The organism is Amycolatopsis sp. FBCC-B4732 (assembly GCF_023008405.1).
In the GTDB taxonomy this organism is placed as follows: domain Bacteria; phylum Actinomycetota; class Actinomycetes; order Mycobacteriales; family Pseudonocardiaceae; genus Amycolatopsis; species Amycolatopsis pretoriensis_A.
Window position 1 is genome coordinate 2,285,868 of record NZ_CP095376.1, and the last position, 56,747, is coordinate 2,342,614.

At 73.5% G+C, this 56,747-nt stretch carries 53 protein-coding genes (2 of these 53 cut by a window edge); 23 read left to right on the top strand and 30 right to left on the bottom strand.

From position 1 onward, the window contains the following. The 4 genes from MUY14_RS09795 to MUY14_RS09810 all read right to left on the bottom strand — a co-directional run. A protein-coding gene (locus MUY14_RS09795; RefSeq protein ID WP_247022613.1) for a dihydrofolate reductase family protein crosses the window boundary here: on the bottom strand, positions 1-319 show its 5' portion. Its footprint begins 401 nt before the window's first position; 319 of the gene's 720 nt are visible here — the first part of the coding sequence; its start codon is at positions 317-319; its stop codon lies off the left edge, out of view. A 110-nt stretch (positions 320-429) separates the two neighbouring features. Beyond that, positions 430-783 carry a putative quinol monooxygenase gene (locus tag MUY14_RS09800; protein WP_247022614.1) on the bottom strand — a complete coding sequence of 118 codons (354 nt, stop codon included), beginning with the start codon at positions 781-783 and terminating at the stop codon, positions 430-432. Next, on the bottom strand, positions 780-1,535 hold the full coding sequence (locus MUY14_RS09805; RefSeq protein ID WP_247022615.1) for an MBL fold metallo-hydrolase: 756 nt from the start codon (positions 1,533-1,535) through the stop codon (positions 780-782). Before MUY14_RS09805 ends, MUY14_RS09800 begins: the two co-directional genes overlap by 4 nt. Before the next feature lie 26 nt (positions 1,536-1,561). Further along, positions 1,562-2,350: an alpha/beta fold hydrolase gene (locus tag MUY14_RS09810; protein ID WP_247022616.1), complete on the bottom strand. Its 789-nt coding sequence runs from the start codon at positions 2,348-2,350 to the stop codon at positions 1,562-1,564. Between the two features lie 87 nt (positions 2,351-2,437). On the opposite strand from MUY14_RS09810, the gene MUY14_RS09815 reads away from it, so the two are divergent. Then, positions 2,438-2,860: a MarR family winged helix-turn-helix transcriptional regulator gene (locus MUY14_RS09815; RefSeq protein ID WP_247022617.1), complete on the top strand. Its 423-nt coding sequence runs from the start codon at positions 2,438-2,440 to the stop codon at positions 2,858-2,860. A gap of 431 nt (positions 2,861-3,291) precedes the next feature. Here MUY14_RS09815 and MUY14_RS09820 read toward each other — a convergent pair whose 3' ends face one another. From MUY14_RS09820 to MUY14_RS09840, 5 genes are all read right to left on the bottom strand, one after another. Further along, positions 3,292-4,464 carry an MFS transporter gene (locus MUY14_RS09820; RefSeq protein WP_247022618.1) on the bottom strand — a complete coding sequence of 391 codons (1,173 nt, stop codon included), beginning with the start codon at positions 4,462-4,464 and terminating at the stop codon, positions 3,292-3,294. A 9-nt stretch (positions 4,465-4,473) separates the two neighbouring features. Further along, a complete protein-coding gene (locus MUY14_RS09825) occupies positions 4,474-5,019 on the bottom strand; it encodes a Chromate resistance protein ChrB (RefSeq protein WP_247022620.1) in 546 nt (181 codons plus the stop codon). A gap of 88 nt (positions 5,020-5,107) precedes the next feature. Continuing rightward, positions 5,108-5,608, bottom strand: coding sequence for a roadblock/LC7 domain-containing protein (locus tag MUY14_RS09830; protein WP_247022622.1), 501 nt, complete (start codon positions 5,606-5,608; stop codon positions 5,108-5,110). Then, positions 5,605-5,973, bottom strand: a complete 369-nt coding sequence (locus MUY14_RS09835; RefSeq protein ID WP_247022624.1) for a hypothetical protein — start codon at positions 5,971-5,973, stop codon at positions 5,605-5,607. Before MUY14_RS09835 ends, MUY14_RS09830 begins: the two co-directional genes overlap by 4 nt. 198 nt (positions 5,974-6,171) lie before the next feature. Beyond that, positions 6,172-6,705, bottom strand: a complete 534-nt coding sequence (locus MUY14_RS09840; RefSeq protein WP_247022625.1) for a YbhB/YbcL family Raf kinase inhibitor-like protein — start codon at positions 6,703-6,705, stop codon at positions 6,172-6,174. An 89-nt stretch (positions 6,706-6,794) separates the two neighbouring features. On the opposite strand from MUY14_RS09840, the gene MUY14_RS09845 reads away from it, so the two are divergent. The 3 genes from MUY14_RS09845 (at position 6,795) to MUY14_RS09855 (ending at position 9,552) form a co-directional block, all read left to right on the top strand. Continuing rightward, on the top strand, positions 6,795-7,427 hold the full coding sequence (locus tag MUY14_RS09845) for a GntR family transcriptional regulator (protein ID WP_247025096.1): 633 nt from the start codon (positions 6,795-6,797) through the stop codon (positions 7,425-7,427). Positions 7,428-7,773: 346 nt separating this feature from the next. Then, positions 7,774-8,502, top strand: coding sequence for a D-Ala-D-Ala carboxypeptidase family metallohydrolase (locus MUY14_RS09850; RefSeq protein ID WP_247022628.1), 729 nt, complete (start codon positions 7,774-7,776; stop codon positions 8,500-8,502). Positions 8,503-8,673: 171 nt separating this feature from the next. Continuing rightward, positions 8,674-9,552, top strand: a complete 879-nt coding sequence (locus MUY14_RS09855) for an RHS repeat domain-containing protein (protein ID WP_247022629.1) — start codon at positions 8,674-8,676, stop codon at positions 9,550-9,552. Between the two features lie 54 nt (positions 9,553-9,606). On the opposite strand, the gene MUY14_RS09860 is transcribed toward MUY14_RS09855, so the two are convergent. The 8 genes from MUY14_RS09860 to MUY14_RS09895 form a co-directional block, all read right to left on the bottom strand. Then, complete coding sequence (locus MUY14_RS09860; protein WP_247022630.1) at positions 9,607-10,020, bottom strand: nitroreductase/quinone reductase family protein; 414 nt, start codon at positions 10,018-10,020, stop codon at positions 9,607-9,609. 154 nt (positions 10,021-10,174) lie between these two features. After that, complete coding sequence (locus MUY14_RS09865; protein ID WP_247022631.1) at positions 10,175-10,330, bottom strand: hypothetical protein; 156 nt, start codon at positions 10,328-10,330, stop codon at positions 10,175-10,177. A 750-nt stretch (positions 10,331-11,080) separates the two neighbouring features. After that, on the bottom strand, positions 11,081-12,343 hold the full coding sequence (locus MUY14_RS09870) for an acyl-CoA desaturase (RefSeq protein WP_247022632.1): 1,263 nt from the start codon (positions 12,341-12,343) through the stop codon (positions 11,081-11,083). Between the two features lie 15 nt (positions 12,344-12,358). After that, positions 12,359-13,456, bottom strand: a complete 1,098-nt coding sequence (locus tag MUY14_RS09875; RefSeq protein ID WP_247022633.1) for a ferredoxin reductase — start codon at positions 13,454-13,456, stop codon at positions 12,359-12,361. A 107-nt stretch (positions 13,457-13,563) separates the two neighbouring features. Continuing rightward, on the bottom strand, positions 13,564-14,412 hold the full coding sequence (locus tag MUY14_RS09880) for a hypothetical protein (protein WP_247022634.1): 849 nt from the start codon (positions 14,410-14,412) through the stop codon (positions 13,564-13,566). A 78-nt stretch (positions 14,413-14,490) separates the two neighbouring features. Then, complete coding sequence (locus MUY14_RS09885) at positions 14,491-14,850, bottom strand: peptidase inhibitor family I36 protein (RefSeq protein ID WP_247022635.1); 360 nt, start codon at positions 14,848-14,850, stop codon at positions 14,491-14,493. Positions 14,851-15,059: 209 nt separating this feature from the next. Further along, positions 15,060-16,799, bottom strand: coding sequence for a hypothetical protein (locus tag MUY14_RS09890; protein WP_247022636.1), 1,740 nt, complete (start codon positions 16,797-16,799; stop codon positions 15,060-15,062). A gap of 117 nt (positions 16,800-16,916) precedes the next feature. Beyond that, positions 16,917-18,200 (bottom strand): type VII secretion protein EccE, encoded by a 1,284-nt coding sequence (locus MUY14_RS09895; RefSeq protein WP_247022637.1) that lies wholly within the window; start codon positions 18,198-18,200, stop codon positions 16,917-16,919. 121 nt (positions 18,201-18,321) lie between these two features. Here MUY14_RS09895 and MUY14_RS09900 point away from each other — a divergent pair, with 121 nt between their 5' ends. The 4 genes from MUY14_RS09900 (at position 18,322) to MUY14_RS09920 (ending at position 25,182) form a co-directional block, all read left to right on the top strand. Next, a complete protein-coding gene (locus MUY14_RS09900; protein ID WP_247022638.1) occupies positions 18,322-20,475 on the top strand; it encodes a fibronectin type III domain-containing protein in 2,154 nt (717 codons plus the stop codon). Next, positions 20,472-21,425 carry a MoxR family ATPase gene (locus MUY14_RS09905; RefSeq protein WP_247022639.1) on the top strand — a complete coding sequence of 318 codons (954 nt, stop codon included), beginning with the start codon at positions 20,472-20,474 and terminating at the stop codon, positions 21,423-21,425. The genes MUY14_RS09900 and MUY14_RS09905 overlap by 4 nt, the downstream gene beginning before the upstream one ends. 2 nt (positions 21,426-21,427) lie before the next feature. Then, positions 21,428-22,552, top strand: coding sequence for a DUF58 domain-containing protein (locus MUY14_RS09910; RefSeq protein WP_247022640.1), 1,125 nt, complete (start codon positions 21,428-21,430; stop codon positions 22,550-22,552). A 566-nt stretch (positions 22,553-23,118) separates the two neighbouring features. Further along, positions 23,119-25,182, top strand: a complete 2,064-nt coding sequence (locus tag MUY14_RS09920; protein ID WP_247022641.1) for a transglutaminaseTgpA domain-containing protein — start codon at positions 23,119-23,121, stop codon at positions 25,180-25,182. A gap of 28 nt (positions 25,183-25,210) precedes the next feature. Here the strand turns inward: MUY14_RS09920 and MUY14_RS09925 are convergent, their stop codons facing one another. Beyond that, on the bottom strand, positions 25,211-26,587 hold the full coding sequence (locus MUY14_RS09925) for a protein kinase domain-containing protein (RefSeq protein ID WP_247022642.1): 1,377 nt from the start codon (positions 26,585-26,587) through the stop codon (positions 25,211-25,213). Between the two features lie 101 nt (positions 26,588-26,688). Between MUY14_RS09925 and eccD the strand changes: the two genes are divergently transcribed. Then, entirely contained in the window at positions 26,689-28,065 is a 1,377-nt protein-coding gene (gene eccD, locus MUY14_RS09930; protein ID WP_247022644.1) for a type VII secretion integral membrane protein EccD, read from the top strand. A 4-nt stretch (positions 28,066-28,069) separates the two neighbouring features. Continuing rightward, the gene (gene eccB, locus MUY14_RS09935) at positions 28,070-29,503 is read left to right on the top strand and encodes a type VII secretion protein EccB (protein WP_247022646.1); all 1,434 of its coding nucleotides are present in this window, start codon (positions 28,070-28,072) and stop codon (positions 29,501-29,503) included. Between the two features lie 382 nt (positions 29,504-29,885). Here eccB and MUY14_RS09940 read toward each other — a convergent pair whose 3' ends face one another. Genes MUY14_RS09940 through eccCa form a run of 6 tightly spaced genes read right to left on the bottom strand, consistent with a single transcriptional unit; the run spans position 29,886 to position 37,817 of the window. Next, a complete protein-coding gene (locus MUY14_RS09940; protein ID WP_247022648.1) occupies positions 29,886-30,473 on the bottom strand; it encodes a suppressor of fused domain protein in 588 nt (195 codons plus the stop codon). A 59-nt stretch (positions 30,474-30,532) separates the two neighbouring features. Continuing rightward, complete coding sequence (locus MUY14_RS09945) at positions 30,533-31,738, bottom strand: hypothetical protein (protein WP_247022650.1); 1,206 nt, start codon at positions 31,736-31,738, stop codon at positions 30,533-30,535. A gap of 10 nt (positions 31,739-31,748) precedes the next feature. Continuing rightward, entirely contained in the window at positions 31,749-32,126 is a 378-nt protein-coding gene (locus tag MUY14_RS09950) for a hypothetical protein (RefSeq protein ID WP_247022652.1), read from the bottom strand. A gap of 9 nt (positions 32,127-32,135) precedes the next feature. Beyond that, positions 32,136-33,497, bottom strand: coding sequence for a hypothetical protein (locus MUY14_RS09955; RefSeq protein ID WP_247022654.1), 1,362 nt, complete (start codon positions 33,495-33,497; stop codon positions 32,136-32,138). A gap of 9 nt (positions 33,498-33,506) precedes the next feature. Continuing rightward, complete coding sequence (locus MUY14_RS09960) at positions 33,507-33,842, bottom strand: hypothetical protein (protein WP_247022656.1); 336 nt, start codon at positions 33,840-33,842, stop codon at positions 33,507-33,509. A 15-nt stretch (positions 33,843-33,857) separates the two neighbouring features. After that, positions 33,858-37,817: a type VII secretion protein EccCa gene (eccCa, locus tag MUY14_RS09965; protein ID WP_247022658.1), complete on the bottom strand. Its 3,960-nt coding sequence runs from the start codon at positions 37,815-37,817 to the stop codon at positions 33,858-33,860. A gap of 140 nt (positions 37,818-37,957) precedes the next feature. Here eccCa and MUY14_RS09970 point away from each other — a divergent pair, with 140 nt between their 5' ends. Together MUY14_RS09970 and MUY14_RS09975 are read left to right on the top strand one after the other, a co-directional pair. Next, complete coding sequence (locus MUY14_RS09970; protein ID WP_247022660.1) at positions 37,958-38,305, top strand: hypothetical protein; 348 nt, start codon at positions 37,958-37,960, stop codon at positions 38,303-38,305. Between the two features lie 16 nt (positions 38,306-38,321). Beyond that, on the top strand, positions 38,322-38,618 hold the full coding sequence (locus MUY14_RS09975) for a hypothetical protein (protein ID WP_247022662.1): 297 nt from the start codon (positions 38,322-38,324) through the stop codon (positions 38,616-38,618). 191 nt (positions 38,619-38,809) lie between these two features. Here MUY14_RS09975 and mycP read toward each other — a convergent pair whose 3' ends face one another. The 3 genes from mycP to MUY14_RS09990 are packed head-to-tail and all read right to left on the bottom strand — an operon-like array spanning position 38,810 to position 41,360. Continuing rightward, positions 38,810-40,087 (bottom strand): type VII secretion-associated serine protease mycosin, encoded by a 1,278-nt coding sequence (mycP, locus tag MUY14_RS09980; RefSeq protein ID WP_247022664.1) that lies wholly within the window; start codon positions 40,085-40,087, stop codon positions 38,810-38,812. Between the two features lie 53 nt (positions 40,088-40,140). Then, positions 40,141-41,031, bottom strand: coding sequence for a DUF6177 family protein (locus MUY14_RS09985; protein ID WP_247022666.1), 891 nt, complete (start codon positions 41,029-41,031; stop codon positions 40,141-40,143). Next, on the bottom strand, positions 41,016-41,360 hold the full coding sequence (locus tag MUY14_RS09990; protein WP_247022668.1) for a hypothetical protein: 345 nt from the start codon (positions 41,358-41,360) through the stop codon (positions 41,016-41,018). Before MUY14_RS09990 ends, MUY14_RS09985 begins: the two co-directional genes overlap by 16 nt. A gap of 119 nt (positions 41,361-41,479) precedes the next feature. Between MUY14_RS09990 and MUY14_RS09995 the strand changes: the two genes are divergently transcribed. From MUY14_RS09995 to MUY14_RS10015, 5 genes are read left to right on the top strand one after another with little or no spacing between them, the layout of a single operon-like run. After that, positions 41,480-41,848, top strand: coding sequence for a YbaB/EbfC family nucleoid-associated protein (locus tag MUY14_RS09995; RefSeq protein WP_247022670.1), 369 nt, complete (start codon positions 41,480-41,482; stop codon positions 41,846-41,848). Next, positions 41,845-42,171 (top strand): hypothetical protein, encoded by a 327-nt coding sequence (locus tag MUY14_RS10000; protein ID WP_247022672.1) that lies wholly within the window; start codon positions 41,845-41,847, stop codon positions 42,169-42,171. The genes MUY14_RS09995 and MUY14_RS10000 overlap by 4 nt, the downstream gene beginning before the upstream one ends. A gap of 13 nt (positions 42,172-42,184) precedes the next feature. Then, positions 42,185-46,951, top strand: a complete 4,767-nt coding sequence (locus MUY14_RS10005; RefSeq protein WP_247022673.1) for a hypothetical protein — start codon at positions 42,185-42,187, stop codon at positions 46,949-46,951. Continuing rightward, positions 46,935-47,381: a hypothetical protein gene (locus MUY14_RS10010; RefSeq protein WP_247022674.1), complete on the top strand. Its 447-nt coding sequence runs from the start codon at positions 46,935-46,937 to the stop codon at positions 47,379-47,381. The genes MUY14_RS10005 and MUY14_RS10010 overlap by 17 nt, the downstream gene beginning before the upstream one ends. Then, positions 47,381-47,812 (top strand): hypothetical protein, encoded by a 432-nt coding sequence (locus MUY14_RS10015; RefSeq protein WP_247022675.1) that lies wholly within the window; start codon positions 47,381-47,383, stop codon positions 47,810-47,812. Before MUY14_RS10010 ends, MUY14_RS10015 begins: the two co-directional genes overlap by 1 nt. Here MUY14_RS10015 and MUY14_RS10020 read toward each other — a convergent pair. Next, positions 47,809-49,059, bottom strand: coding sequence for a sensor histidine kinase KdpD (locus tag MUY14_RS10020; protein ID WP_247022676.1), 1,251 nt, complete (start codon positions 49,057-49,059; stop codon positions 47,809-47,811). The genes MUY14_RS10015 and MUY14_RS10020 overlap by 4 nt on opposite strands. Continuing rightward, a complete protein-coding gene (locus MUY14_RS10025) occupies positions 49,056-49,721 on the bottom strand; it encodes a response regulator transcription factor (RefSeq protein ID WP_247022677.1) in 666 nt (221 codons plus the stop codon). Before MUY14_RS10025 ends, MUY14_RS10020 begins: the two co-directional genes overlap by 4 nt. A 33-nt stretch (positions 49,722-49,754) precedes the next feature. Between MUY14_RS10025 and MUY14_RS10030 the strand changes: the two genes are divergently transcribed. From MUY14_RS10030 to MUY14_RS10055, 6 genes are all read left to right on the top strand, one after another. Further along, on the top strand, positions 49,755-50,489 hold the full coding sequence (locus tag MUY14_RS10030) for a LuxR C-terminal-related transcriptional regulator (RefSeq protein ID WP_247022678.1): 735 nt from the start codon (positions 49,755-49,757) through the stop codon (positions 50,487-50,489). Then, a complete protein-coding gene (locus MUY14_RS10035; protein WP_247022679.1) occupies positions 50,489-52,135 on the top strand; it encodes a right-handed parallel beta-helix repeat-containing protein in 1,647 nt (548 codons plus the stop codon). The genes MUY14_RS10030 and MUY14_RS10035 overlap by 1 nt, the downstream gene beginning before the upstream one ends. A 17-nt stretch (positions 52,136-52,152) precedes the next feature. Continuing rightward, the gene (locus tag MUY14_RS10040) at positions 52,153-52,809 is read left to right on the top strand and encodes a response regulator transcription factor (protein WP_247022680.1); all 657 of its coding nucleotides are present in this window, start codon (positions 52,153-52,155) and stop codon (positions 52,807-52,809) included. 92 nt (positions 52,810-52,901) lie between these two features. Then, complete coding sequence (locus tag MUY14_RS10045; RefSeq protein WP_247022681.1) at positions 52,902-53,552, top strand: cutinase family protein; 651 nt, start codon at positions 52,902-52,904, stop codon at positions 53,550-53,552. 33 nt (positions 53,553-53,585) lie between these two features. Next, entirely contained in the window at positions 53,586-54,740 is a 1,155-nt protein-coding gene (locus MUY14_RS10050; protein ID WP_247022682.1) for a sensor histidine kinase, read from the top strand. Then, complete coding sequence (locus MUY14_RS10055) at positions 54,737-56,197, top strand: BTAD domain-containing putative transcriptional regulator (RefSeq protein ID WP_247022683.1); 1,461 nt, start codon at positions 54,737-54,739, stop codon at positions 56,195-56,197. The genes MUY14_RS10050 and MUY14_RS10055 overlap by 4 nt, the downstream gene beginning before the upstream one ends. Positions 56,198-56,209: 12 nt before the next feature. Here MUY14_RS10055 and MUY14_RS10060 read toward each other — a convergent pair whose 3' ends face one another. Further along, positions 56,210-56,747 carry the 3' portion of an ABC transporter ATP-binding protein gene (locus tag MUY14_RS10060; RefSeq protein ID WP_247022684.1) on the bottom strand. 146 nt of this gene lie beyond the right edge of the window, so the window shows 538 of its 684 coding nt (coding positions 147-684); its start codon lies off the right edge, out of view; its stop codon occupies positions 56,210-56,212.

Genomic DNA, 56,747 nt, shown 5'->3' on the forward strand with positions numbered 1-56,747 from the left:
CGAAGACCGGCGCCTGGAACGGCGGCTCCTCGCCCCAGGGGACTTCGCCGGCGTCGAACATGCGCCGTCCCATGACGTAGGCACCGGCCGCGGCGAAGGTCTCCGCGACGATTTCGGAGTCGACCGACTGCTCGCCGCCGGCGAAGCCCTGCCGCTCCCGCCAGGCCATGGCGTCGACGGCCCAGCGGGTGACGCGGAAGAAGCCGGGCGCTTCCGGCCCGCCCATCCAGCCGCTCATGTCGCCGGGATCCCGCGGGTCGCGCGGTCCGGTGTAGAAGCCGTCGAGGGACACCGACATCTGGGCGGTCACCTTGGTCATCGTTCGCACCTCTCGTGGGGGCGGCCCGGTTCGGCCGCCGCTGCCCCACAGTCGGAGCCGCCGGCCGGTTCTCGACATGCCCCGCGGAAAAATTTCGCGCGACCGCGAAATCAGGGTGCGGGCAGCTCGACGAGCTGGGTCAACGCACCGGCGTCGGCCGTGCTGTGGCGGGCCGGCTCGGTGAAGAACCGTGCCACGTGGGCGGTCGCGAGGTGGGTCCGGAAGGCGTCGGTGTCGGCGTGGATCTCGTAGGGGGGGAACGCGGCGGGGTCCGCGGCGTCGCGGTAGGACCGGAACTCCCGGCAGCCGGGCTCGCGCGGCACCGCCGCGGTGAGCGTCGTGATCGCGGCGGCGAGGTCGTCCTCGTGACCCCGGATCGCCCGGACGACGGCCACCATCGGCCGTTCGCCGGGCGGGAGGCCGGTGGCGACCTCGGGCGTGAACCGCCGGTCGCCGGTGGTCACGGGACCACGACCGGGGTGCCGGGCAGGGCCAGGCGGACGTCGACCTCCGGGGCGATCCGCGCGACGGCGTCGGCGTAGCGCCGCGGGTCCCGGTCGCCCTTGGTGATCATCCGGTCGCCCAGCCGGCCGCTGTGGAAGGAGTAGTGGTGCGGGACGGCCACGGCCGGCTTCAGCGCGGCCGTCAGCCCGGCCGCCTCTTCGGCGTCCATGACCACCTGCTGCAGGTTCATGGGGCGGATGCACAGGCCGTTCGTCGGCAGGATCGCCAGGTCGACGGGGCCGAACCGGTCCGGGATCGTGTCCAGTTCCGGCACGCGCAGCGAGTCGCCGCCGAAGAAGACCGTGCGGCCGCCCGCTTGGAGGACGAACGTGACTTCGTGGACGCCGTGCTTGCCGGGCGTCGCCGTCACGGTCAGGTCGCCGACCGTCGCGACTTCCCACGCCTCGACGGTGCAGACGTCGCGGAAACCCTTGTCCCGCGCGATCGCCGCGACGGTGCCGGGCCCGACCAGCGGGGTGGCGAGGTCGAAGCCACCGGCGACCAGCCCGTCGAGGTCGCAGTGGTCGTAGTGCTCGTGGCTGACCACCACGGCGTCGACGCGGCCCAGCGCCTCGACGGTCGAGGCGACCGGTTCGCCCTGGTAGTAGGTCGCGGTCTGGGTGAACCACGGGTCGGTCAGCACGCGGATGCCGCCGAATTCGATCAGCTGGCAGGCGTGCCCGATCCGGGTCACGCGCAACGGGGTGCTCATGGTGGTTCTCCTTGCGAGGTGGGTGGTCAGTGGTTGCCGAGGTCGAGCAGCGCGCCGAGCAGTTCTTCCGGCGTCTCGACCTGCGGCAGGTGGCCGGTGCGGGGGAGCAGGGTGAACACGGACATCGGGATCGCCGCGGCGTAGGCCTTGCCGTACTCGGGGTCGACGATGCCGTCGCTTTCGCCCCAGATGACGTGCACGGGGAGCTCGATCTCCCCGAGCCGCGCGGCGAGCGCCGGGTCCGTCATCGCGGGGCCGGCGTACCCGACCAGCGCGCGCACGTCGGGGCTCGGTCCGGTGCCACCGCCGCTCGGCGGCACCGGGGCCTTGCTCGGGTCGTGGAAGGAATGCGCCCGGATCTCCGCCGGGGCGAGGCCGCTGATGTCGGTCAGCGGGTGGCCCTCGACCTCGATGCCGATCGCGTTGATGAGCACCGCGCCGCTGACCCGGGGGCTCTTCAGCAGGGCGATTTCGGCGGCCAGCCAGCCGCCGAAGGAGTTGCCGATCACCGTGACGTCGGTGAGGCCGAGCTCGTCGAGCAGCGAGACGTACATCCGGGCCAGCGCGGTGACGTCGGTGAGGCCGTCGGCCTTGGGGGTGCCGCCGAAGCCGGGGTGGGTGGGCAGCAGCACGCGGGAGTGGGTGCGTTCGGCGAGCAGGTCGGCGAAGCCGGTCATCGTCGCGACGCCGCCACCGCCGTGCAGCAGCAGGTACGGACGGGTGCGGTCACGGTCCTGGAGGGTCACTTCGCCCAGGTCGAGCGCGTGGGTTTCGGTGCGGGCGGGCCGGAGCGAACCGGCGGCGGGGAGCGTCATGGTTCTCCTTGGTCTGGGCTACCTAAGGAAGCTTATATAAGGTTCCTTAGGTAAGCAAGCTGGCCTCGGCTGAATTAGGGTGAGTGCATGAAGTACCGACCCGGTGACGTCTCCCTGGCCGTCAAGCGCCTGCAGTACCGCCACCACCGCGCGTTGAGCCGGGCATTGGCGCCGCTGGGGCTCTCGCTGGTGCAGTGGGACACGCTCCGCCACCTGCACGCCCGGCCGGACGCGTCACTGCACGACCTGGCGGTGCTGACGTTCCAGACCGACCAGTCGTTCGGCTCGCTGGCCACGCGGATGGCCGAGCGCGGTTTGATCGAGCGCGTCCCGGGGCCCGGGCGGGCGGTGCGGCACCGGCTCACGGCGGAGGGTGCGCGGTTGCGGGCCGAGGGGCAGGAGCTCGTGGACGCCGTGGCCGAAGCGTCGTTCCGGGAGTTCTCGCCCGAGGAGCTCGACCAGCTGGGCGAGCTGCTGGGCCGCGCACTGGGCCCTGACCCGACGGCCTAGGTGGCCCCGGCGCGAGTCGACGGCTGCGGGCTCGACGCTCGGGCCGAGCGCCCCAATGTGGCGTTGGGTGCGCTAGCGCGGGCCCCCGGCAATCACCCCTACGTGGCGTTGGTGGCGTCCCGGCATCCGGTTCGACCCGGTGGCGTTCAGCGGCACCACGGCGGTGCGGCGGAACACGCTGACGCGCACCGGCGGGGACGAGCCCAACTCTGGACCACGTCACGGTGAACGGCGCCGGCACCTACGGATTCGACCTCGGCTCGGCGGGGTCGGGCACGGTGTCCGACACGTCGGTGACGGGCGCGGCCTCGGGCGGGCTGACCAACCCGGGGAACTCGGGCACCGTTCGTGCGGCTGAGCTGCGCCGACTCGCGGAGAGCAGTTGCGTTGGTCAAGTCCGCGGAGATCTCGCTGACCACCGGCTGACCCGGTCAGTCCTTTCGTGCGCCCACCACGGCCGAGCCGGCGAGGAGCAGGATCGCGGCGAGGCCGAGGAAACCGGCGTCCAGGGTGACCGCGGTGGCGATCGCGCCCACCAGGAGCGGGCCGCCGGCGTCGCCGAGTTCGCGGCCGACCTCGGCGGCGCCCATGGTCTGGCCGAGCCGCTCGGGGGGCGTGCGCGCGGCCAGGTGCGCGAAGCCGAGCGGCGTCGCCACGCCCACGCCGGCGCCGACGGCCACCGCAGCCACCAGCACCCCGGCGACGCCGGGAGCCACCGCGGCCACAGCCATCCCGGCCGCGGCCGCGGTGAGACCGGCGGCCATGCCGACGCCGTCACGCAGCCGTCCCGCGTCCCGGGCGCGACCGGCCCACGGCTGCACCAGCGCCGAGCACAGCGCCAGCAGCGACACGGCAGTGCCGGCGAGCAGCGGGGTCAGCCCGGCGGCGGCACCCGTGACCGGCAAGAAGCCCACGCCGACCGCCAGCGCCGCGGTCGTGGCCGCGAGTGTCGCGGTCGGCCGGAGGAACGAAGGCGCGCCGAGCCGGCGGGCCAGGTCCAGCACGGTCTGGCGGGCGCGCGGCAGCGGGGGAGCGGCCGGCACGCTCAGCGCCGCCCAGCCGGTGACGGCCAGGGCGAGGACGGCGAGAGCCCCGAACAGCAACGAGAACCCACCGAGGGCGATCAGGACGCCGCCGAGCAGCGGGCCGGCGGTGTAGCCGACGCTCTTCCACGCGCCGTACCCGCCGAAGGCCCGGCCTTGCCGCTTGGCCGGGGACAAGCGGGCGACGAGCGCACCGGCGGCGGGGGAGAACGCGGCGGCGGCCGCGCCCTGGCCGAGCCGGGCCAGTCCGACCGCGGCCGGGTTCCCGGCGAGGACGAACGCGGCCGACGCGGCGGCGAACGCGAGCAGCCCGCCCAGCAGCACCGGGCGGGGCCCGATCCGGTCGGCCAGCGAGCCGAACACCGGCTTGAGGACCACCTCGGCACCGTCGTAGACGGCCAGCAGCAACCCCAGCGTCAGCAGGGAAGCGTGCTCGCCACCGGTGTAGGCGCCGAGGCTCGCGGCGATGCTGTGCGCACCGAACGCCGTCACGAACCCCGCGGCGTACAGCGGCCGCAACGCGGTCGAGGCGTTCCGGGGTGCGGTGGTCGGCTCAGCCACGGGGTCGGCTCACATCTGGTACAGGGCTTGGAAGACGAGCTCGGTGTACTCGGCGAGCCGGTCGGCGCAGTGCTTGAGCCGCAGCTCGGCCGGCGCGGCCGACGGCGCGCCGAAGACGTCGCGGACCTTCAGGTCCCGGTGCCACCGCCGGAGCCGCTCGAGGCTCTGCTCTTCCTCTTCCAGCTCGGCCATGGTGAACTTACCGACGCGGATCTCCTTGTCGATCTCGGCGTCGAACTTGCCGCAGTCGGCCAGGAACTCCCGCCACTCGTCCTCGCGCTCGGCGGTGAACAGCTCCTCCAGCCGCGTGCCGTCGCGCTCGCTGCGCCCGGCCGCGTCGAGCACCACGACCTCGCCCTCGCCGCGCTCGGCGAGCTCGACCACGCGGCGGACGCCCGCGGCGAACGCGGTCACGTCCGGCACGGCCCACGTGCCCTGCCCGAGCGACAGCGCCCCGATCCGGCGCAGCTCCCGCCACACCGCGACCCGGTGCCGTGAAGGTGCCGCCGGCACCTTCACCACCAGTACCTGCCACTGACCCGGCGGATCCGTCACGAGACGAAATGTATCACGTGTTACATCGACCGAGGTGCGGCGAACGGACCCGGTCGGGGTGGGGAGAGGCGCCTCCCCACCCCGACCGTCACTCCGCAGGAGGCCAGATCGCCGGTGTCGGGGTGGTTTGCCGCAGCAGCGTCAGCGCTTGCTTGGCGGCGAGGGTGAACAGCCCCATGGTGATGTCCGGCTCGCCGAACACGACGAGCAGGAGCGAGCCCTCGACGGGGAACACGCAGACGTACCCGGAACTGCCTTCGAACATCGCGCAGCGGGCATCGCCGATCCGGGCCTGGGCGGTGAACTGCGCCGCGAGGCCCGCGGCCGCCGCCGACATGGCGGCGACGCTGTCGGCCTCGACGCCGGTGGTGTCGTCGGCCAGCACCAGGCCGTCGTGGGTGGCGACCAGCAGGCCGGCCACCTGGTCGACCTGGTCGCGGATCCGGCGCAGGGCCGCGAGCGTGCGGGCCGCGTCCGGGGGTGGGGTTCGGGCCGCCGGCTCCGGTGGCGGGCCGCTGTCGGCGGCCGGCGGGGTGCGGACCGGCAGCGGTGCCGGGGTGTGCTGGCGGTGGGTGTCGGCAGCTCTCATACGGACAGGCTGGCTTCGATGCGCTTGAGGCTGTGGCGGGCGAGCGCGAGGTTCGCCCGTTCACGGTCCAGGACGAGGTAGAGGAACAACGTGGAGTTGCCCCGGGCCGTCAGGGGCCGGATCACGTGGTACTGGCGGTGCAGCGTGATGAGGATGTCTTCGATGCTGTCGTCGAGCCCGAGGGAAGCCATCACCCGCAGTTTGGCGCGGACGACCTCGGTGTTGCCCGCCGCCGCGATGTCCAGGTCGAGCCAGTCGCCGCCACCGAGCGAACCGAGGGACATTCCGCTGTCGTAGTCGACGAGGGTGGCGCCGACGGCGCCGGGAATGTTCATCGCTTCTTTCAGCGCGAGGTCGATCGTCATGAAAAAGACCCTCCAGTGGGTGATTGCGCAGGCATGTGACCGTATGTGTCCGCGACGGGGATGAGTACGACCGTTCGGAGCAATTTTCCTAAGTGTTGATTCCGGTGAACAGTTCGCCTGCGCAAGTACTTTGTCCGGCATTTATTTTCACGACGACGCGACCGGCGTTGAAAATGCAATTTGCAATCGGCAAACGGCTCAGGTGGGTGTTTCGGCGGTGGCGGTCAGGACCGCGCGGCCGAGGATGTGGCCCGCCACGGTGAAGCCGAGGACGGCCGGGGTGGCGTCGGCCGGGACGCCGATCGAGTCGACGTCGAGGGCGTGCACCACGACGAAGTAGCGGTGCGGTCCGTGCCCGGCGGGCGGTGCGGCACCCAGGTAGCGCGGCACGCGGGCATCGTTGGGCAGCTGGAACGCGCCCTCCGGTAGGTCGGCGCCGGTGTCGTCGCCGGCACCCTCGGGCAGCTCCGTCACGGTGGCGGGAATGTCGGCGACCGCCCAGTGCCAGAAGCCGGAGCCGGTGGGGGCGTCGGGGTCGTAGACGGTGACGGCGTAGCTCTTCGTGCCTTCCGGTGCGCCGCTCCAGGACAGCTGTGGCGAGAGGTCCTGGCCGCCGGGGACGCCTGAGGAGAACTGCGCACGCGGCCAGGCGGCACCGTCGGCGACGGTGGTGCTGGTGACGGAGAAGGCGGCGGCTTCGGGGAGCCGGGCGAACGGGTCGTTGAGGGTCATCAGTGGTTCCTTCCGAGTGGGGATATCATCGACGATAGCACAGATAATCGATTATAGGCGGCAACATCTACACTGCGGGCATGGGTCAGATGCTGTCGGAGCAGGTCTACGCGCACCTGCGGGACGCGATCATGCGCGGGGACTACGCCCCCGGCGAGGCGCTCAAGCCCCAGGACCTCGCCCGGGACCAGGGCGTGAGCCTGGCCGTCGTGCGCGAGGCGCTCGTGCGCGTTGTCGGCGAGGGCCTGGCCGACCGGCTGCCGAACCGCGGCTTCGCCGTTCCGGCGGTTTCCGACCGGCGCTGGCAGGAGATCACCGAGGCGCGCCGGACCGTCGAGCCGGTCGTGCTGCGCCTGTCCATCGAACGCGGTGACGTGGATTGGGAGGCCCGCGTGCGGGCCGCGCACCACCGCCTGGCCCGCACGGAGCCGTACGCGCCGGGCGAGGGCGAGCACTACAGCGGCGCCTGGTCCGAAGCCCACCGGGCCTTCCACCGCACCCTGCTGGAGGGGTGCGGCAACGCCGCCCTGCTCGAGACCTTCGACCGGATGTGGGCCGCGAGCGAGCTGGCCCGCCGCTGGTCCGCCCGCCGTGCGGCGGACCGCGACGCCCTCGGCGAGCACCGCGGCCTGGAAGAAGCCGCCCTGAACCGCGACGCCGACACCGCGGCCGAGCTGCTCGTCCGGCACCTCACCTTGACCGCGGTCGCGCTGGAGAGCTGACCGGGAATTCATTCCGGCCGGCTATTCGCCTGCCCGAGGTGTATTGGGCGTGCGGTCGCGACTCCGGTCGACTTCGGAAGAGCCGGAAATCATTTCGCGCCGGCCGGAGGTGTTCGTTTCGCGCGCGTTCGTCACGGACGGCCGTCACGCCGGAACGCGAGATGCAGGTCGGGCAGGCGGTCCAGTGATCCGGTTCGCCGTCGGCTGCCGGGCCGCGGTCATCCGCGTGTGGTGCGAACACCCCACAGCGCGGTGCTCGCCGCCACATTACCGTGCTGGGCAGTGAATCGCAGACCAGCTGCGAGGTCTCGGCTCTCACCTCCCTCGCTCGAAAGGTGTTCCTGCCATGCGCGTTCGGTTCCTCCTGCCCATCCTCGCCCTGGCGGCCGTCTTCGTGGCCACTCCGGTTTCCGCCGCTCCGGCCCAGGCGGCCGACGCCTGCTATTCCTGGGGACGCACGCTCGCGCAAGGGGCGTCCGGCGACGACGTCCGGCAACTGCAGATCCGGGTCTCCGGCTACCCGGGCTACGGCGGCGTCCTCGCCCTCGACGGCCAGTTCGGTCCGGGGACGAAAGCCGCGGTCACGCGGTTCCAGCAGGCGTACGGGCTCGGCGCGGACGGCATCGCCGGACCGGCGACGTTCGCGAAGATCTACCAGCTGCAGGACGACGACTGCACGCCGGTCAACTTCACCTACGCCGAGCTGAACCGGTGCAACTCGACCTGGTCGGGCGGCAACGTGCCCGCGGCGACGGCGAAGGCCAACGCCCTCGTCTCGATGTGGAAGCTGCAGGCGATGCGGCACGCCATGGGCGACCGCCCGATCGTCGTCAACGGCGGCTTCCGCAGCGTGGCCTGCAACAACGCGGTCGGCGGCGCGGCCGCGAGCCGGCACCTCTACGGCGACGCGGTCGACCTCGGCGCGGGCGCGCAGGGCTTCTGCGCCTTGGCGCAGCAGGCTCGCAACCACGGCTTCAGCGAAATCCTCGGCCCGGGCTACCCGGGCCACAGCGACCACACCCACGTGGCGCACCGCTCGACCCGCTTCTGGTCGGCGTCCTCCTGCGGGATCTGACGCACCCCGCCCCCGGGGGCGCACTCGGGCACGTTCGGTGTCCGGGCGGACCTGATCCCCGGGGCGCCGGGTGCGGTCCGTCGGCTGCTGTCAGCTTCGGGTTTCCGGAGTGTTTCCGCGACGCCGAGGTACTGGGGGAAGTGTCGAGTGTCCAATCCGTGGGTTGCGCCCGTGAAGGATTCGACGACGGCGGTGTCCGGGGTACCGCTGCTGGAAGACGCCACCAGTCTCAAGGTGGCGATCGAGAGCACCCGGGCAGCGGACGGCCGGGTCTCGACGACGGTCTGGGAGTGGCTGCCGGGCGAGGTCGAACCGGTCGCCCGCCTGGTCAGCTCCGCCGGCGAAGAGCAGTTCCACGCGGTCGTCGCCGACGTCGTCGGCAGCCCGGCCGAGCTGGTGGACGAGGACGGCCGGATCGTCTGGCAGGCCGACTGGTCGCTGTGGGGCGCCGGGCAGTCCGGCGGGGACGGGATGCCGTTGCGCTTCCCGGGCCAGTACTTCGACGCCGAGACCGGTCTGCACTACAACCTGCACCGCTACTACGAACCGGAGACCGGCCGTTACCTTTCGCCCGACCCGCTCGGCCTCGGCGGCGGGCTCAACCAGCACGGCTACGTGGCGAACCCGACCGGCTGGCTGGACCCGGCCGGGCTGGCGGGCGGCAAGTGCAAGGGCGGCAAGGCTAACAACCCGACCCTGAACACCAACGTCACCAACTGGGGCAAGAAGGGGCAGCCGGTCTTCAACGGCAACGCCAACGTCCCGGTCACGCGGATCAACGACAAGCGGTTCGTCGGGATGCTGGAGAACCTCGCCAAGGGCCGCGGCGAGGAGGCGCGCCGGGCCCAGGAACTGCTGCGGCAGATGCAGGAGAAGGGCTGGCAGCAGACCGCGGGCATCCACAAGGGCGGCCTCGGCGGCGCGGCCGGCGGCGCCGACCCGCGGCCGCACATCACGGTCAACGTGGGCAAGAAGGGCTACCACGTCCACGTCGGCGAGAGCCACGGCAAGCTGTTCGGCCAGGACATCACGCCCGACCCGTTCCGCTAGCGGGGCCCGGGCTTCCCGTGCCGGAACTTCGCCGGCGGGGAAGCCCGGACGCGCTCAGCGCCGGACGAGCTCGACGACCGGGATGAGCCGGTCGACGTTGGCCTGGTATTCGCCGAACTGCGGGCGCTTCTCGACGTTCTTGGCGTAGATCTCGTCCCGCTCGGGGCCCGTGATCTCGGTCGCCCGGACGGGGAAGGTCTCGTCGCCGAGTTCGACGGTCACGTCGGGGTGGGCCATCAAGTTGTAGTACCAGCCCGGGTTTTCCGGCAGGCCGGCCTTGCTGGCGAAGACGAACAGGCGCTCACCCTCGGCGTAGACCGCCAGCGGGGAGATGCGCTCGGTGCCGGACTTGGCCCCGAAGTGGTGCACCAGGATGAGGCTCTCACCGGCGAACCCACCGCTGAGCTCACCGCCGTTGGCGCGGTACTCGTCGATGACTTTGGCGTTGATCTCGTCGAAATCGGGCATGCCCGCCATGGTATCGGCTGACGACGGTCCGTGTTCGCCGCTCGCGGCCGGACGCGGCTTAAACGGCACGCTCGAAGTAGCCGGGCGGGCGTCCACTGGGGACGGTGCCGGCCCTCGCGGTGCGAGGGCCGGCCGTCGTACTCGGCTCGCCGGCTCAGAACCAGTGCGCGCGGCCGCCGACCTTGCGCCCGGTCCCGCCGAGGATCGCCAAGGCCACGCCCGCGACCGCGAGCACGATGCCGATCGTGTACAGCACCGGGATGCCGATGACGAAGCCGAGGATGATCAGGATGACGCCGAGGATGATCACGGTGGAACTGCTCCTTCTTCCGAGAGGCCGGCACCCGGGGTTGGCGCCGGCTCGACCCGCGCCGGGGATGCCCGCGGAACGGGCTTCCCAAACACGTGTTCTCACTCGAAAGAATGGCGCGCGTCACTCAGGCCGCGCTGACCACCGGCGACAGCGCCCCGGGCAAGCGCCACACTGAGGTTTTCCCAGTAGGGACGGGCGGGGGTGCGTGCTGCCCTGAGATGAGACGTGGGGGCCGCTGGAAGGACTGAGTTTGCGAAGTCCAAGCCCTAAATCCAGAGGGCCCACGTGATCTCCTGGGGTGCCACCCTCGATGTGGCACGTGAACTGGCCCTGTTCGTCGCCGGCGTGCTGCAAGCCGAACGCCAGGACCGCGGCACCCGCCGCAACCGACGAGCGTTGACCCCCTGCTACCAGGCAGTGCTGATCCTGCGCTGGTTCCGTGACGCCACCCCCGTGCACCGGCTCGCCACCGACAACGCCAGCAGCGTCGCCACCGCCTACCGCTACCTGCACGAAGGCATCACCGCCTCGGCAGCACAAGCGCCCGACCTGCACCAGATCCTCACCGCCCGCCGCCGCGCCGGCGACACCCACCTGATCCTCGACGGCACCTTGATCCCCGCCGACCGGATCGCGGCGCTCAATGTGGCGTTGGTTGCGTTGGACGCACCCAACGCCGCATTGGGGCGCTCGGCCCGACCTTCGTACAACCGCTGTGCGGCACCAGACACCCTCGGGACCAGCCCCTTACGCCGCGCGGGCCACCTCGTCGCCGCGGTAGGGGCCGGGCTTCGGGCGGGGCTTCCCGCCGGGCAGGGCCAGCCGGAGGATCGTCCGGTGGACCGTGCCGAGCTGGCGGGACAGCGGGCCCGTGTTGTACGGCAGGCCGTAGCGGCGGCAGATGTCCCGGACCCGCGGCGCGATCTCCGAATAGCGGCTGCTGGGCATGTCCGGGAACAGGTGGTGCTCGACCTGGTAGCCGAGGTTGCCGCTCATCAGGTGGAACAGCGGGGAGCCGGTGATGTTCGCCGCGCCGACGAGCTGGCGGACGTACCAGCCGCCGCGGGTTTCGTCGCGGACCTCGTCCTGGCCGAACGTGTACGTCTGGTCGGGGAAGTGGCCGCAGAAGATGATCGAATGCGCCCACAGGTTGCGGATGATGTTCGCGGTGAAGTCCGCCCAGAACGTCGCGGCGAACGTGCCACCGCCTTCCTTGCGGACGGCGGCGAGCTGGGCCCGCACGGCGCCCCGGAAGCCGCGGCCGCGGGCCCGGTCCGCGAGCACCCGGCGCCGTGACCGGGGTTCGGGCCGCGCGAGCCGTCCCACGGCGGTCGCGGCCAGCGCGCTCACCAGGGGCCAGCCGACGTAGTCCTTGAGGATCTGGTCGCGGGCCTTGCCCGAGATGCCCTTGATGTCGTGCCACACGTCCTTCAGCGGCTTCTCACCGGCGCGGATCGCTTCGACGTCGAGGTCGTGGACCGCCACGCCCCACTCGAAGAACGCCATCAGCAGCAGGTTGTAGAACGGCTGCGCCAGGTACGCCGGGTGCCACTTCTGGTGCGGGTCGATGCGCATGATCTCGTAGCCGAGATCCTTGTCCTTGCCGCGGATGTTCGTGTACGTGTGGTGGATGTAGTTGTGCGAGTGCTTCCACGCCGCCGCGGTCGACGCCGTGTCCCAGTCCCATGTGGACGAATGGATGTACGGGTCGTTCATCCAGTCCCACTGGCCGTGCAGGACGTTGTGCCCGATCTCCATGTTCTCCAGGATCTTCGCGACGGCCAGGCAGCCGGTGCCCGCCGCCCAGGCCGCTTTGGACCGGGAGCCGAGCAGCAGGGCGCGGCCGGCGACGGCGATCTGCCGGTGCAGCCGGATCACGCCCTTGATGTACCGGCGGTCGCGTTCGCCGAGGTCGGCGCGCACCTGGTCGTGGATGGCGTCGAACTCGCGGGCGAGTTCGTCGAGCTGGTCCGCGCTCAGGTGGGCGAACGGGTGGGTTGTCGAGGACATGGGTTCCCTTCTCGCTCAGAGTTCGACCGTGACCCGGCCTTCGGCACCGTGCACGCAGGTGCGCACGATCTCGTTGTGCTTCTCGCTGACGACGTTCGTGCGCAGGTCGCGGATGCGGCCCTCCCGGATCGGTAGGACGCACGTGTGGCACACCCCGACCCGGCAGCCGAAGGGCATGTCGACGCCCGCTTCCTCGCCGGCGACGAGGATCGGGGTGCCGGGCGGGCAGTCGGCGTCGAGGTTGCGGTGGGCGAAGCGCACCGACCCGCCGGCCCCCTCGGCACCTTCGCCACCGACGATCGGCTGGAACCGTTCGTGGTGCAGCCGCTCGACGTCGCCGTGGCGCTTCCAATGCGCCTGCAGCGCGTCGAGGAGTTCGCCGGGGCCGCAGGCGTAGCACTCCCGCTCGCGCCAGTCCGGGCACAGGGTGTCCAGCTCGGCCGGGGCGAACCGCCCGTCCCGGCCGGTGACGCGCAGTTCGAGCCGGAAGCCGTCGTGCTCCTTCTCGAGCGCCTCCAGCTCTTCGCCGAAGATGACGCCGGTCGCGTCCCGTGCCGAATGGACGTGCACGACGTCGCGCAGCCCCGGACCCGGCGCCAGGTGCCGCAGCATGCTCATGACCGGCGTGATGCCGCTGCCGGCCGTGACGAACAGCAGGCCGCGGTCGAGCCGGTCGGGCAGCGTGAACGCCCCTTCGACCTCGCCCAGCCGCACGAGCTCACCGGGCCGGGCCCGCTCGACCAGGTACGGCGAGACGACCCCGCCGTCGACCTTCTTGGGCGTGATCGAGATGAGCCCGTCCGCGCGGCCCGGGCTCGACGTCAGCGAGTACGCGCGCCAGTGGTGCACGCCGTCGATCACCACGCCCAGCCGCACGTACTGGCCGGGCCGGTGCCCGACCCAGTCGTAGCCCGGCCGGATCAGCACGGTGGCCGCGCCGCCCCGCTCGGGCTCGACCCGCTCGACGAGCCCGCGCAGCTCCCGGGTCGACCACAGGGGGTTGATCAGTTCGAGGTAGTCGTCCGGCCGCAGGGGCGTGAAGAGCCACCGCAGCGCGCGCAACGCCCGGCGCCGCAGCGGCGACGCCGGGGGACGCATCCCCACTTCGGCCATCACGCACCACCCCGGGCAGGGGCTTCACCGGACAAGTCGAAGGTGACCATGCCGATTGAGTGTACAGGCGTGCACTCAACTCGCAGGCTGAATGTCCCGGCGGGGGGCTACGGGCGCGCCAAGACGGCCTTCGCGGCGGTGAGCTCCTGGTCCAGCTTCGTGCGGATCCCGGTGAAGTAGCTCGAGTGCTGCGCCACCGCCGCGGTCTGGAACCGCACTTCGGCGGCGTGCCAGGTGTCGACGAGCGCGCTCTTGTCCTTGCAGGTGACGTCGGCCGTCGCGGTCGTGATCTCCGGCTTCGACGGACCGGCGGACCCGTCCGCCGACCACTTCGGGTCCGCCATCGCCGCGAGCGGGTCGGGGTAGTCGAGCCCGGCCTGGTGCATGCACGTACGCCAGGAGGCCAGCGCCGCCGCGACCGGCGGCTGCTTGAGGGTGTCGTACAGCGACGAACGGCCGGTCTGCACCAGCAGGGCCTGGTCGGCGTTGCCGTCGGCGCCGAGGGCCTTGGCCGCCTGGGGCCCGCACCCGTTCTCGCTGAACGCGGCTTCCTTCGCGCCGTCGCTCAGGGTGCGGTCCTGTTCGTCGTAGGCGCGCTCGAGGCTCACCGGGGTCAGCAGGCCGGCCGGCACGTGGTAGCCGAACTCGGCGATCTTCGCCTCCACGACGCCGTACCGGCGGCGGTTGCGCAGGTCCGGCGCGTCGGCGGGGCGGTGGATCGGCTGCCACGCGTACCCCTTGACGCGCAGGCAGTCGGCGATCAGCACGTCTTCGGCGTCGGAGATCGTGTACAGCTCGGCGTCGGAGAACGAATACGCGTCCAACGGCAACCGGAGCGCCTTGACCTGCTCGGTGGGCGCGAGCGGGTCAGCGGTCCGCGGGACACCGGCGGGCGCGGGGGCACCGCAGCCCGCGAGGACGAGGGTGACGCAGACGAGCAAGGGCAACCGCGGCATCGGGATTTCCTGTTCTGCCGGAATTCATCGGTCGGCGGGGTGGCCGGCGCACGGCCGGCCACCTCTTTGTGGTGCCGGTCAGATGCGTTTGAGCGAACTGGCCTTGTTCGAGAAGCCGTTGTTCCCGAAGTCCGAGTCGTAGGAGAACGCCTGCGCGGTGTAGGTGAGCGCGCCGCCGCAGCCGGGGAGGTCCCACAGTCGCACCTGGTGGTTGCGGTAGTTCCGCATGGAGTTGGCGTTGTTGGTGATCCCCGCCCCGAGGTTGGTGCAGGTCGTGGTCGGGGCGTACCGGTACTCGCCGTCGTGGTAGTCGTGCGTCTGGTACAGGCAGAACGTGCTGGCGGGGCAGTCGGCGAACGCGGGCCCCGCGGTGGCGAGGCCCACGAGCACCGGCTGGATGCCCACGATCAACGCGGCCGCGACGATTTTCCGTCTCATTTCGGTTCTCCATCTGTTCGGACTGGCTGTCGAGCGCTCTTCGGCGTTCCTCCATTTCGTTGCTGCGCCCCACCAGATTCGCCGCGGAAAACCGCGTTGTTACTCGGCTCACCCATTTGGCCCGGGTGAATGTTTCGGCCGGAATACCGGGGTTGCTGCTGGGAAAAGCACCGACTTCGGCGACGACGTGGCGATTCCCGCGTGCGCGGTCACTTCCTCCGGCGGCCTGGGAGCAACGCGACCGCCGCCGCCAGGAGGGCCGCGCCCAGGAACAAGCCGATCGCCCAGGCGATCTTGCCCGGATTCCCCTCGAAGCTGTAGTTCAGTCCCTCGAAGGCCACCTGGAGGATGCCGATCACCGCCACCGCGCCGAGCAGCTTGTTGCGCAGGCTGTCGGCCCGCTGCTGGCGTGCCGTGCGCAGGTCGTCGACCGCGGTCTCCATGCGTTCCACGTCCCGGACAACGGCCGCCCAGTACTGCTCGCGCTGGTGGATCCCGCGCCCGGCTTCGATCGCTTCGTAGAACGCGCTTTCCGTGCTGTAGCGCAGGATGTTGAAGTAGCGGTGCCGGTGCACCTCTTCGAACGTGGTCAGCCGGAATTCGCGGAACCGGTTGAACGTCTCGTCGCTGTGGGCGCTGGGGCGTCCCCGGCCGGGAACGCGGACCCCGAGCAGGTCGACTCGCTCGAGGTGCTCGATGAGGCCGCGGACCTGCTCCTCGTAGCGACGGACCAGGTCCTCGTTGTGGAGCGTCATCAGGTGGACCAGGAACAGGTACGGGCACGTCCCGATCCAGCCGCGCCCGGCGCTGAGACTGCGTGACCGGTCGACGACCTCGTAGACCGCGGTGGGGGAGACGTACAGCGTCAGGCTCCCCGGGTCGTCTTCGGTATCCGGCAGCGGGTAGACCGGTTCGGTGCCGTCCAGGACCTCGGCGACGTCCTGGCGGAGAAAGTCGATCACGTTCTGGAAGTAGCCCGACAGGAAGTAGCGGGCCAGGTCGTCGGCGTCGCACCGGTCGAGCACGCACTGGTCGTAGACGAGGAACCCGTCGTCCGCCCCGGTCGGCTCGACCGCGTCGAGCCCGGCCGGCCGGTCGCGGTGGTCGGGGCGCAGGAGGTGGAAGAAGTAGGCGTCTTCGAGCACCGAGACGCAGACGGGCTGCCAGTTCGCGACCGGTCCGCCGGGGGTGTCGCCGTCCAGCAGCGCGTGCGCCAGCCCGGTGCCTTCGACGGCTTTCGCCGGCGCGGAGGACGACGTGGTCAGGATCCGCTTGAACAGGTCGGCGACGTCGATGGTGAAGCGGTGCCGGATGTAGCCGGACAAGGACCGCTCGACGCGCCGCGGGTCGTACTGCGACGTCGTGATGACGGAACCGGCGTCGAGTTCCTGCGTGGTGGGGACCAGTTCGGTCGGAAAGAGCACCTTCTGCAGCACGGAGAGCGCGTAGTAGTCCGCCGCCGTGTGCCGGTAGGGGATTTCGAAGGAGAGGTGGTAGGACAGCGACAGGTTCGAGTGCGCCACCCAGAAGGCGCGGCAGTGGACACCCTCGAACCGCGCGGGCCGGTCGAACTCCGCACGCAGGTCGCTGCCCTCGGTGGACCACGCGATCCGGCTGGGTAGGCCGATGTCGATTGAGTCGCTCAGCGCCGGGCGGTGGTCCCGGCGCGGGTGCGGGCTGCCGGACTGGATGAGGAAGTCGTCGACGAACAGGCCCCTCTTGCGGTCGGCGATGTCGTCGAACATCGGCTCGACGGCGCGCGACAGGCCGCTGTTGTGCGGCTGGGACCGCAGCACGTCGAACAGCTTCTTGTCCCAGCGCAGGGCGGACGTCTGCGTCTCCAGCGCCGACCGCAGGCGCTCGTGCCGGATCAGGAACGAGGTGGTGAGGTGCAGCTTCCCGGCGTGCCGTCGAAGCTCGTCGCGTGCGTGCTCGGCTGACTGGTTCACAGGCCCCCTCGTCGGGTTCCGGGTCCGCCGGCGGACGGCACCCTCCGGGGGTGAGGTCGTTCCGGAGCCCGCGCCGGTTTCGCCCCGCCGTAACGGTTCGGCCACGATGGCCGGCGGTCACGGACCGGCGAGGCCGATCGGCACCGTCGCCGCCACCCCCTGGGCGTGGCGGCCGTCGAGGCGGTCCACCGACAGTGCCCACTCACCCGCCAACCGGGTCAGCTCCGCGGCCGCGTGGTCCAGCTCCGCGGTGCTCGCCGCCGCGAGGCGGAGGGTGGCTTCGGTGCGGGTGGGAGCCGTCGCGGTCGGGCGGTGGGCGGTGACGGCCACCGTGACCGCCGCGCGCGGGAGCTTCGCCGGGAGCCAGCGCAGCAGCTGGGGCGCCACGCCGGGCGGTAGCTCCGCCCAGCCGCCGAGCCGGAACGTCGCCTGCGCGATCTTGCCGCTGTGCCAGTACCGCCAGTCCTCGCGCACCTGCCCGCGGCCCGCGTTGACGTGCGCGAGCGAGGCCAGCGTGCCCAGCAGCTCCGGTTCGGTCAGGCCGTGGGCGGGCAGCCCGTCCCGGCGGAGCCGGCGCTGCACCCGCCGCACCGCGTTGCCGAGCGCTCGCTGGACGTCGGTGTCGTGCTGGACGTCGACCGTGCGCAGCGCCTGCAACGCCAGCCACACCCTCGGCGGACGGTCCCGCGGGATCCCCGCGTGGTGGACGACCTGCGCCGCGACCGCCTCGGTCTGTTCGTGCGGCGGGGGGAGCAAGGTCTCCGGAGACGGCATCGCCGGGTCCCGCCCGGCCGACTTCGGTTGCAGCACCACGGTGATCCCGGCCGCGCGGCTGAGCAGGAAGCCGGTGTCGCCGGTGGTCCCGGTCGCTTCGGGCGAGAGCAGCCGCAGCAGCTCGCGGCCCGCCTCGGCCGGGCCGCGCAGGTCGCGGGTCCGGTTCCGCAGCAGGTAGTCCGAGCCCACCACCAGCCACGCGGACAGCCAGCGGCCGTGCACTCGGACCGTCGTCAGGGCCACGACCACCGCCGCCGGGATCGCCACGGCGACGAGCACCGGCCACGGCCGGGTCGCGGCCAGCACCAGCGCGACCAGGACGACCTGCCCGCAGACGATCCGCGCGGCGCCGAGCGCGCGCGGCCGTCCGGTGGGGCGGTGGTGCGCCGGCGGGGGAGTCCGCGGCGGGCTCGGCGGCGCCACGGGCGCCGGGACGCGCGCCGGGGACGACGGCTGCCGTGCCGCGGACAACGCGGCGAGCGCGGCCTCCCGGGCCGCCGCGCGGGAAGCCACGTCCGCGCCGGCCGCCGCGCCGAACGCGGCCGGCCGGGTGGCCACGGGGTGCGCGGGCGGTGGCGCGGGCGCGCCGCGGTACCCGTTCGCCCGAGCCGCGCCGGAATCCGTCATCGTGCCCCTCCTCCTGCCGGTCCGGGGGCCAGGTTCCCCGGTGGAGCTGAGGTTTCGATGACATCGGTGCGGGTCACGGCGTTTCATCGAAATTTCATGATCGGGCCCTAGCGTCGGGGTCATGTATGTCGACGTGGCCGGGGAGGGCACGGAGAAGAAGGGCCGCGGGCTGGGTGCTGCCGCGCGGACCCGGCTGGTGGTCGCGTTCCTGGTCGCCGGGTGCCTCGCGCTGATCGGGGTGGCCGTCGCCGGCCGCGCGCCGATGCCGTCGGACCTGGAGTACGTCCAGGCCGGGCACTGGGTGTACAGCGATGCACTCCAATCGGCGCTGCACGTCGACGGCGGCGCGGGCCAGGTCGATGCGCGGGCGGGGGTGCCCTCCGGCCCGGGCAGCCAGGTCGTGCAGGGCGGCCGGTCCGGCTACGTCGTCGACCGGTCGCGGATCAGCATGTTCGACAAGTCGACATTGGGTGTCGAGAGCGCGATCGCGCCGCCCGCCACCGAAACGCCGTCGGTGCTGGAGGTCGCGGGCGGGCCGTACCTGGTCTACCGCAACGCCGGCCGGATCGTCCGGCTCGGCGACCCGGTGGCCACGGTCGCGGCCGGCGGCCCGCTGTCCTCGCCCGTCGCGACCACCGACGGAACCCTGTGGGTGTACCGGATCGACACCGGCTCGGTGTGCGAACTGCCGCGCGGGGCCGCCACCCCGACCTGCCCGGCGCAGCTGCCCGCCGGGCACAGCGGGCTGCCGGCGCTCGTCGACGACCGGCCGGTGCTGCTGGACGTCACCGCGGACACGCTGAGCCCGGTGAGCAAGGACGGCCTGGGCGAGCCGGTCGCGATCGGCGTCAAGCTGCCCCCGACCGCCTTGGTGGCCGACACCTCGGTCGACGGGCGGCTGGCCGTCGCCGACCCGGACCGCAACCAGCTGCACCTGCTCGACACCGCCGGGCTCGGCAAGGACGGGCCGGCGGGCCACCCGGTTTCGGTCGACCTGCCCAAGGACGGCCGGTTCAGCGGCCCGGTCGCCACCGCGCACGTCGTCGCGCTGGTCGACGAGACCCGCAACGAGGTCCGGACCTACGACAGCCGGGGCTCGCTCAAGAGCACCAAGAAGGTTCCCGGCGCCGCCGGGCGGCCGCGGCTGGCCCACGGCCAGGACGACCGCGTCTACGTCGACAGCGCGGACGGCTCGCACGTCCTGGTCGTCGACGGCGAAAGCGGCTCGGTGGCCGACGTGGCCGTCGACGAGCAGGCGCGGCACCAGGCCGCCACCCCGCCGCCGGCTCCGCCGCAGCCGTCGGACACGGGTTCGGCGCCACCACCGCAACAACAGCAGCAGCAACAGCCGCCGTCCCGGCCCGCGCCGCCGCCGGTCGCGAAGGCGACGCCGCCGGGCGCGCCGCGCAACGTCAACGCGTCCGCCTCCGACGGCGCCATCAAGGTGACGTGGTCGGGCGCGGCGGACAACGGCGCGCGGATCACCGCGTACCACGTGTCCTGGCCGGGCGGGTCGACGACGGTCGCCGGCTCGGCGCGGCGCGCCACCGTGAGCGGGCTGGACAACGGGAAGTCCTACGTAGTCACGGTGTCCGCCGAGAACTCCGCGGGCACCGGCCCGGGCGCCAGTGCGAAGGCGGCGGCGCCGGGGCAGGCGGCCGGCGCGCCCGCGGTCACCCTGACCGCCGCGCTGGGCGGGAAGGTGTCGGCGAGCTGGTCCGCGCCGGACCTGCACGGAGCGGACCTGGTGCACTACCTGGTGAGCGCGACCGGTGCGGGGGAGCGCCAGGTTTCCGGGACGTCGGCGCAGTTCTCCGGGCTCACCGGGTCCGTCACGGTCACCGTCCGCGCGGTGACCAGGTACGGCTCGGGCGCCGCGCTCACCGGGAGCCCGGGCAAGAAGACGGTGCGCGTGCCCTCGGGCCCGCCGACGGTGAAGATCACCCACGTCCAGGGCCGGGGCGCGCCGGACCAGCAGATCATCGTCACCGTGACGGCGAACGGCAACGGCGCGGCCGCGACGTGCAAGGCGAGCGCGCTGGGTGGCTCGTCCCCGTCCGTTCCGTGCAGCGGTACCACGAACCTCACCATCTCGAACATCTACTGGGTCGGCGCGATCCCGGTCGACGTCACCATCACGACGTCGGCGGGCACCGGCTCTGACCACTTCCAGGGCACGCCCGCGTTCGTGGTCGTGCTCGGCCCGCTCGCGCTGCTGGGAACGCGCCGCCTGCTCAAGAAGACCGGAAAAACCGAGGCGAAGAAGGAAACGTGACCCCGACTCCCAAGGCCGCCTACGAGCTGATCGCGGAGAACGTCCAGACGGTCGTGCGCGGCAAGCCCGAACTCGTCCGCCTCGCCGTCGCCGCGCTGTTCGCCGAAGGGCACCTGCTCATCGAAGACGTGCCGGGCCTCGGCAAGACGACGCTCGCCCGCTGCCTGGCGCGCAGCGTCGGCGCGAGCTGGAACCGCATCCAGTTCACGCCGGACCTGCTGCCCGGCGACATCACCGGCGTGATGGTCTACCACCAGAACGCCGAGCGGTTCCAGTTCCACCCCGGCGGGATCTTCGCGAACGTCGTGCTGGCCGACGAAATCAACCGCGGCACGCCGAAGACGCAGTCCGCGCTGCTGGAGGTGATGGCCGAGCGGCGGGTGACGGTCGACGCGGTCAGCCAGGACGTGCCGCGGCCGTTCTTCGTGGTGGCCACGCAGAACCCGATCGAGCTGGAGGGCACCTACCGGCTGCCGGAGGCGCAGCTCGACCGGTTCCTGATGCGGCTTTCGGTCGGCTACCCGGACCACGACGCCGAAATGCGGGTCGTGATGGGGGACTGCGCCGGGGTGACGCCGGACGAGCTGCGGCCGGTGCTCGACCTCGCCGCCGTGCAGGCGGTGATCGCCGAGGTCCGGAAGTCCCACCTGGCCCCGGAAATCGTGTCCTACGCCGTCCGGCTGGCCACGGCGAGCCGGACGCACCCGGCCGTCCGCTACGGCGCCAGCCCGCGCGGCAGCATCGCGCTGATCCGCGCCGCGCAGGCGCTCGCGGCCACCTACGGCCGCGACTTCGTCACGCCCGACGACGTCAAGGACGTCACGCACCCGGTGCTCGGGCACCGGCTCGTGCTGACGCCGGACGCGGAGCTGAACCAGCGGCTCACCGCCGACGTCGTCGACGAACTGCTGGCCGAGACGCCCGCGCCGGCGGCCACGGCGGGGCGGTAGCGGTGCGGCTCACCCGCCGCGGGGTCTTCGTGCTCGCCGCCGCGGTCGTGCTGTACGCCGTGGGCGAGGCGGCCGGGTACGCGCTGTTCCGGGCGCTGGGCGGGATCGCGGCGGCCGCGGTGCTCGTGGCGGTGGCCGTCGTCCGGTTCCGGCCCGACGTCGAGGTCGAGCGCACCGTGCTGCCGGACCGGATCGAGCGCGGCGAACCCGCACTGGCCACGCTGACCGTCCGCAACACCGGCACGCGCCGGCACGGCGGCTTCGCGGCGGGCGACCGCACGGGTGCGGAGACGCACGGCGTGCGCGTGCGCCCGCTGGCGCCGGGCGCGTCGGCGACGTACCACTACGAGCTGCCCACCACCCGCCGCGGCCGGCTCGAGGTGGGCCCGCTGGTCCTCGACCGGCCCGACCTGTTCGCCCTCGCCCGCGGCGAGCGCGCGGTCGGCGGCACGGCGAGCCTGTGGGTGCACCCGCGGCGGCACGCGGTGCGCCCGGCGCGCGCCGGGCACCCGCGCCACCACCACGACGGGCCGATCACGGATCCGCCGTTGCGCGGCTCGGCGGACCTGCGCGCGGTCCGGCAGTACGTGATCGGCGACGAAGTCCGCCACCTGCACTGGAAAGCGTCGGCCCGAACCGGGCGGCTCATGGTGCGCGAGTACGCCGACCCGGCCCAGCTGCGCTACACGGTCCTGCTCGACACCCGCCCGGCAGCACTGACGGCGGCCGCGTTCGAGGAAGCGGTCGAGGTGGCGGCGTCGCTGCTGTTCGCGTCGGCGACGGCGGGGCAGCACTGCCGGCTGATCACGCCGACCGGCACGGACACCCCGGTGGACAGCGGCCTGCGCGTGGCGAGGGTGGTGCTGGACGAGCTGTGCCTGGTCACCCAGGACGGCGCTGACGATGCCCCGCTGCTGCCGGCGTCGTTGGCGGCCGGGCGCCGTCCGGGCGGGGTCGTGGTGGTGGTGACGGGACCGGACGCGGATCTCGGCCCGGCCCGGCGCTGGCACCCGGACACGGTGATCCGCCTCGGCGCACGGTCGGTCGCGGGGGCGGGGCAGATCTCGGCGGTGGACGCGGCGGATGCGGCGGCGCGGTGGAACGCGCTGATGACGGGGACAGCGTGACGGCACGACTGGATCGGGCCTCGGGCGGCCGCGGTGTGGCCGGACGGTGGAGCCGGGCGAGACGGTCTGATGGTGGGGGCGGTGTGACGAGGGGAATTGCGGGCCGGGCGGTACAGCCCGGCGTCGCGGGCGGTCCCACGGTGGCGCGTAGGGGGCGCCGCCGTGGGAACGACCGCACCGATGTCGGGCGTGCTGCCGGGCGCGAGGCCGGGGGCGATCGGTCTGCCGGGCGGGAGGCCGGGGTCGGGTGGGGCTTCGGGCGCGGGGCCGGGGGTGATCGGTCTGCCGGGCGGGAGGCCGGGGTCGGGTGGGGCTTCGGGCGCGGGGCCGGGGGTGATCGGTCTGCCGGGCGGGAGGCCGGGGTCGGGTGGGGCTTCGGGCGCGCGGCCAGGGGTGATCGGGCTGCCGGGCGCGGGGCCGGGGGCGAGCGGTCTGCCGGGCGCGGGGCCGGAGCCGGGTGGGCCGCCGGACGTGGGTCCGGGGTCGGGTGGGCCGCCGGACGTGGGTCCGGGGTCGGGTGGGCCGCCGGGCGCGGGGCCGGGGTCGATCGGCCGGCCGTCGCCGGGGTGCTCGGCTCCGCGGCGGTCGCGGGGCTGCTCTTCACCCCCGTCTTCGGCTTCACCGCGGTGCTCGTCCCGGTCCTCGTCGTCGTGGCGCTCGCCTACGCCTGCGCCGAACTCTGCACCCGGTGGCCGAAAGCGGCGCCGTACCGCCCGCTGCTGGTGCTCGCCGTCGGGATACTCGGGCTGGCCGAGGTGGTCGCGTTCCCGACCACCCTCGCGGGGCTGCCGACCGGGGAGACGCTGGCCGTCCTGGCTCGCGGGGCCACCGAAGGCTGGCTGCTCACCCTGCAATCCACCTGGCCGGCCCGGCCGGTCCCGGAGCAGCTGCTGTTCGTCCCGCTCGCGGTGCTGCTCGCCTCGACCGTCGGCCTGGAAGTCCTGCTGCGGCTGCGAAAGCCGCTTCTCGCGCTGCTCCCGGGTGTGCTGGTGGCCGCGCTTTCCCAGGCGTACCAACCCTTGTCCGGCCCGGTCGCGGTGGGGGCGGCCGTGCTCTACGCGGGTGCCGGCGCGCTGACCCTGTGGTCCCGTCCCGGCGGATCGAAGCCGGCCTGGCTCGTGGTGGTGACCGTCGCCGGGCTGCTCGCCGGGGCCGCGGCGCTGGGTGCGCTCGACCCGGCCGGGCGCGATCCCGTCCGGCTCACCGACCGGCAGATCGCGCCGCTCGCGCAGCACGGGCTCGGCAACCCGCTGGACGAGGTCGGCGACCGGCTCGCCCGGCCCGGCCCGGAAGTCTTCCGCTACCGCAGCGACGCGCCGGTCGACCGCTGGCGGCTGGCCGTCCTCGACGGCTTCGACGGCGCCAACTGGTCCACCGACCTGCGGCTGCGCCGGCTCGGGGAGCGGCTCGACAGCGCGTCCGGCGGCACCACGCGCACCGCCGACGTGCGGGTGACCGGACTGCCGGGGCCGTGGCTGCCGAGCCAGCCGGTGCCGACCGGGGTGACCGGCGTCGACCCGCTCGTCGACCAGACGGCGGGCGCGCTGCTGCTCGACCCGCCCGGCCGGGACCCGCGGTACCGGCTCACGTGGTCGTCGCCCGACGTCGACGCGGCCCGGCTCGAGGGCGCGGAGGTCGACGCGAAGGCCGAAGGCGGGCTCGGTGAGCTCGGCCAGGTGCCCCCGGACGTCGAGCAGCTGGCCCGGGACGCCGTGCGCGGCCTGCGCCCGACGTTCCAGTCGGCGTTGCAGCTCGAACGGTTCCTCAGCACGCACTACCAGGTCGCCGTCGGCGCCGACCTGCCGACCGGGCACGGCTGGCCGCAGCTGCGGCGGTTCCTGCTCGACACGCGGCGGGGCACGAGCGAGCAGTTCGCCGCGGCCTACGTCGCCCTCGCGCGGCTGACCGGCATCCCGGCGCGGCTGGTGGCCGGGTTCGGCGGATCGTCCGAAGTGGACGGTGACTTCCGGGTCGTGCGCAACCGGGACGTGCTGGCGTGGCCCGAGGTGGCCGTCGCCGGCGTCGGCTGGGTGCCGCTCGACCCGACGGCCGCCGCGGCCAAGACCGGCCAGCAGACCGGTCTCGCGAAGGCGACCGCGCTGGCCCGCCGGCAGCTGCCGCCGGAGCAGTCGCTGCAGCCGCCGCAGCTGCCACCGGGACACCAGGAGGCCGACGACGACCCGGTGGCCACCGGCGGTTCGCTCCGCTGGGACCTGGTGGCGGCGACCGCCGTGGGCGCGCTGCTCGTCTGCTGGCTGTGGGGAGTGCCGCTGGCGAAGGGGATCCGCACCCGCCGCCGTCGCCGCTCGACGGGCGCGGACGGCGTCCTCGGCGCGTGGGCGGAGGCCCGCGATCGCCTGCGCGCGGACGGCGTGCCCTACCGCGTCGGCATGACCCCGCGCGACCTCGCCGAGCTGGCGGGCGAGGGCACGAAGGAGCCGATCACGCGGCTGGGCAAGGTGCTCGACATGGCGCTGTGGTCCGGGGTTCCGGTGACGGAAGGCGCGGTGCGGAGGGCGTGGCAGGAGGTGGGCGAGCTGCGCCGGAGCCTGGCGACGCGGCCGTGGACGACCCGCCTGCGCTCGGCACTGGACCCGCGCACGCTGCTACCCCCGGCCCGGCGCCGCTGACACCGCGGCCCGGGCTCGGGGCGGCCGGTCACGAGGTGCAGCGGCCGCCGCGGATCGGGACCGGGGTGGTCGTGTACACGTTCTTGCCGTCGGTCGCCCGGATCTGGAAGCAGTAGCGGCGGGCCGGGTCGATCGGGATCTCCATCGCGCGCTGGCGGTGGGCGACCAGGACCATCGTGTCGATGCGCTCGCCCGCCACCACCACGGCGAAGTCGAGGTCGCCGTCGGCCTGCCAGGTCAGGCGGACGTGGTCGCCGAGGTCGGCCGGGCTGTCCAGCGCGAGGTGGACGTCGGGGACCGGGCCGGTCGTGGTGTTCGCGGGCTGCGCGGCCGGTGCCGCCGGGAGGGCGTGGCCGGTCACCTCGGCCGGGCCGGTGAAGAACGGCAGCACGGCCAGGCCCGCGACGACGACGCCCGCGCCCGCCGACACCACCGCCCGGCGCCGGGACGGCGAACCGGTGGGCTCGGCCGGGCCGCCGAACGTGCGGATCAGCGTGCGCCCGCCCGGGGCCGGCGCCGCCGGGGCGGGCCGGGGGACCTCGGCGAAGTCGTCGAACTCGACGTCGGCCGCGACCGGCTCGGCCTCGGCGGGCTCGGGCCGCGCGGGTTCCCCGGCCGGAACCGGTGGTGTGCCGCCGTTCCGGACATTCTCCAGCAGCGCCACGACGGCCGCCGCGTCCGCCGGCCGGTCGGCCGGGTCCTTGGCCAGCAACCGGGTGACCACATCGGACAGTCCGGGTGGGACGTCGCCGGGGAGCGGGGCGGGCGGTTCCCGCAGCACCCGCAGGATCAGCTCGCCGTGCCGTTGCCCGGTCCGGCGCGGGAACGGCGGGGTCCCGGTCAGCGCGCCGTACAGCACCGCGCCCAGCCCGTAGAGGTCGGACGCGGCCGAAAGCGTGTCGTCGCGCAGGGTTTCCGGCGCGGTGTACTCCACCGCGTGCGCCGGGTCGCGCGGGAACCGGCGGCGCAGCGTCTGCCCGAAGTCGGCGAGGACGAACTCGCCCGAAGCGCGGTAGAGCACGTTGTCCGGGGTCACGCCGCCGTGCCGGACGCCGGCGCCGTGGGCCGCGGCCAGCGCCGACGCGATCGCCGTGCCCAGCGCCAGCACCGCGTCGGCGGGCAGGCGGACGCCGGACGCGAGCAGCGCGCCCAGCGAACCGCGGCACAGCTCCATCCGGACGCCCGCGCGGCCACCGGGGTAGTCGACCACGCCCAGCGGCGGCAGGATCGACGGCGCCGGCCCGGTGGCGGCCAGCGCTTTGCGCTCGCGCTCCAGCCCGGCCAGGGTTTCGCGGTCGAACGGGCCCGGGAACACCTTGACCGCTTCGCCGGTGGCCCGGACGGCGTAGACCGTGGCGATCGGGCCGTCGGCGAGCAGGTCGACGGCGGCGTGCTCGATGCTCATGCCGCCATTCTCCCGCACGAAAGCCGTGCGGTGGGCCGTTTCGCGCGGCCGGTTCCGGCCGTCGTCACCCATTCGCGCGCGCGGTGGCCGAGGCTTTTCCCATGCAGACCGCCGGCCTCGTCAGGCTCACCGTCGCCACCCCGCACCGGCGCATCGACATCGCGCTGCCGGAACACGCCGCCGTGGCGGAAATCCTGCCCGGGCTGCTCGCCCGCGCGGGCGAAGGGCTCGCCGACGACGGCGTCCCCGGCGGCGGCTGGTCGTTGCACCGGGCCGACGGGACGGCGTTCGACCTCGACCGGACCCTCGGCGCGCACCGGGTGCGCGACGGCGAGATCCTGCACCTGACCCCGCGGCGGACGGACTGGCCCGAGCTGGAGTACGACGACCTGGTCGACGCGATCGCCACCGGCTCCGGCCACACCGGCCGGGCCTGGGGCCCGCGGCACACCCGGGTGGCCGGCCTGGCCGCCAGTGCCGCGGCCCTGCTGCTCGGGCTGGTCGCGGTGCTGCGCGCCGGGCCGCCGTGGCCGGGGCCGGGGCTGTGGGCGCTGACCGCGGCCGCCCTGCTGCTGACCGCCGGGGTGGTGCTCGCGCGTGCGATGCGGGACGCCGGTGCCGGCGCGGTGCTCGCCGCGGCCGTGCTGCCGTACGCGTTCGCCGGCGGCGGCCTGGTGCTGGCCGGCCGCGCCCCGATCACGGATCTGTCCGCCGGGCACCTCGTGCTCGCGGGCGCGGCGCTGCTGGCCGCCGCGCTGGCGGGCCGGCTCGGCGTGGCCGCGGCACCGGCGGTGTTCACGGCGGCGGCCACAGCCGGGCTGCTCGCCGTGCTCGGCGGCTGGCTGGCGACGCTCGACGACCTCGCCGGGTACCGCGCGGCGGCGGTGCTCGGCGGTGGCCTGCTGGCGCTGTCCGGCGCGTTCGCCCCGCTGGCCCTGCGCCTCGCCCGCGTCCCGATGCCGGTGCTGCCGCGCAGCACGGCCGACCTGGTCCGCGACGACCCGCAGCCGCCGCTCCCGCTCGTGCACAGCGCCGTGGCCCGCGCGGACGGCCTCCTCACCGGCCTGCTGGCCGGGACGTCGGCGGTCGTGTCGTACTGCCAGGTCGTGCTCGTCCGCGCCGGCGGCACCGCGGCGATCGTGCTGGTTTCGGTGCTGGCACTGGGTTTCCTGCTGCGGGCGCGGCTGTACCCGATCGTGCGGCAACGGGTTCCGCTGCTGCTGGCGGGAACGGCCGGCGTAGGCTGCCTCGCGCTCGGCCCGCTGATGACCGGCGGCGCGTTGGTGCCGGCCGGGCCGCTGGCGTTCGCCGTGGCGGCCGGCGCGACCGCCGCCGGGGTCCTGCTGAGCACCCGGCGCGCGAACCCGTACCTCGGCCGGTTCGCCGAGTACGCCGAGATCCTGCTGATGGTCGCGATCGTGCCGGTGGTGTGCTGGGTGCTCGACCTGTACGCCGTCGTGCGCGGGCTGGGGGGCTGACACCGTGGCGTCCAAAAGGGACCAGCTGCAGGCGTACCAGTTCCTCGTGCAGCGGGCGACGTCCGCGCTCGTCACGCGCGAGACCGATCCGGAGCAGCCGCCGTTCCGGCGCACCGGGAGCGCGACGTTCGCCGGGGTCGCGCTCGGCATCGTGTCGCTGGCCGGCGCCGGCGTGTACGGGCTGGTCGTGCCGGGCGGGAACACGTCCTGGCGCCAGGATTCCGCGGTGATCGTGGAGAAGGAGACCGGCACCCGGTACGTCTACCTCGACGGGCGGCTGCACCCGGTGGCCAACTACGCGTCCGCGCTGCTGCTGCTCGGCGACCACAAGGCCACCGAGCAGGTGTCGCGGGAATCGCTGGCCGGCGTCCCGCGCGGGCCGCGGCTCGGCATCCCCGACGCGCCCGACGCACTGCCCGCGCCCGACCGGCTGCTGACCGGCTCGTGGTCGCTGTGCTCGGCGCCCGCGAGCGACCTGGCCGGCACCCGGATCGAGGAGTCGGTGCTGCTGGCCGGCGCGGCCCCGGCCGGCGGCGCGCAGCTGGGCGACCAGGCACTGCTGGTGGAGCTGGTGACGAACGGGGACCGGTATCTCGTCTGGCACGGGCACCGGCACCGGATCGAGGACTACGCCGCGGTCGGCACCGGCCTCGCGCTGACCGCCGAGCCGTGGGCCCGGGTCGGCCGGCCGTGGCTGGACGTCCTGCCGGAAGGCGCGCCGATCGGCCCGATCCCGGTGGCGCGGCCGGGCGAACCGTCGACCGCCGTCCCGGGCCGCACCGACCTGCGCGCGGGCATGCTGCTGGTGGTCCGCCCGTCCGGTGGCGGCGAGCAGTACTACCTGGCCGAGCGGGACGTCCTGCGCCCGATTTCGGTGCTGCAGTACGACATCCAGCGCGCGGCCGCCCAAACGACGGCCGCCTACCCCGGCGGCGACCCGGTGGCGGTCACGCTCCCACCGTCGCTGGCCACGACGTCCCACCGCCTCGACCCGGCCGACGACGCCGAGGGCGCGGCCCCGCCGGCCCGCCCGCCGATCGCGCGCCTGCAGGACCGCGAAGCGACGGTGTGCGCGACCTTCGAGCCGGGTGCTTCGTCGCCCGGTCTGCGGGTCGACCCGGTCTTGCCCCCGGCGGACGCGCTGTCGGCCACTGCCCGCCGCTCGCCGGCCGGAACCCCACTGGCCGACCGGGTGTACGTGCCCCCGGGCAGCGCGGCGGTGGTCGAAGCGATGCCATCGGCGCAGGCACCCTCGGGCACGCTGACCCTGGTGACGGACATGGGCCGCCGTTATTCGCTGGCGGCGCCGGAGGTGCTGAAGATGCTGGGCTACCCGGCGGATCGGGTGCTGCGCTTGCCGGCGGGGCTGGTGGCGCGGTTGCCGGAGGGCCCGGGCCTCGACCCGGCAGCGGCCCGCAACCAGGCCGTGGGCGGTTGACCGGCGTTGGACGGCCGGTTCGCGGCTACCCGGCGGATCGCGTGCTGCGGTTGCAGGCGCGGTTGGTGGCTCGGCTGCCGGAGGGCCCTGGCCTGGACCCGGTTGCGGCTCGCAATCAGGCCGTGGGCGGCTGACGGGCGTTGGACGGCCGAATCGCGGTTAGCCGGCGGATCACGCTGCGGTTGCCGGCCAAGTTCGTGGCCTGACTACCGAAAGGCGTGAGCCTCGACCTGCTATCAGGGGGCGGGGGGTCAGACGGCCGATTCGCTACCCGGCGGATCGCGTGCTGCGGTTGCCGGCGGGGCTGGTGGCCCGGCTGCCGGAGGGCCCGGGCCTCGACCCGGCCGCGGCCCGCAACCAGGCCGTCGGCGGCTGACCGACCTCAGACCGCCGACTTCCGGTACAGGTCGAGGATGTCCGTGTCGCGGTCGCGCCACCTGTCGAAGAGCACGTCGGGGTCGTCGTCGTGCGCGTGGACGTACTCGAACTCCGCGCGGGTGCACGGCAGCAGCGTGACCAGCTGCAGCGCCGGCTCGCCCTGGTCGTCGCGGTAGACGTCGAACTCCGCGTCGGCGAACGGGTGCGGGGCCGCGAGCAGGAACGCGATGCCGGTGCCCGGGATCAGCGGCTCGGCGTTCACGTAGCCGCTGCCGTACGCGTAACCCCGCTGCCGCTCGATCGCCTCGCGAGCGATCACGTGCGCGAGGTAGCCGGCTTCGTCCTCGTGGTCCGGCAGCGCGGAGACGACGTACTCCTGCGGCAGCGGGGCGGCGACCCGCTGGAACCGCACGCCCGTGGTCGCCGCCGAGATCATCCGCACCGTCGGGTGGCCGTGGAAGCCGATGGCGAACCCCCGGTTGCCTCCGCCGGGGAGCTGGGCGCCCTGGCCGTGGGTGACCGGGCCGAGGTGGTGCTCGACGTGCGGGAGCAGGCCGTCGAACCGGCTCGGGTCGGCGTGGGGATAGCTCATCGCCCGATCCTAGGCACCGCGGCGCCCCCGCACGGGTGCACCGTCCGGGGGCGTCGCAATCAGCGGCCGGGCTGCCAGAGCTCCTCGTCGAGCAGCTGGACGGAGTCGGCGTCGGTCTCCCCGGTACGGCGGCCGCGGGGGAGGGTGAAGCCGGCGTCCGGGTTCCCGTTGGCGGAGCGGCCGCGCAGCTTCGCGGGCACGCCGTCGGTCGCGGCCGCGGCCCGGCGGCCCGCGCCGCCCCGGCCGGTGGGCTGCTCGGGCGAGCCGGGGCGCAACGTCCCGGCCGCCGCGCCCGAGCCGCCGTGCGGCGGCATCATCGGCGGCATCGAGCTCCCGGCCGGTTTGGCCGGCGCCGGGGTCGCGGTGCCGGGCCGGACCTCCGAAGCCAGGCTGGGCGCGCGTTTGCCGGCGACCGGCTTGGCCAGCGTCGGGATCGCGCCGAGCCCGCTCGCCGCGCCGAACATGCCCGGCAGGCCCGACGCCACCGGTGCCGCGCCGCCGCCCCCGGGCAGGCCGCCGAGAGCCGCGCCGGACAGCGGGAGCGCCGTCGCCGGGGACAGCCCGGCCAGCGACAGCCCCGAAGAGACGTCCTGGCCCAGCCCGGGCAGGCCGGGCAGCGGCGAGCCGCCCCCGGTACCACCGCCGCTGCCGACGCCCGCCGACTCGGCGAGCCCTTCCAGCTCGGTCAGCGCGCTCATGCCGGCCTCGGCGGCCTTGACGAAGTCCGCGGGGGAGTTGCCTTCCGCGGCCGCCTTCGGCGTCGGCATCAGGTCGCCGGGGGACTGCATCCCGGACGCCGCGACGACCTTCAGCATCGACACGTCGAACTGCGCGCCGAGCGCGTTCATCCGGAACGCCGACGCCTGCTGCGCCGCGATCTTGGCCGGGATCGCCGTCAGCGGGTTCAGGTCCGCCGCGCAGTACGCCGCGTAGCACGTCATGACCTCGGCGAGCGCGTCCGAGATCGACGAAGCGAGCGTGGTCAGCGTCTCGGCCGGCCTGGCCGCGTCGATCCGCTCACCCCACATCTTCAGCTCGGCCAGCGACCGCTGGGTCTTCTCCTCGTGCGCGCGGCCGGCGTCGTCCTGCCACTCCGGGGTCAGCCGGCCGGCGCGGGTGTTGAGTTCCGTGCTCGCGGCGTCGATCCACTCGCGGCACTCGGTCCACATCTTCGCCGCGTCCAGCAGCACCGGCACCTTGGCTTGCTCGGCCTGGACCATGTCCCGGTGCAGTTCGATGGGCAGCAGGTTGTAGGGCACGACCATGGCACTCTCCTCAGGCGGTCTTGTCGGACGGGTGCGGAACCGTGCCCGCGGTCTTCTTGAACAGGTCGGCGCCCTGCTTGATGACCTTGGTCGCCGACGTCGCGAGCGTCAGCGCACTGGCGACGTCGGCGGCGGTGTACCCCGCGGCGGCGGCCTTGACCTTCGTGCTGTCGGTGACCATGTCCTCGGTCACCTTCGTCAGCAGCGCGGCCATCGCGGCGGTGGCGGCCTTGTCGAGCACCGACATCGCGATGCCCTCGAACAGCCCGGTCAGGTTCGGCGGCGTGCCGAGCCGGGCCAGCGAAGGCGGCATCGCGGGCGCGGTGAGCTGCCCGGCGTAGGTGCTCATCGCGTCGGTGTCGCCGTTGATCTGCTGTGCTGCAGCCATTTCCCCTCCTCAGTGACCGGCGCGGGATCGCGGTGCGCCGTCGGTCTTGTCCACTTGCCACAGCTCTTCGTCGAGCAGCTGGACGGAGTCGTTCCCGGTGTCCCAGCGCCGTCTCGACGCGGGTGGTGGAGCCGCTTTCGCGCCACGCCGCCCGGCCCGCCCGAGCAGCGGAACGCCCGGAGTGGCAGCGGGTTTGCGGGACCGCCCGGTGGCCGGGTGTTCGGCGTCCCCCGGCTTGATCCCGCTCGGCGGCTTCCCGCCACCGCCGCGCTGCTGCATCGGCGGTGTCATCCCGGGACTGGTCGCGGCGGTCGCCGCACTGGTCGCGGCCGCGGTGCCCAACGCGGGGATCGCCGCCGCCGTCGTCGTCGAGCCGGGATCCACCACCGGCGCCGGCATCGACGCGGGCGCGGGGAAGCCGGCCGTACCGAAGCCACCACCGCCTGGAACGCCGCCACCCCCGGCGAGGCTCGGCAACCCGGAGTCGCCCGGACCGCCGTCACCGAGCGCGCTGAGCCGGTCCGCGACCTCGGCGGGGGTCGGGGAGCCGATCTCCGCCGGACTCGGCGAGTACCCGGCGCCGCCCGCGAGCTGCTGGAGTCCTTGGAGGGCTTGGCTGGCCGCGTCCAGCGCGTTCGGCGCCTCTTCGAGCGCGGCCTTGACCGGATCTTCGGCGGTCGGTGTGTCCGGAGTGGACGGTGGCGCGGCCGCCGGCGCCGGGCTCGGGGACGCCGGAGACGCGGTTCCGGGCGCGGCCGCCGCCGGCCGGGGGTTCGCGGACGGCCCGGGCGGATCTTGGGCCGCGCTCCGCGGGCCTCGCCAGCCCAGGCCCGTGGCTTTGGTCAGTGCGGCGGTCGCGGCCTCGTACCGGGGCTTCAGGCCGTCGATCTCCTTCATGACTTCGCGGTAGACGTCGTCGAAGTCTTCGGACTGCTCCTTGATCGACTTCCGGGCGAAGTCGTTGCGCAGCTGTTCGACCTTGACGTGCGCTTCGCAGATCCCGCGCGACAGGTCGGTGAGGCACCGGATCACCGTCGAGGGCAAGTCACCGCCGGTGGGTGGCAGTCCCGCGGTCAGCACCAGGTTGGCTAGCCCGCTCGGATCGACCCAGCTGCGCATGATCGAGGTGTCCCGGTCGGCCCGCGCCCGGAACTCCCGGCCCGCCGAGTCCGGCCAGCGGTCGGCAGCGGCGAGGGCCGACGCCTGGGCGTACAAGAGGCTGGCGTGCCGCGAAATCCACTCGCGGCCCTTGGTCCACATGAGCACGGCGGAGTCGAGCCTGCCGACGTGCCGGAGGCGCTCGGCGGTGATTTCCCGGTACCGCGCCTCGATGGCGGACGTGTCGACGCACTGTTCGATCGGACCTCCCACGGGAACCCCTCACCGCCCCGGCTCGGGTGCCGGGTCGAGGGCCGTGAACTCGGCGCGTGCCTGTTCGTCGGCGTCCACGTACGCCCTCGCCGTCCGGTGCACGAACGAGCTGTAGATCTTGAACCCCTGCTCCACCTGGGCGATGAACTCCTGGAGGGCGTGCATGCTCCGGTCGTCCGCGCCCGTGAGGTTGTCGCACCAGGGGCTCCCGAGGCCTCCCTCGCACGGGAGCGCCGGCTCGCGATGGCTGACCTCCACGGGGACCGGGTCCCGTTCGAGGCTGCCCAGCAGCACCCGGGAGAACTCCCGCATGGCGTCGGTGTCGCCGTCGATGTCACCACTCATGGTCCACTCCTGTTCTCACGTCGTCGGGGGGTGCCAGGCGAGCTGGACGAGGCCCTTGCCGCCGCGGCGGTCGACCAGCCAGCCGCGCCCGGGCGGGAGGACCTGGGCACGCATGTTGCCCAGCAGCGGGCCTTCGTCGCGGTCGCCGGACATCATCAGGCCGGGGGTGCCGACTTCGCGGAGCCTGCCGAGGAACGGCTCGAACAGCCCGCGCCCGGCCCCGCCGGTCCGGCGCGCCAGCACCACGTGCAGGCCGATGTCGCCGGCCTGCGCGACCAGGGGCAGCAACGGCATCAGCGGGTGCGCCTTGTGCGTGGCCACCATGTCATAGTCGTCGACGAGCACGAAGATTTCCGGGCCCTGCCACCAGCTCCGGGCCCGCAGCTGCTCGGGTGTGACGTCGGCGCCGGGCAGCCGCTTGGTCAGCGCCTCGGCCGTTTCGGTGAGCAGGCCGCCGCTGTGCTCGTCGTTGACGCCGAAGCCGAGCAGGTACTCGTCGGCGATCTCGCCGAGCAGGCCGCGGCGGTGGTCGACGACGATGATCCGGGCCTCGCCGGGCCGGTACGCGCACTGGATCCGCTTGGCCAGCGCGCGCAGGAACGACGTCTTGCCGCTCTGGGTGTCGGCCAGCAGGAAGAAGTGCGGGTCGGCGGCGAAGTCCAGGCGCATGAGGGAGAGGTCGCGCTCGTGGATGCCGACCGCGAGCCCGGCGTCCGCCCCGGTCAGCTCGTCCGCGGCGGGCAGTTCGTCGTAGGCGAAGACCGCGGGCAGGAGCCGGACCGACGGGGCCGGCTCGCCCGGCCACGACGTCCGGACCGCGTCGACGAGGGCCCCGGTACCGTCGGCCAGGTCGGCGGCCGAGGACACGCCGTCGACGCGGGGCAGCGCCAGCAGCATCTGGTGCCCGGTCGGGGAAATCCCGCTGCCGGGCGCGTCGGCGGGCACGCTCATCGCAGCCCGCCGGTCGATGATCGAGTCGATCGGGTCGCCGATCTTGAGTTCCAGCCGGCTGGCGAACAGGTCCCGCATGTTCATCCGCAGGTCGAACGCGCGGGCACAGCCGGCCACGACGTGGACGCCGTAGGACAGGCCGCGGGCGGTGATGTCGCCGACCGCCTCTTCGAGCTCGGCGAAGTCGGTGCGCAGGGTCTGCCAGCCGTCGATCACCAGGAAGACGTCGCCGTGCGGGAGCTCGGGGAACCGGCCTTCCGCGCGGAGCCTGCGGTAGGTGGCGATGCCGTCGATCCGGTGCTCGGCGAAGAGGCGTTCCCGCCGGGCCAGCAGGTCCGCGACCTCGGCGACCGTGCGCCGCACGGCCCCGGTGTCCAGCCGGCCCGACACGCCCGAGACGTGCGGCAGCCCGGCGATCGACGCGAGCGTGCCGCCGCCGAAGTCCAGGCAGTAGAACTGCGCTTCGCGCGGGGTGTGGGTGAGCGCGAGGCTTGTGATCAGCGTCCGCAGCGCCGTGCTCTTGCCCGCCTGCGGGGCTCCGAGCACCAGCACGTGCCCGGCGGCGCCGGAGAGGTCGAGGACCAGCGGGTCGCGCCGCTGCTCGAACGGCCGGTCCACGATCCCCAGCACCGGCCGCAACGCGCCGGGCGCGCCGGTGGTGAGCCCGCGCCGGGGGTCGACGGCGAGCGCGGGGAGCAGCCGGTCCAGCGTCGGCGAGTCCGACAGCGGGGGCAGCCACACCTGGTGCGCGGGTGTGCCCTGGCCGGTCAGCCGGTCGACCAGGATGTCCAGCAGGGTCTCGCCGGTCAGGGGCTCGTCCACGGGTTCGGGCTCGGCCTCGCCGGTGTCGAGCTCGCCGGCGACGTAAGTGGTCGTGTACTCCCGCAGCGTCAGCTGGTCGGCCCGCGTCACCGGCCGCACGCCTCCGGTGGCGGCCCGCTGGTGGACGCCGGAGACGTAGGCGGAGCGGAACCGGTCGAGCTGGTCGGTGCCGACCTTCAGGAACCCGTGCCCGGGCGCGCGCGGCAGCCGGAACGCCTCCGGGTGGCCGAGCACCGCGCGGCTTTCCATCTCGGAGAACGTGCGCAGCCCGACCCGGTAGGACAGGTGGCTTTCCAGCCCGCGCAGCCGGCCTTCGTCGAGCCGCTGCGAGGCGAGCAGCAGGTGCACGCCGAGCGAGCGCCCGACGCGTCCGATTTGGACGAACATGTCGATGAAGTCGGGCTTGGCCGAGAGCAGCTCGGAGAACTCGTCGCAGATCACCAGCAGCGTCGGCACTTCGGGCAGCGGGGCACCGGCGACGCGGGCCTTTTCGTAGTCCCGCAGGGAAGCGAAGTTGCCCGCCGCGCGCAGCAGCTCCTGGCGGCGGATGAGCTCGCCGTTGATCGCGTCGGTCATCCGGTCGACCAGATGCAGCTCGTCGGCCAGGTTCGTGATCACGGCACTGGTGTGCGGCAGCGCGTCCAGCCGGGCGAAGGTCGCGCCGCCCTTGAAGTCGACCAGCGCGAAGTTCAGCGAGTTCGGCGGGTGGGTGACCGCGAGTGCCAGCACGAGGGTGCGCAGCAGCTCGGACTTGCCGGACCCGGTGGCGCCGATCAGCAGGCCGTGCGGGCCCATGCCGTCCTGGGCGGACTCCTTGAGGTCGAGCTCGATCGGCGTCCCGTCGGCCTGGATGCCGAACTGGACGCGCAGTCGGTCGCGGTTCGGCCGGGGCACCCAGGTGTCGGCCGGGTCGAACGCGTACGGGTCGCCGAGCCCCAGCAGTTCGGCCAGGCCCAGCTCCGCCGACATCGGCGCGTCCCCGCCCCGGCCCACGGTCAGCCGCAGCGGGGCGAGCTGCCGGGCGAGCCCTTCGGCCGCGAGCGGCCCCAGCGCGTCGGCGGTGCCGAGCGGGGCCTCGCCGTCGATCGTCTCGCTGACGAGATCACCGCTGTCGTCCACCGCCAGCACGACGGTGGTCCGGTCCAGCGCCCGCGGCGGCATGGTCGTCAGGTCCACCACGGTGACGCCTTCGACGCCGCCGCCGGTCATCAGGTGGTCGGAGCCGGCGACCGAACCGCCGTCCAGGACGACCACCAGGTGCGGGCCGGACACCCGGCCGTCCGACTCCGGGTCGAAGCGGGGCCGCTTGGCCAGCTCCTCCTCGAGCACCGACTCCAGCGCGGGGATCGTCGGCGCCACCAGGCGAAGCGGGCCGAGGGCGTCGGTGCGCTCGGGGTGCAGCGCGTGCGGCAGCCACTTGACCCAGTCCCAGTCGGCGCGGCGGTCGTCGGCCAGGCAGACGGCGATCCGCAGGTCGTCCGGTGACTGCAGGGTGGCCAGCTGGGCCAGCAGCGCACGCAGCAGCCCGAGCGCGGCCCCGCGGTCGCCGCGCAGGTGGATGCGGCTGAACCCGGTGACCGCGATCGCGAGCGGCAGCCGGTCGACCGTGCTGTAGGTGGTGATGAACCGGCGCAACGCGAGCGCGGACAGCGGTTCGAGCTCCTCGAGCGGCTTGGTGTCCGGCGCGACCAGCGTGGTGGCCGGACCCTGCGGGCCGCGGCCGATCCGGGCGACGCCGAAGTCCTGGTCGTCCTTGCGCCGTTCCCACAGCCGGTAGCTCGCGGCCAGCGACCACAGCGCCGCCGGGTCCGGGTGCAGGTACTCCATCGCTTCGCGCTGGCGGCGGACCGAACGGCGCAGCCGCAGCCGGTGCTGGGCCAGGTGCCGCAGGTACTTGCGGCGCGCGTGCCCCATTTCCCGGCGGCTCGGGCCGCCGCCCTGCAGCAGGCCCATCGCGACCATGCCGAGCATGCCGACGCCCATCAGCCCGTAGACGGCGTAGCGGACGGACCCGCCGGCCGAACCGGAGAACATCAGCATCATCGCGCCGGTCGTGCCCACCATGGGCAGGACCATGAGCAGCTGCGCCCACTGCCGCGCGGGCGGCGCCGGGATTTCCGGCGGCGCCTGGAGGATGAGTTCGCCGGAGGGAAGCTCCGGCGCGGGCCGCCGGGCCGGCCGCTTGACCACGATTGTCGCCACTCCACGAGCGTCCCTTCCCCGCGGCGTCCGGTGGGGGCGATGACCGGAACAAGACGCGCGCCCGTGGCGGCGCCGTTCCCGCCATAACCTGGCCGGGACAGGAAAGCGTTGTGTCGCAATCCAATCGGAGGGAACCCGCGATGTACGGTTCGTCAGGGGGAATCGACGGCGACGTCGACGCCATGCTGCGGCAGGCGAAGACGTCGTCGGAGACCGCCACCAATCTGCAGAACAGTTCTCGGCACGTGACGAGCGCCGGGGCCGACCTGCGCTCGGCGAGCAGCGGCCGGTGGGCCGACGGGTTCGCCGACGCCGACCAGAGCCGCCAGACGGTCGTCGACCACCACCTCGCCCCGAAGTACGTGGCGGCCTCCGACGCGATGCACCGCGGCGCCGGCGGCTACCAGGACGCCGACGAGGCGGCCAACCAGGAGGCCAACCGCGTGAGCTACCAGGCCGGCGGCTTCGGCATCTCGGCCCAGATCTGACGGAGGGGAAACGGCAATGAACCGGATCACCGGCAACAGCGAGTCGATCCAGGGCACGGCGCAGACCGTGGGCCAGGGCGCGCAGCAGAGCCGCGAACACACCGACGACCACCACCACGGCGCGGGGTTCCTCTACGAGAACGAACTCACCGACGGGTTCGGCTCGAGCTACTACGAGGTCGTGGGCAACGTCCAGGCGAAGGCCAACGAAGCCTGGGAACAGCAGAACGCGCAGAGCCAGGGCCTCATCCGGGCCGACGACCACCTGATGAGCGCGGTGCGCGCCGCCGAGCAGGCGATCCGCGGCATCTGAGCACGGGAACGCGAGCGGCCCCGGGAGCGATCGGCTCCCGGGGCCGCTTTCGGCGTGCCGCACCCCCTCTTCGACCACCCGCTGGACCACGCGCGCGGCGCGCCGGCCAGCTGCGGCCAGCTCGACTCGGCCCGCCCGGCGAGCGGCTGCTGCTCGACCTCCGCTTCCCGGCTTCCGGCGTGCCCGGTCCTTCAGACGAGGAAGACCTGTTCCGGCGGTTCGGCGGACGCGCGTTCGGCGGGTACCGGTGCGGCCCAGCCCGCCCGCCAGCGCCGTCGCCGTCCGAGGGGCAGGATCCACGCGAGCAGCCCAGCCAGCACCAGGGCACCGGCGACGGCGATCGCCAGCCCCTTCGCGGTGGCGGCCGTCTCCTGCTCCCGCGCCGCCTGGTCGAGCCGCGCCCGATCGGGTGGCTGGGGCACGAAAGCGGGCAGCAGTGCGGGTTTCGCGGGGTCCAGCCCGTCGGTCACGGCGCGGTACGGGTCGACCAGCCCGGCGCCGAAGGCGTGGCTGCCGCGGCCACCGCGGGCCGGGCTCGCGGTCGCCTCCAGCCGCTGCGCCACCTCGGCCGCACTGAGCTGCGGCCACGCCGAGCGCACCAGCGCCGCGGTCCCGGAGACGAACGGCGCGGCGAAACTCGTGCCGTCCACGTAGGCGTGCCCGCCCGCGCGGGTCGTGGTCAGCACCTTGGCGCCGGGCGCGACGATGTCCACGTACGGGCCGATCTGCGAGCCGGACAGCCGGGCACCGTCGATGTCGACGGCCCCGACCCCGAGCACCCCGGCGTAGGCGGCCGGGTAGGACGGCAGCTCGCCGCTCGGGTCCTTCTGCGCGTTGCCCGCCGCGGCCACGACCAGCACGTCCCGCGCCACGGCGTAGGCGACCGCGTCGCGGATCACCGGGAAGTCGTCGTGGCCGGCCAGCGACAGATTGAGCACCTTCGCGCCCTGGTCGGCGGCGTAGCGGATGCCGTTCGCGACCACCTGCGGGTCGATCCGCAGCGACTCGCCCTGGTCGCCGACGTCCCGGTCGCTGATCCGCACCGGCAGGATCGCCGCGTCCGGCGCCACGCCGTGGAACCCGATGCCGGGCACCGGGTCCGCGCTGATGATGCCGGCCACCCCGGTGCCGTGGGAGACGCAGTCGAACGCGCCCGGCAGCGCTCCGGCGAGGTAGAAGTCGCGTCCTGGCAGCACTTTTCCCGGCCGGCTCAGCTGCGGTTGATCGGCGTCGACGCCCGAGTCGACGACGGCGACGAGCACGCCCGCGCCGCGGCTGTGCGGCCAGGCCCGTTCCGCGGAAAGCGCTTGCTGGGCCCACGGCTGCGCCGGCACGGCGGGGTGCGCGGGTTCCGTGTCGTGGCAGGCACCGGCGGGCGGCGCCGCGTGCGCGGGTGGTGCGACGAACAGGGGCAGCGCGACCGCGGCCAGCACAGCGGCGAGGTGACTTCGTCGGTTCACGTGCGCCATCGTCCGCCGGGCGCCTCGGCGCCGGGCCGTCGTGGCGACAACCGGACACCCGTTCAGCGGCCACCGAAGTGGTGCAGGACCTCGGCGAACTGCTCGAACGGCGGGGCCGGGTCGCCGTCGAACCGGTACCAGGCGGCGGTGTGCTCGCCGGAACCGAGGAGCTTCACGCGCGCGGCCGGTGCGCGGTGGGCGTGGGCGACCCCGCGGCCGGCCACCAGCTCGGGTCCGAAGAGGACACCGTAGGGCAGGGCGGTCGCCACACCGGGGGAGCGCAGCCCCTCCCGTCGTCCGGGGTGCGCGCCGACGACCACCATCCGGGCCGTCCGGGCGGATTCCGCGGCCAGTGCCTCGATCGCGGCTCTCGCGACCGTTCCGGCCGCCGGGCCGCTCAGCTCGACGTCTTCGACGACCAAACCGTCCACTTGCGACAGCCGGAGCCGCCCGGTGATGCCGTGCCCGACGACGACCACGGACACCGGCCGAGGAAAGCGCTTTCGGACGTGCTCGGTGAGGTCGCCGGCGGACCACGGCTCGGTGACCGGCTCGGCCACGCCCCAGCCGAGGGGCGGGCTGCCGGACAGCACCCGCATCGCGGTCTCGGTGCTCGCACCGATCCGGGGCGGCCGGCACGTGAGGACGCGTACCTCGAGGTCACCGGACCCGGGGACGGGCGCCTCCGCGATGACGTCGCCGTCCCGGACGAACCGGCTTCCGTTCCATGTCAAGGGAAATCCCCGGAAGCCGTCGCGATCACCCGCCACCCAGTCTGCGCGGGCGTCCCGGAGCAGCAGCTCCAGCGGGAAGGTGAGGCGGCTGGGGGCGGGCGTGCGCAGCTGGAGCGACCGCCCGTCGCGCGTGGCCGCTTTGGCCGCGTCGACCAGCCAGGTCGTGGCGGGCACGACGTCGCGGTGCTGCTCGACGACGAGGGTCACCGGCTCGACCACGACCGGCCCCCGGTCGCGACGGCCAGTGCCTCGGCGAAGGTCCGGGCGACCGCTTCGGCCTCGACGTCGTCGTCCGGCGCGCGGCCTTCCACCCACCAGACCGGGGACGGCACGTCGACGCCGAGCAGCCGGCCCACCTCGCCCGGTACCCGGACCAGCCGGGCGCTCTCGACCTTCAGCAGGTGCCGGCCGCCGGGGTGCCGGACGCCGATCAGCTGCCGGTCCGCGTCGAAGTCCACAAAGGACCCATCGCCCGCCGTCAGCAGCGCCGCGACGACGGCTTCGGGACCCGGTTCCCGCCGGCACAGCGCGACGACGTCGAAGGTCATGCCCGTCATCGTCGGGTGCGCCGGGGCGCGGAACACCACCGTGGCAAGAACAGGTCACGCGGCCATCCGGCGTCGTCGGCGGCGTGAGACTGGGCCGGAGACGTCCCCCGGAGGTGGCCGTGGATTCCTCGTTCCCGTTCGACCTGCGCGCCGATCACGCGCGCCTGGCCGGCGACATCAGGTCGACGCAGCAGCGCATGGCCGAGATCCGGGCCACCGCCGAGTCCGACGACGGGCTGATCGGCGTGACCGTCGGCGGTGCGGGCGAACTGCTCGAACTCACACTGGACCCGCGCATCTACCGCACCACGGACGCGGCGGCCTTGGCGCGGGACATCGCCGGCACCGTGCACCGGGCCGTCGAACGCGCCGAGGAGGAGGGGCTCGCGATCGTCGCGAGCCTGCTGCCCCCGGACGCCACCCCCGCGACGACCGACCTGCGGTTCGACCCGCTGCTGCACGAGCTCGACCGCCGGAGCGCGCGATGACGGGCATCGACCACGACCACGACGGCCGCATCGACATGGACCCCGGCGAGACGACCGCCCGGCTGGCCCGGCTGCGCGGCGCGGGCACGGCGCTGGACGCGGCGTGGCCGGGGTGCCGCGACCGGATCGAGAACCCCGGCCGGCTGGGCGGCGGCCCGCTGGGTCAGGCGTTCACGACCGTCTACAACGGACCGAAGCAGACGATTTCCGACGCGATGGCCCAGCTGACCGGCGCGTACCAGACCCTCGCCGGCAACGGGGACCAGGCGGTACAGGTATACGAAGCCGCGGACCACGCGGCCGCCGCCGAGTTCCCCCGGTGACCCGCGCCCGGCGATGACGGACCTCCTCGAACCGGACGGCGAGCTGTGGCGCTGGGCTGTCGCGCACGGCGGACTGGCGAAGGACTCGCTGTGGCCGCCGGACAGCGAAACCGACGCCCACAACCTCGCCCAGGCGTGGACGGACGCGGCGAAGGCGCTGCGCGACGCCGTCCAGAACTCCGACCAGGCCGCGGCCGACGTGCGGCAGGTCTGGACCGACGCGGCCGGGTTCGAGCTGTACTACTCCGTCCATTCGCTGAACCACGGCGGCGGTGGCGGCGAATCGGGCATCGCCGACCTCGCCACCGCGATGGACGCCCTGGCGGCGCTGAGCCAGGACTTCTCGAACAAGGTCAGCAGCGCGAAGTTCCTGATCAGGGGGTACATCGCGCTGAACGAAGACCTGTTCGCGCAGTGCACCAGCACGGCGGCGCGGCTGGTGTTCGCGATCAACGTGGCCGGCCAGGTCGCGAAGATCCAGAAGGACCTGGCCGACAAGTTCGGCAAGCCCCCGGAACCGAAGAAACCGAAGAAGCCCCACGGCTTCTGGGGAAACGTCGGCGAGTTCTTCGTCGGCATCGGCGAGGGCGCCAAGGAGATGGTCCTGGGCTTCGGCGCCCTGGCCGGCTACGCGGACGGCCACTGGTCGTGGTCGACCGCCGGTCAGGCCTGGGGCGGCTTGGGCAAGTTCGCCTTGGCCGCGGCGACATATGCCGTTCCTGGACTGTCCTCTTTGGACCAGACGTACGGCCTCCCGGGCTTCGAGCGCGGTGAGATGGGCCGCACCCTGGTCGACGCGGGCAAGTCCCTGGTCGCGTGGGACGACTGGAGCGACGACCCGGCCCGCGCCGGCGGCAAGGCGACGTTCAACATCGTGAGTTCGGTGCTGGGCACCAAGGGCGCGGGCGCGGCGATGCGGGGCGCGGGCGCAGCGGCGGCGGGCAGCCGGGTGGGCGCGGTCGCGGCGGCGGGGCGCGTGCTGGAGACGACGGGCTCGGCGATCACGAAGATCCCGACGGCGACGGAGGTGGCGGGGAAGGTCGTCCGCAAGATCCCGGGGGTGGAGGGTGCGCTCTCGCGGGTGGGGCTGGGGCGCCCCGCGCCCGATGCCGGCGAACCGGCCGTGCGGCGAGAGGGCGGGACGACGGAGCGGCCGCCGGAGGATCCACCGGGTGGGGGACCGCCGCCGGAGAACGTACCGAGCAGGCCACAGAACCGGACGGCGGCCGAGCACCCACCGGAGCGGCCTGCGGAACGGGAGCGTGCGCCGGAGGAGGACGCACCTTCGGAGCGGCCTGCTGACCACACGCTTTCGGAGCGGCCGGTCGAGCACGGGCCGTCGGAGCGCGCCATTGAGGGTGCGTCGGCGGGGCGGCCTGTCGAGCACGGGCCCTCGGAGCGGGCCATTGAGGGTGCGTCGGCGGAACGGCCGATCGAGCACGGGCCTTCGGAGCGGGCGGTGGAGCGGCCCGCCGAACACGTGTCTCCCGAGCGGCCGGCGGAGGGGGCGCCATCGGAGCGGGCGGCCGAGCACCCCGCACAGCCGGGGTCCGTCGGGGAGGCGATGGGCCGGGAAGCGGCACGACACGAGCCGACGTCGTGGCGCGACGCGAAGGCGGAGCTGGACCCGCGTACCCAACAGGCCCACCTGACGGGTTCGCTGGCCCCGGAGCGGGAAGCGCACTCAACGGCCGGAGTGGACCGCGACCACTTCCTGGAACAGGAACGCTGGGCGGGCGCCAGTTCCCCCGAGCCGAAGACGCCGACGCAGAAGGTGGCGTTCGCCTTCCTCCGGGGGATCGGTGTCCTGCACACGGGCATCGACATGATCGCGGGCCACGACTTGCTCCCGACCAGCAAGCTGACCCCGTTGCACCCACCCAAGGACCACAAGCCGAAGACCCACGAGGAAAAGCCACCCGAGCCTGCACCGGAACCGAAGCCCGACGACCCGGGCCTGCCACCGAAGCCGGGCGAAAACGCCATCGCGCACGTCGACCCCGAGACGCTGAAGGTCGACCGCATCGCCCCACCAGCCGAGGCAAAACCCACCCCGGAACCCACCCCGGCCGGCGCGCCACACCCACCCGCCGACATCGACAGCGCAATCAACCCGACCGCCGGCCGCACCCCGCACCCGGACACCGGCCACGGCGCCCACCACGAGCCACCGGACCCGGACGCGGGTCACGGTCCGCACCACGACGGTCCACCAGACCCGGACGCGGGTCACGGTCCCCACCACGAGCCACCGGATCCGGACGCAGGCCACGGCCCCCACCCCGACGACCCACCGGATCCGGACGCCGGCCACAGCCCCCACCCCGACGACCCGCCAACCCCCGACGAGGTCAACGCCCGCCACGCGGAAAGCACGCCGTCGGGCAGCTCCTACCACGCCGGTGACCCCGACCTGGGCGACCTGCCCCACCGCGTCCCACCCGACCCGCACGGCCGCCACACCGTCGACGTCCACATCACCCCGGACGGCCGCGCCCGCATCGGCGACCACCACTACACCCCCAGAGAATTCGCGGAGATCCTCCGCCGCAACGCCGACTACGACGGCGGCCCGATCCGCCTGATCGGCTGCGGCGCGAGCTCCAACGCCTTCGCCCACGGTCTCGCGCGCGAACTCGACACCGAAGTACTGGCCCCGACGAAAGCCGCCTGGACCGACTCCCACGGCCGCGTCTTCTCCTCCGACTTCGAGATCGGCCCCGACGGCCGGATGCACCCCCGCATCCCACCCGACGGCGAATGGAACACCCACCACCCCGACGGCACCACCCACCCCGCGAGCGACGGCTTCGCCCCGGACACCCACCACGACGTCGACGCGGACAGCGCGCGCCACCGCGGCGACGGTGACGACCTCAACCCGCAGCACCAGGTCGACGGTCGCTGGGAGGAGCCCGAGAACTTCACGCCGCCGGGTGAGGACGTCCGCCTCGGGTCGGACGAGAACTTCTTCGACCGCACCACGGAACTGAAGCCGGACACGCGCTACAACGTCCTCGACCCCGACGGCACCGTCCGCACCCGCGTGTACACCGACCACAGCGGCAACGTGTCCCATGTGGACGCACACGCCCCGAACACACTGCACGGCCGGAACCCGGAAGTCGCTCACCCGGTGCCGGACGCCGACTACCGGGTTCAGGTCGGGCGCCGGTACGACATCTACCCGACCGGTCCCGACGGGGCCGTCCGGACGGTGACGCACAACGACGTCAAGACCGTGCACGGGACCCGGGACGTCACGCGGGTGGACCACGTCGAAACCCCGCCGGAACCGGCCCGCCACACCGATGTCGGTGCGCACGACCCGCGGGCTCCGCGGGCGGACCAGCCGTTCGGCCGGCAGGGGAACCTCGAGCCGAACACCCGCTACCACGTCACGGATACCGAAGGGAACCCGCGCGGCAGCTTCCAGACCGACGGTGCCGGCCAGGTCAGGTGGGTCGACACCCACGAGGGCACGCCCGGCCGGCCCAACCCGGACCTCGAGCACCGGGTGCCGAACGGCAACTACCGGGTCGACCGCGGGCCGAACCACCAGGAGTTCCGCGTCGGGACGGACGGCAGGCCCGAGTCCGCGGCCACCTGGCGGCAGCCGCCCGCCTCGGGGGAGGCCGTCGTGCACACCGGGAACCTCCGGCAGAACGACGCTTTCAACCGGCAGAACCACGTCGACGCGGAGGGCAACTCGACACTGGCCGGCGAGCGCGAGCACCGGGTGACCGACGACCACGGCCAGTTCCGCGGCTCCTTCCACACCGACGCCGACGGCAAGATCACCCACGTCGACACGACGACCGGGCAGCGGGCGCGGACCAACCCCGAGATCACCCACGCCCCGGAAGACGCGAAGGTCACCCAGGACGGGTTCTACGGCACGGGCAAGGCCAAGACGGTCCAGGGCACGTGGCCCCAGCCCGATCGGGAAGTCGTCTTCTCCCACCAAAAGAAGGGCGGCGGGTTCCTCGAGGGGACCCCGGACGGCTGGAGCGAGCGGCAGGTGAAGGCCGTCACCGAGCCGGTCACCCAGGGCACGCCGCTGGCCGGCCGCACGGACCTGCCGCCCGGTACCCGGATCCACCTCGTCGACCAGAAGGGGTACCCGTACTCGACCGTCCAGACCGGACCGGACGGCGCGGTCACCCACGTCCACACCTTCCAGCCGACCAACGCCGACCTGAACTACCCACCGCCCAGCGCCACCGTGCGAGTCGACCACGGCCTCGAGGTGCGCAACCCCGACGGCAGCACCCGGATCACCGAAGGCGACGTGCACCGCACCGACTCGCGCGGCAACACGGTGGCGACCTCGGGGCCGCCCGACGCCGCCGGAGCCAGCCAGATCCGGCGCGACACCACGGCGCAATCGGAAATGGGCGCTCTGGGAGGCAAGGCGCCCGACAACCGGAACATCGACGACGGCGGTCACCACGGCAGCACTTCGGCAGGCAAGGGCGGCGAGTCGATCAACATGTCCACCGAGGGGCGCATCGACAACAGCAACGCGGGCGCGAAGGACGTCGAAGCCACCTACGACGTCGACGACAGCTGGTACCAGATGGAACGCGACCGGGACGAGCACCTCGACCGGGTGGCGCACGAAGACGTCATGCCGGCGCGGGACCCGGGCGTCGACGACCCCCACACCCGCCACTACCGTTCCTACGGCGTGGACGAGCAAGGCCGAATCACCGTCAATGTCAGGAGTTTCCCCGGTGACCACAACACCCCACTCTGGCCCCGTGACTTCCGGCGGTGAGAGCCACGAGGACCTCGTCCAGCAACTCGGGATCGCGCTGCTGGACCTGGTACCCGAGACGGGCTGGCGGCGCATCGACCTCGTCAGCTCGATGACCGTGCCGGTGCAGGACCTCGGCCTGACCGTGATCATGGCCGACGGGTCGCGCCCGGAGATCCGGCCGCCGCGCGAGCTGAACGTCGTCCTCGCGAAGCTGCGCACGCTGACCTACCGGCCCGGCCGCGGTGCGTGGTTCTCCGCGCGGGTCTCGCTGAACCCGCCGGCTGCGATCTTCTACAACTACAACTACGACCACGAGCCCCGGCTGACCCCGCCGATGTCGGCCGCGGACTACGCGGAGGACCTCAAGATGTTCCCGCGCGAGCCGGAGCACATTCCGGGCTGGCTGCGGGAAAAGCTCGCGTCGGCGCACGGTGAGGAGCGGAACTGATGCCCATGCCCCGGATGCCGCTGACCACGGCGCAGGCCCACGAACTGCTCACGGACTTCACCACGTGGATGATCCACTCGGTGCCCGCCGACTGGGACCAGCTCTTCCTCACCTTCCGGTCGGTCGGCGGGTACGTCGAGCTGCGTGCGTCGATCATCACCGTGCTCGGTGGCGGTCTCGAGTGGACGCCACCGCCGGGGGCCGCCGAGTTCTTCGCCGGGCTCAGGGACGACATGGCGCGGCCGGGCGAGGGTGCCTGGACGTCGCTGCGCTACCACCTGGTGCACCCTGGCCGTTACGAAGCGGAGTACGACTGGGACGGCGAGCCGGACTGGGACCACGTCCCGCCCCGCGAGCACTTCGCCGAAGAGGCCGAAAGGTACCCGCGCGAGAACGTTCCGGGCTGGCTCCAGCACCGACTGGCCGGCTAGACCGCGATCACCGGGAAGCGCAGCTCGAAGATCGCTCCACCCTCATCGGCGTTGTAAACCGACAACGTCCCCCCGTGCGCCTCAGCCACCCACCGGACGATCGACAACCCCAGCCCCGACGACCCGCCCGTGCTAGCGAACCGGTCGAACGCGTCCTCGGTCACCGTCGTGTCGATCCCCGGACCGTGGTCCGCCACCGTTACCGTGCCGCCCGCGACCATCACGTGGACGATCGCCGGGGCGCCCGGCTGGCGGCCGTACCTCAATGCGTTGTTGAGCAGGTTCCCCACCGCTCGCTGGACCAGGGCCGGGTCGGCGTTGACCTTCGTCGGGGCCGTTGTCACCGTGACCTGGGCGCCGTCGGGCTCCGTGTCCTCGACCACGCCCGCCACGAGCTGGTCGAGCCACACCGGCTGGATGCTCAGCTGCTCGACGCCGGCCGCGAGGCGGGCGCGGACCAGGAGGTCGTCGATGATGCCGCCCATCCGCGCCGCCAGGCGGACCGTGCGGGGGAGCAGGTCCGTGCGCTGGGCCGGGTCGAGCATCGCCGTCTCGGCCAGTGCGCGCAGCGCCGCCACCGGGGTGCGCAGGTCGTGCGCGGTTTCGGCGAGGAGGACCTCCTGTTGCTGCAACGCCGACGCCGCCGGGCGGATCGAGCGGCCGGACAGCACGTGGCCCGCGAAGCCGAGCGCCGTGACCAGCAGCGCGCAGCCGCCGACCACCAGCAGGACGAACCGGGTGTGCTCGGCCGACGCCGCCGCCGTGTCTGCGACCGCGACCACCGCCGCGAACGGCTTGCCCGTGCGGCTCAGCAGCGGCTCCGCCCGGACCTGGACCAGCTCGCCGCCGGTGCCGCGCTGGTAGCCCGTCACGACCGTGCCGCCGCGGACCGCCTCGGTGGCCAGCCCGTCGAGCACGCCGGCGTCGACCGGCACGCACGTGCGCCGGGACAGGTGCGCCTGGAACCCGGCCGCGCCGCCCGGCAGGATCGCGAACTGCGGGCACTGCTCGTTCAGCACGTCGGTGTTGACCAGCGAGAGGTCGATCGCGGCGTCGTAGCCGACGAGCCTGCTGACCGACGACGTGACGCGCAGGAGCTCGGCGTCGATCCGCTCGGTGCCCTTGTCGGCGTCCTCGCCGATCATGAACCACGCGAACGCGACCAGCCCGATGGCGTTGACCGCGGTGAACAACGCCGTCAACGCCCAGCGCAGCCGGCGCAAGCGGTCGGCCGACGAGCGGTTCACCGGTCGCCCAGCCGGTAACCAAGACCGCGGACGGCGTGGATCAGCTCCGGTTCCCGCAGCTTGCGGCGCAGCCGCCGGACCGTCACGTCGACCACGTTCGACATCGGGTCGGTCGTGCTGTCCCAGCAGTGCTCCAGCAGCTCGGCCCGCTCCACCGGGTCCCCGCCGCGCACCATCAGGTACTCCAGCACCGCGTACTCCTTGTTCGACAACGTCAGCAGCACGCCGGCCCGGCGCACTTCGCGGCGCGCGCAGTCCATCACCAGGTCGTCGTGCCGCAGCACCGACGGCCGGTCCAGCGAGGCGCGACGGCAGAGGTTCAGCACGCGCTCGGTCAGCTCCGCCACCGCGAACGGCTTGACCAGGTAGTCGTCTCCGCCGTGCTCGAAGCCCGCGACCCGGTCGGCGAGGGCGTCTCGCGCGGTCAGGAACAGCACCGGCGTGCGCCAGCCTTCGACGCGCCTCGCGTGGACGTACCCGATCGCGTCGCCGTCGGGCAGCATCCGGTCGAACACGACGCAGCCGTGCCGGCCCGCGCGCAGGGCCTGGTCGGCGCCCGCCAGATCGCCCGCGACCTCGACCTCGAGGCCCGCCGCGCCGAGCCGCGCGGCCACCGCGACCCGCAGGTTTTCGTCGTCTTCGACGACCAGGACGGTTGTCATCGAAACCTCAGGTGCCCGGGGGAGAGTGGCCACATGCTCGAGCACGTTAACGCGTCGGCGAGCGGAGACCAGCGGATCCGCGGGATCTGGCATGAACCGGCCGCGGCGAAACGAGGGGATGGCGCGATGAACCAGGGAAGCGGGCTCAGTCTCGTCGAGGGGACCGGACCGGACGCGCTGCCGGACACGGCGGTCAGCGAGGTCCTGATCATGAGTGCCGACACTAGTCCGGCGTCCGTCGGCGAGTTCCGCCGGATCGCCCACGCGAACCTGCGCGCGGGGGTGCCCTGCCGGGCGCTGTTCCCCGACTCGGCACGGCTTTCGGGCACCGCGCGGGCGCTCGCGCTCGCCGGAGCGCAGGTGCGCACCGACACGGAAGTGCCGATGGACGCGCTGGTGCTGGACCGCAAGTCCGTCGTGCTGCTCGCCGAGCGGCCGGGCCCCGCGATCGCCGCGTTTCGCTTGCCGGGGATGGTCACCGCGACGGCCGGGCTGTTCGAGCGGGCCTGGCGGACCGCGGTGCCGCTCGGGCCGTCGGACCTGCCCGAGCCGGGCGACGACGAAATGCTGACCGCGCGCGAACAGGACCTGCTGGTGCTGCTCTGCTCCGGCAGCACCGACGAGTCGGCCGCGGTCCAGCTGGGCATCTCGGTCCGCACGGTCGGGCGGATGGTCGCCGACATCATGAACCGCCTCGGCGCGCGCAGCCGCTTCCAGGCCGGCGCCAAGGCCGTCGACCGCGGCTGGCTGCTGGCCGAGGCGGGCTGATGACCGGCCGCACCCTGGCGGTCGCGGCGCGGCCCGGCGCGTACGCGACGATCGGCGACGCGCTGGCCGACGCCGGCGACGACGCCGTGATCACCGTCGCCGCGGGCACCTACCACGAGGTCTTCGAACTGGCCGGCCGGCGCGTGACGATCGAAGCCGCGGCCGGCGCGGCGGTGGTCGTCGACGGCGGTGGCGCCGACCAGCCGGTCTTCGCCGTCCACGGCGGATCCCTTGCGCTGCGCGGGATCGAGGTGCGCGCCGGGGCCGCGGGCGTGATCTCCGCCGACGACGTCGCGCTCACCGTCCGGCAGTGCGTCTTGGCCGGCGGCCGCGGCCCGGCCATCCGGATCCGGGGGACCGCGGAGTTCGAGGTGACCGGGTGCGCCGTCGCGGGCGGGGAGCAGGGGATCGTCGTCGAAGGCGGGTCCGGCACGCTCGCCGACACCACGGTCCAGGACGTCACCGGCGACGGTGTCATCGTCGCGATGGGCGCCGACCCGGTGATCCGCAACTGCGCGGTGACCGGGTGCGGGCTGCGCGGGCTGTACGTCTACCAGTACGCGCGGCCGGTCGTCGAACGCTGCGAGATCAGCCGCACCGGCCAGGAGGGCATCGCGGTGGCGCACCACGGCGCACCCGAGCTGGCCGGCTGCACGGTCCGCGACACGCGGGGCGCCGGGATCGCGTTCGCCACCGGCTGCGGGGGCCGCGTGGCCGGCTGCCGGGTGGAGAACACCGCCGAACCGGGCATCGTGGTGGCACCGGGCGCGACGACCACCGTCGTCGCGGCAAGCGACCCGGCGGCGCCCGGCGGTCTCGGCAGCCAGGAACTGGACGACCTGCTGGCCGAGCTGGACGCGATGGTCGGCCTACCGGGCGTCAAGGCCGAAGTGCGGGCGCTCGTCGACGAGCTGCAGGTCAACGAGTGGCGCCGCCGGGCCGGGCTGCCGGTCGGCGCGACCGGCCACCACCTGGTGTTCGCCGGCGCGCCCGGTACCGGCAAGACGACGGTCGCGCGGATCTACGGGAAGCTGTTGAAGGCACTGGGTGTGCTGCCGCGCGGCCGGTTCCGCGAGGTGTCGCGCCGGGACCTCGTCGGCCAGTACATCGGGCACACCGCGGAAAAGACCGCGGTCGTGGTCGAGGAGTCGCTGGGCGGCGTGCTGTTCATCGACGAGGCCTACATGCTGTCGCGGGCGGCGTCGGCGGGCGGCGACTTCGGCCAGGAAGCCATCGACATGCTCGTCAAGCTGATGGAGGACCGCCGCGACGACGTGGCGGTGATCGTCGCCGGCTACACCGCCGAAATGGCGGAGTTCATGTCGGCCAACCCCGGGCTCGCGTCCCGCTTCGGCAAGACGATCGAGTTCGCCGACTACACCCCCGGCGAGCTGCTCGGCATCGTCGGCCGGATGGTGTCGGCGGGGGACTACGCGCTGGACCCGGCCGCGCGCCCGGTGCTGACGGAGTTCTTCACGCGCGCCGCCGCCGAGCCGAACTTCGGCAACGCGCGGGACGCACGGCGGCTGTTCGAAGGCATGCGCAAGGCGCAGTCGCAGCGGTTGCGGCAGCTGGGCCGGATCCCGGACGTGGGCGAACTGCGCGAGCTGCTCGCCGACGACGTCGTGGCAGCCGCCACGCGCTAACGCGCTAACGTGCTGGGGTGCGGGTGCTGGTGACCGAAGACGACGAAAATCTGCGGGTGGCGCTCGACGCCGCCCTCCGCGCCGCCGGGTTCGCGGTCGACACCGTGGCCGACCTGCCGGCCGCCGACGAGGCGCTGTTCGTGAACCCGTACGACTGCGCGGTGTTCGACCGGATGCTGCCCTCGGGCGACGCGCTGCGGTACGTGAGCGGGCGGCGCCGCGAGGACTGGCCGATGCCGGTGCTGTTCCTGACCGCCCGCGACAGCGTCGCCGACCGGATCGACGGCCTGCGCTTCGGCGACGACTACCTCGTCAAGCCGTTCGCGATGCCGGAACTGGTGGCGCGGGTGCGCCGGCTGTGCCGCCGCGACCTGACCACGCGGCCGGACGTGCTGCGCTGCGCCGACGTCGAGCTGGACAACGGCAAGCACCAGGTGACCCGCGCCGGCGTGCTGCTCACGGTGACCCGCAAGGAATACCTCGTCCTCGAACGGCTGATGACCGCCGCCGGCCGCCCGGTTTCGCGCACTGCGTTGCTGGCGTACGCCTGGGACGAGGCGGCCGACCCGGGGTCGAACGTGCTGGAGGTGGTGATCGGCCGCCTGCGGCGCAAGCTGCGCGACCCGGTGCTGATCCACACCGTGCGCGGCGTCGGTTATCGCATGACCGGGTGAACGAGTGCGCGGTTTCATCGAAATTTCATGATCGCTTGGCAGCATTCCCCGCGTCGAGGTCAACCGGGCCGCGACAGTTCAAGGGGGTTGCTGTGAAAAAGATTTCGATGCTGCTGACGGGCATTCTCGCGTCGGCCGGGCTGGGCCTGCTTTCCCCACCCGCGGCGCGGGCCGCGTCGTGCGACGGCACTTACACGATCGTGGTCGGCGGGACGGGGGACAACGATTCCAACGCCCCCTATTGGCAGGGCAACATCAGCCAGCGCGTCGGGTACCCGGCCCAGCCGATCGGCTACAACGCCCGCCAGGGCGTCAACGAGCTGAACCGGCTGATCCGCGACCAGCGCAACGCGTGCGGGGGCCAGCACGTCAAGGCGGTCGGGTTCTCGCTCGGCGCCGCGGTGGTGCACACGTGGGTGACCGAAAACTGGCAGACCTTCGACAACGTGAACGCCGTGCTCATCGCGGACCCGAAGCGGGCGCCGGGACCGGGCAACGCCGGGGCGGCGGGCCACCCGCTGATCGCGCCCATCGCCGGTTTCCCGCTCGCCGGGGTGGACGACTTCTTCGGGAACATCCCCACGTTGACGTTGTGCACCGATGACGTCATCTGCGACATCGACGCGGCTTCGGGCCTGCCCGGTTACCTCTGGGAAGGCAAGCACGGCAACTACAACTTCAACGTCGACGTCTATTCCGACGACGCCGGCGGCCAGTGGTACAACGGCGTTTACTACCCCTGATCGCGAGACGGGCCCTAGGGTGAGGCTGTGAAGATGCGCGATCGGCTGGAAGCGAGCCTCGCCCAGTCCCGGATCGCGTTGCCGTGGTGGGTGGCGGTCTGCACCAACGCTTTCACGGCGTTGCTGGCCGCCACCGCCATCGCGCAGCGGGCGGGGGTACTGCCGCCGCTCGTGCTCGTCCTGGTCGCCTTGCTCGTCGTGGCGACGAGCCTGGTCTGGCTGGCCACCGGCCGCATCCTCCCGGTGTGGACCAAGTGCGTCACGGTGGCCGGCGCGGTGACGATCCTGCTGACCGAACCCCGCCTGCCGGACTTCGCCCCGATCGTGCTCGTGGTGCTGGCCGCCGAGGTGGCCTCGATCGCCCGGCCCGCGGTCGCGTTCCTGTTCCTGGGCCTCGACCTCGCGGTGCTCGTCCTGGCGGCGGCCGGGCCCGGGCTGACCGGGGCGGCGGTGTACCTGGCCGCGGTGCTGCTCGGGCACTCCGGCGGCTTCATGCTCCGCTGGTACGTCCGCGCGCTGGCCGCCGAGCGCGCCGGCCGGGACGCCGAACGCGAGCACACGATCCTCACCGAACGCCAGCGCATCGCGCGCGAGGTGCACGACGTCGTGGCGCACTCGCTCAGCATCACGCTGCTGCACCTGACCGGTGCCCGCCGCGCGCTGCAGCAGGACCGGGACGTCGACGAAGCGATCGAGGGGCTCACCGAGGCCGAGCGGGTGGGCCGGGCGGCGATGTCCGACATCCGCCGCACGGTCCGGCTGCTCTCGCACGCCCCGGCCGAACGGCACACGCTGCCGGGCGCCGGTGACATCGCCGGGCTGGTCGCCCACACCCGCGGGGCCGGCCTGGACATCCACTTCGAGCAGGAAGGCGACGCCGCCGACGTGACCGACCTGGCCGGGCTCACGCTCTACCGCATCACCCAGGAATCGCTCGCGAACATCGCCAAGCACGCGCCGCGCAGCACCGCCCGGATCCGGCTGCACGTCGGCCGGAACGAGGTCCGCCTGAGCGTCCGCAACACCCTGCCCGACCGGCCGGCCGAGTTCGCCACGGACGGCTCCGGGCTGACCGGGATGGCGGCGCGGGCCGAACAGATCGGCGCCCGCCTGCGCGCCGGGCCCGACGGCGGCGACTGGCTCGTCGACCTCGCCGTCCCCCCGACGACGACCGGGGCTGCGTCGTGATCCGGGTCCTGCTGGTCGACGATCAGGAGCTGGTCCGGTCCGGGTTGCGCCGGATCCTGCGCCAGCGCGACGGCTTCACCATCGCCGGCGAGTGCGGCGACGGTGCCGAGGTGCCCGCGGCGCTCGCCGCGGCCGAAGCCGACGTCGTCGTGATGGACCTGCGGATGAAGCACGTCGACGGGATCGAAGCGACCCGTCGGCTGCGCGAGACCGGCCCGCGGCCGCCGGTGCTGGCCCTGACCACGTTCGACGACGACGAACTGCTCGCGGGCGTGCTGCGCGCGGGCGCGGTCGGGTACGTCCTGAAGGACTCGCCCGCCGAGGACCTGATCCGGGCGGTCCGCGCGGTGGCCGCGGGAGACGCGTGGCTCGACGTCGCCGTCACCGCCCGCGTGCTGACCACTTTCCGGCACTCGGCGGGGCAGCCGGAGCCGCGGCCGGGCGCGCTGACCCCGGAGCAGCTCGAGGTGCTGCGCGCGGTCGGCCGCGGCGGCACCGACGCCGAGATCGCCACGTCGCTCGGCATCCCCGAAGCGGCGGTGAAGACGCGGTTCGCCCGCCTGCTGAAGGATCTCGGCCTGCGCGACCGGGCCGCGGCCGTCGTGTACGCGTTCGACCACGGCATCGTGACGGCCGCCCGGCCCCCCGCCGTCGTCCCGGCCCCCGCGCCGCGGCCTTCGGTGGCGCAGCTGCGGTTTTCGGTGCTGGGCCCGTTGCGGGCGTGGCGCGGCACGGCCGCCCTCGACCTCGGCCCGGTCCGGCAGCAGGCGCTGCTGGCCGCGCTGCTGCTGCGCCCGGACGTCGTGGTCACCGATACCGGCCTCCTCGACGACGTCTGGGGCCTCGAACCCCCGGGCACCGGCACCGGCGTGCTCCCGACGTACGTGCTGCGGCTGCGCGCGTGTCTCCGCGCGGCGAAGGAGACGAGCAAGGAGTCGGTGATCCGCCGCGGCCGCGCGGGGTACTTGTTCGCGAGCAACGGCGTCTGGACGGATCTCACACGGCTGCGCGAACTCGACCGCGAAGCGAAGGCGGCGGCGGACACCGGAGACCTGACCACGGCGGCCGAGCGGTGCGCCGACGCCATCGGCCTCTTCCAGGGCGAGCCCCTGGCGGGTTTGCCGGGCCCCTTCGCCGAAGGCGAGCGGCTGCGCCTGCGCGAGTACCGCCTTTCCCTGGCCCAGCGGAAGGCGGACTCGCAGCTGCGCCTGGGCCGTTACGCGTCGGCCGCGGAGGAGCTGTCCACGGAGCTCGCGGCGCACCCGCACCGCGAGCCGATCGCGGCTCTGCTGATGCGCGCGCTTTACGCCCGCGGTCTGCGGACCGACGCGCTCGCGGTGTACCAGCGGGTCCACGACCGGTTGCGGCGCGATTTCGCGGTGGAGCCGGGCGCGGAGCTGAACCGGACCCGGACCGCGGTGCTTGAGGGTGACGATCGGTCTCTCGGGTTCGCATGAGCGTCGTCGGGTTCAGCCGGCCGGTGCCGAAACCCGCAGGCGGCCGTCGCGCACTTCGGTGATCCGGTCCGCCGCCGTGAGGTGGGCGCGGTCGTGGGTGACGAGGACAGTCGCGGTGGCTCGCTGGTGGGTGAGGCGGGTGACCAGGTCGATGACGGCGGCGCCGCGGTCGTGGTCGAGGGCGCTGGTGGGCTCGTCGATCAACAGGACCGTCGGCTCGTTCATCAGGGCGCGGGCGATGTTCACGCGCTGGCGCTGACCGCCCGAGAGCTGGTGCGGCCGGCGTCCCGCCTGGGCGGCGAGGCCGACGGCGTCGAGCAGGTCCAGCGCGCGCGTGCGAGCTTTGGCCGCCGAACGCCCGTCGATGCGGGCCATCACCTGGAGCTGTTCGGCGGCGGTCAGGGCGGGTAGCAGGTTGGGCTGCTGGAAGACGATGCCGATCTTGTGTCGGCGCAGGTCCGTGCGTTCGCCGCGGCTCAGTCCGGCGGTCGTGGTGCCGTCGACGGTGACCTCGCCCGAGTCGGGCGTGATGAGCGTCGCCGCGACGGCC

Bases quoted from the DNA above. Each gene is read 5' to 3' on its own strand.
- MUY14_RS09860 (WP_247022630.1), bottom strand. From the start codon at position 10,020: ATGCCCGATTTCGACGAGATCAACGCCAAAGTCATCGACGAGTACCGC.
- MUY14_RS09960 (WP_247022656.1), bottom strand. From the start codon at position 33,842: ATGAGTGGTGACATCGACGGCGACACCGACGCCATGCGGGAGTTCTCC.
- mycP (WP_247022664.1), bottom strand. From the start codon at position 40,087: ATGGCGCACGTGAACCGACGAAGTCACCTCGCCGCTGTGCTGGCCGCG.
- MUY14_RS10025 (WP_247022677.1), bottom strand. From the start codon at position 49,721: ATGACAACCGTCCTGGTCGTCGAAGACGACGAAAACCTGCGGGTCGCG.
- MUY14_RS09845 (WP_247025096.1), top strand. From the start codon at position 6,795: ATGCTGTCGGAGCAGGTCTACGCGCACCTGCGGGACGCGATCATGCGC.
- MUY14_RS09850 (WP_247022628.1), top strand. From the start codon at position 7,774: ATGCGCGTTCGGTTCCTCCTGCCCATCCTCGCCCTGGCGGCCGTCTTC.
- MUY14_RS10035 (WP_247022679.1), top strand. From the start codon at position 50,489: ATGACCGGCCGCACCCTGGCGGTCGCGGCGCGGCCCGGCGCGTACGCG.
- MUY14_RS09900 (WP_247022638.1), top strand. From the start codon at position 18,322: ATGTATGTCGACGTGGCCGGGGAGGGCACGGAGAAGAAGGGCCGCGGG.
- MUY14_RS09870 (WP_247022632.1), bottom strand. From the start codon at position 12,343: ATGTCCTCGACAACCCACCCGTTCGCCCACCTGAGCGCGGACCAGCTC.
- MUY14_RS09925 (WP_247022642.1), bottom strand. From the start codon at position 26,587: ATGAGCATCGAGCACGCCGCCGTCGACCTGCTCGCCGACGGCCCGATC.
- MUY14_RS09940 (WP_247022648.1), bottom strand. From the start codon at position 30,473: ATGAGCTATCCCCACGCCGACCCGAGCCGGTTCGACGGCCTGCTCCCG.
- MUY14_RS09945 (WP_247022650.1), bottom strand. From the start codon at position 31,738: ATGGTCGTGCCCTACAACCTGCTGCCCATCGAACTGCACCGGGACATG.
- MUY14_RS10015 (WP_247022675.1), top strand. From the start codon at position 47,381: ATGCCCATGCCCCGGATGCCGCTGACCACGGCGCAGGCCCACGAACTG.
- MUY14_RS09805 (WP_247022615.1), bottom strand. From the start codon at position 1,535: ATGAGCACCCCGTTGCGCGTGACCCGGATCGGGCACGCCTGCCAGCTG.
- MUY14_RS09830 (WP_247022622.1), bottom strand. From the start codon at position 5,608: ATGAGAGCTGCCGACACCCACCGCCAGCACACCCCGGCACCGCTGCCG.
- MUY14_RS09835 (WP_247022624.1), bottom strand. From the start codon at position 5,973: ATGACGATCGACCTCGCGCTGAAAGAAGCGATGAACATTCCCGGCGCC.
- MUY14_RS10050 (WP_247022682.1), top strand. From the start codon at position 53,586: ATGCGCGATCGGCTGGAAGCGAGCCTCGCCCAGTCCCGGATCGCGTTG.
- eccD (WP_247022644.1), top strand. From the start codon at position 26,689: ATGCAGACCGCCGGCCTCGTCAGGCTCACCGTCGCCACCCCGCACCGG.
- MUY14_RS09975 (WP_247022662.1), top strand. From the start codon at position 38,322: ATGAACCGGATCACCGGCAACAGCGAGTCGATCCAGGGCACGGCGCAG.
- MUY14_RS09885 (WP_247022635.1), bottom strand. From the start codon at position 14,850: ATGAGACGGAAAATCGTCGCGGCCGCGTTGATCGTGGGCATCCAGCCG.
- MUY14_RS09875 (WP_247022633.1), bottom strand. From the start codon at position 13,456: ATGGCCGAAGTGGGGATGCGTCCCCCGGCGTCGCCGCTGCGGCGCCGG.
- MUY14_RS09950 (WP_247022652.1), bottom strand. From the start codon at position 32,126: ATGGCTGCAGCACAGCAGATCAACGGCGACACCGACGCGATGAGCACC.
- MUY14_RS09895 (WP_247022637.1), bottom strand. From the start codon at position 18,200: ATGACGGATTCCGGCGCGGCTCGGGCGAACGGGTACCGCGGCGCGCCC.
- MUY14_RS09810 (WP_247022616.1), bottom strand. From the start codon at position 2,350: ATGACGCTCCCCGCCGCCGGTTCGCTCCGGCCCGCCCGCACCGAAACC.
- MUY14_RS09815 (WP_247022617.1), top strand. From the start codon at position 2,438: ATGAAGTACCGACCCGGTGACGTCTCCCTGGCCGTCAAGCGCCTGCAG.
- MUY14_RS09840 (WP_247022625.1), bottom strand. From the start codon at position 6,705: ATGACCCTCAACGACCCGTTCGCCCGGCTCCCCGAAGCCGCCGCCTTC.
- MUY14_RS09990 (WP_247022668.1), bottom strand. From the start codon at position 41,360: ATGACCTTCGACGTCGTCGCGCTGTGCCGGCGGGAACCGGGTCCCGAA.
- MUY14_RS09970 (WP_247022660.1), top strand. From the start codon at position 37,958: ATGTACGGTTCGTCAGGGGGAATCGACGGCGACGTCGACGCCATGCTG.
- MUY14_RS09880 (WP_247022634.1), bottom strand. From the start codon at position 14,412: ATGCCGCGGTTGCCCTTGCTCGTCTGCGTCACCCTCGTCCTCGCGGGC.
- MUY14_RS10000 (WP_247022672.1), top strand. From the start codon at position 41,845: ATGACGGGCATCGACCACGACCACGACGGCCGCATCGACATGGACCCC.
- MUY14_RS10005 (WP_247022673.1), top strand. From the start codon at position 42,185: ATGACGGACCTCCTCGAACCGGACGGCGAGCTGTGGCGCTGGGCTGTC.
- MUY14_RS10030 (WP_247022678.1), top strand. From the start codon at position 49,755: ATGCTCGAGCACGTTAACGCGTCGGCGAGCGGAGACCAGCGGATCCGC.